This is a genomic window from Rhizobium sp. NFR07 (genome assembly GCF_900111905.1).
Lineage (GTDB): Bacteria > Pseudomonadota > Alphaproteobacteria > Rhizobiales > Rhizobiaceae > Neorhizobium.
Map to the genome: position 1 here is coordinate 110,124 of NZ_FOKM01000007.1, position 56,705 is coordinate 166,828.

At 61.0% G+C, this 56,705-nt stretch carries 57 protein-coding genes (2 of these 57 cut by a window edge); 21 read left to right on the forward strand and 36 right to left on the reverse strand.

Translation table 11 applies throughout. The features are described from left to right. The 5 genes from BM216_RS16225 to BM216_RS16245 form a co-directional block, all read right to left on the reverse strand. Nucleotides 1-1,863, reverse strand: partial view of a beta-mannosidase gene (locus BM216_RS16225; protein ID WP_093000246.1) — the 5' portion only. It extends 606 nt beyond the left edge of the window; the window shows 1,863 of its 2,469 coding nt (coding positions 1-1,863); the start codon lies at nt 1,861-1,863; the stop codon falls past the left edge of the window. Between the two features lie 100 nt (nt 1,864-1,963). Further along, nucleotides 1,964-3,070: an ABC transporter ATP-binding protein gene (locus BM216_RS16230; protein WP_093000247.1), complete on the reverse strand. Its 1,107-nt coding sequence runs from the start codon at nt 3,068-3,070 to the stop codon at nt 1,964-1,966. 6 nt (nt 3,071-3,076) lie between these two features. Next, on the reverse strand, nt 3,077-4,021 hold the full coding sequence (locus BM216_RS16235; RefSeq protein WP_093000248.1) for a carbohydrate ABC transporter permease: 945 nt from the start codon (nt 4,019-4,021) through the stop codon (nt 3,077-3,079). Beyond that, nucleotides 4,014-4,952, reverse strand: coding sequence for a carbohydrate ABC transporter permease (locus tag BM216_RS16240; RefSeq protein ID WP_093000249.1), 939 nt, complete (start codon nt 4,950-4,952; stop codon nt 4,014-4,016). The genes BM216_RS16235 and BM216_RS16240 overlap by 8 nt, the downstream gene beginning before the upstream one ends. Before the next feature lie 95 nt (nt 4,953-5,047). After that, the gene (locus BM216_RS16245; RefSeq protein ID WP_093000250.1) at nt 5,048-6,280 is read right to left on the reverse strand and encodes an ABC transporter substrate-binding protein; all 1,233 of its coding nucleotides are present in this window, start codon (nt 6,278-6,280) and stop codon (nt 5,048-5,050) included. Between the two features lie 360 nt (nt 6,281-6,640). Here BM216_RS16245 and BM216_RS16250 point away from each other — a divergent pair, with 360 nt between their 5' ends. Next, nucleotides 6,641-7,702, forward strand: coding sequence for a LacI family transcriptional regulator (locus BM216_RS16250; RefSeq protein ID WP_093000251.1), 1,062 nt, complete (start codon nt 6,641-6,643; stop codon nt 7,700-7,702). On the opposite strand, the gene BM216_RS16255 is transcribed toward BM216_RS16250, so the two are convergent. The 6 genes from BM216_RS16255 to ccoG form a co-directional block, all read right to left on the reverse strand. Then, nucleotides 7,689-8,540 carry an MBL fold metallo-hydrolase gene (locus tag BM216_RS16255; protein WP_093000252.1) on the reverse strand — a complete coding sequence of 284 codons (852 nt, stop codon included), beginning with the start codon at nt 8,538-8,540 and terminating at the stop codon, nt 7,689-7,691. The genes BM216_RS16250 and BM216_RS16255 overlap by 14 nt on opposite strands. Next, entirely contained in the window at nt 8,533-9,966 is a 1,434-nt protein-coding gene (gndA, locus tag BM216_RS16260; protein WP_093000253.1) for an NADP-dependent phosphogluconate dehydrogenase, read from the reverse strand. Before gndA ends, BM216_RS16255 begins: the two co-directional genes overlap by 8 nt. Nucleotides 9,967-10,073: 107 nt before the next feature. Beyond that, nucleotides 10,074-10,226, reverse strand: a complete 153-nt coding sequence (gene ccoS, locus BM216_RS16265; RefSeq protein WP_093000254.1) for a cbb3-type cytochrome oxidase assembly protein CcoS — start codon at nt 10,224-10,226, stop codon at nt 10,074-10,076. Beyond that, entirely contained in the window at nt 10,223-12,502 is a 2,280-nt protein-coding gene (locus BM216_RS16270) for a cation-translocating P-type ATPase (protein ID WP_093000255.1), read from the reverse strand. Before BM216_RS16270 ends, ccoS begins: the two co-directional genes overlap by 4 nt. Then, nucleotides 12,499-12,996 (reverse strand): FixH family protein, encoded by a 498-nt coding sequence (locus BM216_RS16275; RefSeq protein ID WP_093000256.1) that lies wholly within the window; start codon nt 12,994-12,996, stop codon nt 12,499-12,501. The genes BM216_RS16270 and BM216_RS16275 overlap by 4 nt, the downstream gene beginning before the upstream one ends. Next, nucleotides 12,993-14,579: a cytochrome c oxidase accessory protein CcoG gene (ccoG, locus tag BM216_RS16280; protein ID WP_093000257.1), complete on the reverse strand. Its 1,587-nt coding sequence runs from the start codon at nt 14,577-14,579 to the stop codon at nt 12,993-12,995. The genes BM216_RS16275 and ccoG overlap by 4 nt, the downstream gene beginning before the upstream one ends. 126 nt (nt 14,580-14,705) lie before the next feature. Here ccoG and BM216_RS16285 point away from each other — a divergent pair, with 126 nt between their 5' ends. Beyond that, nucleotides 14,706-15,110: an SRPBCC family protein gene (locus tag BM216_RS16285; protein ID WP_093000258.1), complete on the forward strand. Its 405-nt coding sequence runs from the start codon at nt 14,706-14,708 to the stop codon at nt 15,108-15,110. Between the two features lie 97 nt (nt 15,111-15,207). Here the strand turns inward: BM216_RS16285 and ccoP are convergent, their stop codons facing one another. The 12 genes from ccoP to hemN all read right to left on the reverse strand — a co-directional run bounded on the left by ccoP (nt 15,208) and on the right by hemN (nt 26,660). Beyond that, a complete protein-coding gene (ccoP, locus tag BM216_RS16290) occupies nt 15,208-16,071 on the reverse strand; it encodes a cytochrome-c oxidase, cbb3-type subunit III (protein ID WP_093000259.1) in 864 nt (287 codons plus the stop codon). A 1-nt stretch (nt 16,072) separates the two neighbouring features. Then, nucleotides 16,073-16,225: a cbb3-type cytochrome c oxidase subunit 3 gene (locus BM216_RS16295; RefSeq protein ID WP_093000260.1), complete on the reverse strand. Its 153-nt coding sequence runs from the start codon at nt 16,223-16,225 to the stop codon at nt 16,073-16,075. An 11-nt stretch (nt 16,226-16,236) separates the two neighbouring features. Continuing rightward, nucleotides 16,237-16,968, reverse strand: coding sequence for a cytochrome-c oxidase, cbb3-type subunit II (ccoO, locus tag BM216_RS16300; RefSeq protein WP_093000261.1), 732 nt, complete (start codon nt 16,966-16,968; stop codon nt 16,237-16,239). Between the two features lie 11 nt (nt 16,969-16,979). Next, nucleotides 16,980-18,602 carry a cytochrome-c oxidase, cbb3-type subunit I gene (gene ccoN, locus BM216_RS16305; RefSeq protein ID WP_093000262.1) on the reverse strand — a complete coding sequence of 541 codons (1,623 nt, stop codon included), beginning with the start codon at nt 18,600-18,602 and terminating at the stop codon, nt 16,980-16,982. Nucleotides 18,603-18,876: 274 nt separating this feature from the next. Then, nucleotides 18,877-19,593, reverse strand: a complete 717-nt coding sequence (locus BM216_RS16310) for a PAS domain-containing protein (RefSeq protein ID WP_143102782.1) — start codon at nt 19,591-19,593, stop codon at nt 18,877-18,879. A gap of 157 nt (nt 19,594-19,750) precedes the next feature. Beyond that, nucleotides 19,751-20,686, reverse strand: coding sequence for a lipid A biosynthesis lauroyl acyltransferase (locus tag BM216_RS16315; protein WP_093000264.1), 936 nt, complete (start codon nt 20,684-20,686; stop codon nt 19,751-19,753). Between the two features lie 5 nt (nt 20,687-20,691). Beyond that, entirely contained in the window at nt 20,692-21,720 is a 1,029-nt protein-coding gene (locus BM216_RS16320) for a zinc-binding dehydrogenase (protein WP_093000265.1), read from the reverse strand. A 164-nt stretch (nt 21,721-21,884) separates the two neighbouring features. Continuing rightward, nucleotides 21,885-23,171 carry a beta-ketoacyl-ACP synthase gene (locus BM216_RS16325; protein ID WP_093000266.1) on the reverse strand — a complete coding sequence of 429 codons (1,287 nt, stop codon included), beginning with the start codon at nt 23,169-23,171 and terminating at the stop codon, nt 21,885-21,887. An 11-nt stretch (nt 23,172-23,182) separates the two neighbouring features. Continuing rightward, on the reverse strand, nt 23,183-24,385 hold the full coding sequence (locus BM216_RS16330) for a beta-ketoacyl-ACP synthase (RefSeq protein WP_093000267.1): 1,203 nt from the start codon (nt 24,383-24,385) through the stop codon (nt 23,183-23,185). A gap of 33 nt (nt 24,386-24,418) precedes the next feature. Next, nucleotides 24,419-24,892: a 3-hydroxyacyl-ACP dehydratase FabZ family protein gene (locus BM216_RS16335; protein WP_093000268.1), complete on the reverse strand. Its 474-nt coding sequence runs from the start codon at nt 24,890-24,892 to the stop codon at nt 24,419-24,421. An 18-nt stretch (nt 24,893-24,910) separates the two neighbouring features. Next, entirely contained in the window at nt 24,911-25,195 is a 285-nt protein-coding gene (locus BM216_RS16340) for an acyl carrier protein (RefSeq protein ID WP_003495848.1), read from the reverse strand. A 115-nt stretch (nt 25,196-25,310) separates the two neighbouring features. Further along, complete coding sequence (gene hemN, locus BM216_RS16345; RefSeq protein WP_093000269.1) at nt 25,311-26,660, reverse strand: oxygen-independent coproporphyrinogen III oxidase; 1,350 nt, start codon at nt 26,658-26,660, stop codon at nt 25,311-25,313. Nucleotides 26,661-26,792: 132 nt separating this feature from the next. Here hemN and BM216_RS16350 point away from each other — a divergent pair, with 132 nt between their 5' ends. After that, nucleotides 26,793-27,518 carry a Crp/Fnr family transcriptional regulator gene (locus tag BM216_RS16350; protein ID WP_093000270.1) on the forward strand — a complete coding sequence of 242 codons (726 nt, stop codon included), beginning with the start codon at nt 26,793-26,795 and terminating at the stop codon, nt 27,516-27,518. Nucleotides 27,519-27,537: 19 nt separating this feature from the next. On the opposite strand, the gene BM216_RS16355 is transcribed toward BM216_RS16350, so the two are convergent. Continuing rightward, nucleotides 27,538-28,503, reverse strand: coding sequence for a nucleoside hydrolase (locus tag BM216_RS16355; protein WP_093000271.1), 966 nt, complete (start codon nt 28,501-28,503; stop codon nt 27,538-27,540). Nucleotides 28,504-28,679: 176 nt separating this feature from the next. On the opposite strand from BM216_RS16355, the gene BM216_RS16360 reads away from it, so the two are divergent. After that, on the forward strand, nt 28,680-29,465 hold the full coding sequence (locus BM216_RS16360) for a TSUP family transporter (RefSeq protein WP_093000272.1): 786 nt from the start codon (nt 28,680-28,682) through the stop codon (nt 29,463-29,465). A 6-nt stretch (nt 29,466-29,471) separates the two neighbouring features. Here BM216_RS16360 and cobU read toward each other — a convergent pair whose 3' ends face one another. Further along, complete coding sequence (gene cobU, locus BM216_RS16365; RefSeq protein WP_093000273.1) at nt 29,472-29,993, reverse strand: bifunctional adenosylcobinamide kinase/adenosylcobinamide-phosphate guanylyltransferase; 522 nt, start codon at nt 29,991-29,993, stop codon at nt 29,472-29,474. Between the two features lie 304 nt (nt 29,994-30,297). On the opposite strand from cobU, the gene BM216_RS34045 reads away from it, so the two are divergent. From BM216_RS34045 to BM216_RS16390, 6 genes are all read left to right on the forward strand, one after another. Then, the gene (locus BM216_RS34045) at nt 30,298-30,441 is read left to right on the forward strand and encodes a hypothetical protein (protein WP_177230808.1); all 144 of its coding nucleotides are present in this window, start codon (nt 30,298-30,300) and stop codon (nt 30,439-30,441) included. Between the two features lie 659 nt (nt 30,442-31,100). Beyond that, a complete protein-coding gene (locus BM216_RS16370) occupies nt 31,101-32,096 on the forward strand; it encodes an ABC transporter substrate-binding protein (RefSeq protein ID WP_093000274.1) in 996 nt (331 codons plus the stop codon). A gap of 194 nt (nt 32,097-32,290) precedes the next feature. Beyond that, nucleotides 32,291-33,199: an ABC transporter permease gene (locus BM216_RS16375; protein ID WP_093000275.1), complete on the forward strand. Its 909-nt coding sequence runs from the start codon at nt 32,291-32,293 to the stop codon at nt 33,197-33,199. Further along, complete coding sequence (locus BM216_RS16380; protein WP_093000276.1) at nt 33,192-34,244, forward strand: quaternary amine ABC transporter ATP-binding protein; 1,053 nt, start codon at nt 33,192-33,194, stop codon at nt 34,242-34,244. Before BM216_RS16375 ends, BM216_RS16380 begins: the two co-directional genes overlap by 8 nt. Before the next feature lie 121 nt (nt 34,245-34,365). After that, nucleotides 34,366-35,379 carry a betaine--homocysteine S-methyltransferase gene (gene bmt, locus BM216_RS16385; protein WP_093000277.1) on the forward strand — a complete coding sequence of 338 codons (1,014 nt, stop codon included), beginning with the start codon at nt 34,366-34,368 and terminating at the stop codon, nt 35,377-35,379. Between the two features lie 51 nt (nt 35,380-35,430). After that, a complete protein-coding gene (locus BM216_RS16390) occupies nt 35,431-35,781 on the forward strand; it encodes a hypothetical protein (protein ID WP_093000278.1) in 351 nt (116 codons plus the stop codon). Between the two features lie 154 nt (nt 35,782-35,935). Here BM216_RS16390 and BM216_RS16395 read toward each other — a convergent pair whose 3' ends face one another. The 3 genes from BM216_RS16395 to BM216_RS16405 all read right to left on the reverse strand — a co-directional run bounded on the left by BM216_RS16395 (nt 35,936) and on the right by BM216_RS16405 (nt 38,768). Continuing rightward, nucleotides 35,936-36,301, reverse strand: coding sequence for a hypothetical protein (locus BM216_RS16395; protein ID WP_177230817.1), 366 nt, complete (start codon nt 36,299-36,301; stop codon nt 35,936-35,938). Nucleotides 36,302-36,398: 97 nt separating this feature from the next. Beyond that, entirely contained in the window at nt 36,399-37,079 is a 681-nt protein-coding gene (locus BM216_RS16400) for a 4Fe-4S dicluster domain-containing protein (protein ID WP_093000280.1), read from the reverse strand. Nucleotides 37,080-37,193: 114 nt separating this feature from the next. Continuing rightward, nucleotides 37,194-38,768, reverse strand: coding sequence for a trimethylamine methyltransferase family protein (locus BM216_RS16405; protein ID WP_093000281.1), 1,575 nt, complete (start codon nt 38,766-38,768; stop codon nt 37,194-37,196). Between the two features lie 265 nt (nt 38,769-39,033). Here BM216_RS16405 and BM216_RS16410 point away from each other — a divergent pair, with 265 nt between their 5' ends. Further along, entirely contained in the window at nt 39,034-39,735 is a 702-nt protein-coding gene (locus tag BM216_RS16410) for a corrinoid protein (protein ID WP_093000282.1), read from the forward strand. A gap of 115 nt (nt 39,736-39,850) precedes the next feature. Here BM216_RS16410 and BM216_RS16415 read toward each other — a convergent pair whose 3' ends face one another. Next, nucleotides 39,851-40,009 carry an entericidin domain-containing protein gene (locus BM216_RS16415; protein ID WP_093000283.1) on the reverse strand — a complete coding sequence of 53 codons (159 nt, stop codon included), beginning with the start codon at nt 40,007-40,009 and terminating at the stop codon, nt 39,851-39,853. Nucleotides 40,010-40,023: 14 nt separating this feature from the next. Here BM216_RS16415 and BM216_RS16420 point away from each other — a divergent pair, with 14 nt between their 5' ends. The 5 genes from BM216_RS16420 to BM216_RS16440 all read left to right on the forward strand — a co-directional run bounded on the left by BM216_RS16420 (nt 40,024) and on the right by BM216_RS16440 (nt 44,955). Then, a complete protein-coding gene (locus tag BM216_RS16420) occupies nt 40,024-40,665 on the forward strand; it encodes a DUF1638 domain-containing protein (RefSeq protein ID WP_093000284.1) in 642 nt (213 codons plus the stop codon). A gap of 60 nt (nt 40,666-40,725) precedes the next feature. Continuing rightward, the gene (locus BM216_RS16425) at nt 40,726-41,502 is read left to right on the forward strand and encodes a formyl transferase (RefSeq protein WP_093000285.1); all 777 of its coding nucleotides are present in this window, start codon (nt 40,726-40,728) and stop codon (nt 41,500-41,502) included. A 90-nt stretch (nt 41,503-41,592) separates the two neighbouring features. Then, on the forward strand, nt 41,593-41,895 hold the full coding sequence (locus BM216_RS16430) for a virulence factor (protein ID WP_093000286.1): 303 nt from the start codon (nt 41,593-41,595) through the stop codon (nt 41,893-41,895). 47 nt (nt 41,896-41,942) lie between these two features. After that, entirely contained in the window at nt 41,943-42,908 is a 966-nt protein-coding gene (locus BM216_RS16435; RefSeq protein WP_093000287.1) for a methyltetrahydrofolate cobalamin methyltransferase, read from the forward strand. A 10-nt stretch (nt 42,909-42,918) separates the two neighbouring features. Next, nucleotides 42,919-44,955, forward strand: a complete 2,037-nt coding sequence (locus BM216_RS16440; protein WP_093000288.1) for an ASKHA domain-containing protein — start codon at nt 42,919-42,921, stop codon at nt 44,953-44,955. A 40-nt stretch (nt 44,956-44,995) separates the two neighbouring features. Here the strand turns inward: BM216_RS16440 and BM216_RS16445 are convergent, their stop codons facing one another. Beyond that, nucleotides 44,996-45,892, reverse strand: a complete 897-nt coding sequence (locus BM216_RS16445; protein WP_093000459.1) for a LysR family transcriptional regulator — start codon at nt 45,890-45,892, stop codon at nt 44,996-44,998. Nucleotides 45,893-46,109: 217 nt separating this feature from the next. Here BM216_RS16445 and BM216_RS16450 point away from each other — a divergent pair, with 217 nt between their 5' ends. Both BM216_RS16450 and BM216_RS16455 read left to right on the forward strand, forming a co-directional pair. Beyond that, the gene (locus BM216_RS16450; RefSeq protein WP_093000289.1) at nt 46,110-46,307 is read left to right on the forward strand and encodes a hypothetical protein; all 198 of its coding nucleotides are present in this window, start codon (nt 46,110-46,112) and stop codon (nt 46,305-46,307) included. A gap of 247 nt (nt 46,308-46,554) precedes the next feature. Continuing rightward, the gene (locus tag BM216_RS16455; protein ID WP_093000460.1) at nt 46,555-47,574 is read left to right on the forward strand and encodes a GlxA family transcriptional regulator; all 1,020 of its coding nucleotides are present in this window, start codon (nt 46,555-46,557) and stop codon (nt 47,572-47,574) included. Between the two features lie 90 nt (nt 47,575-47,664). Here the strand turns inward: BM216_RS16455 and BM216_RS16460 are convergent, their stop codons facing one another. Then, nucleotides 47,665-48,513, reverse strand: a complete 849-nt coding sequence (locus BM216_RS16460; RefSeq protein WP_093000290.1) for a response regulator — start codon at nt 48,511-48,513, stop codon at nt 47,665-47,667. 267 nt (nt 48,514-48,780) lie between these two features. Further along, nucleotides 48,781-51,252 (reverse strand): mechanosensitive ion channel family protein, encoded by a 2,472-nt coding sequence (locus BM216_RS16465; RefSeq protein WP_244530202.1) that lies wholly within the window; start codon nt 51,250-51,252, stop codon nt 48,781-48,783. Between the two features lie 150 nt (nt 51,253-51,402). Here BM216_RS16465 and BM216_RS16470 point away from each other — a divergent pair, with 150 nt between their 5' ends. Beyond that, nucleotides 51,403-51,654, forward strand: a complete 252-nt coding sequence (locus BM216_RS16470) for a GlsB/YeaQ/YmgE family stress response membrane protein (RefSeq protein WP_093000292.1) — start codon at nt 51,403-51,405, stop codon at nt 51,652-51,654. A gap of 30 nt (nt 51,655-51,684) precedes the next feature. Here BM216_RS16470 and BM216_RS16475 read toward each other — a convergent pair whose 3' ends face one another. The 3 genes from BM216_RS16475 to BM216_RS16485 form a co-directional block, all read right to left on the reverse strand. After that, on the reverse strand, nt 51,685-52,179 hold the full coding sequence (locus BM216_RS16475; protein WP_093000293.1) for a heme-degrading domain-containing protein: 495 nt from the start codon (nt 52,177-52,179) through the stop codon (nt 51,685-51,687). A gap of 31 nt (nt 52,180-52,210) precedes the next feature. Further along, nucleotides 52,211-52,774, reverse strand: coding sequence for an FMN reductase (msuE, locus tag BM216_RS16480; protein ID WP_093000294.1), 564 nt, complete (start codon nt 52,772-52,774; stop codon nt 52,211-52,213). A 132-nt stretch (nt 52,775-52,906) separates the two neighbouring features. Next, nucleotides 52,907-53,203 (reverse strand): hypothetical protein, encoded by a 297-nt coding sequence (locus BM216_RS16485; protein ID WP_093000295.1) that lies wholly within the window; start codon nt 53,201-53,203, stop codon nt 52,907-52,909. A gap of 237 nt (nt 53,204-53,440) precedes the next feature. On the opposite strand from BM216_RS16485, the gene BM216_RS16490 reads away from it, so the two are divergent. Beyond that, nucleotides 53,441-54,067: a TerC family protein gene (locus tag BM216_RS16490; protein WP_093000461.1), complete on the forward strand. Its 627-nt coding sequence runs from the start codon at nt 53,441-53,443 to the stop codon at nt 54,065-54,067. Between the two features lie 30 nt (nt 54,068-54,097). Here BM216_RS16490 and bcp read toward each other — a convergent pair whose 3' ends face one another. Further along, nucleotides 54,098-54,571, reverse strand: a complete 474-nt coding sequence (bcp, locus tag BM216_RS16495; RefSeq protein WP_093000462.1) for a thioredoxin-dependent thiol peroxidase — start codon at nt 54,569-54,571, stop codon at nt 54,098-54,100. Nucleotides 54,572-54,682: 111 nt separating this feature from the next. On the opposite strand from bcp, the gene BM216_RS16500 reads away from it, so the two are divergent. Next, nucleotides 54,683-56,705 carry the 5' portion of a YhdP family protein gene (locus tag BM216_RS16500; protein ID WP_093000296.1) on the forward strand. The gene runs 1,385 nt beyond the window's last position, so 2,023 of the gene's 3,408 nt are visible here — the first part of the coding sequence; its start codon is at nt 54,683-54,685; the stop codon falls past the right edge of the window.

Here is a 56,705-nt window from a genome sequence, read left to right on the forward strand (position 1 = left end):
GTAATCGAGGCTCGACCATGAGGCAACCGGCCATGTGTCGTTGAGCTGCCAATAGAGTGTGCCCATGCAATGGGGTTTCAGCGACCGCCAGTAGTCGACGGCCGTCCTGATCGCCACGCCCTGCTGGACCTGACTGAGATAGACGAAATTGGCAAAATCCGTCGGGAAGCGGAAATTGCGGAACATGGTGCCGGCGATACGTTCGTTGCCGCCGACATTTTTTTGGTGCAGTTCCATCACCGGCGAGGCAATGTTCATGTCCTTTTCCGCCGCATAGGTGCGGATGACGGGTAGCGACGTATAGGACTGGAAGCCGAATTCCGAGCAGAAGCGCGGATTGACGTCACGATAGTGCTCGAACGGCTTGTTCTCGTGCCAGACTGACCAGAAATGCATGTCGCCGGAACCATCCGCGTGCCAGGCATCGCCATAGTCGAGATAACCGGAAGCCGGGCTCGACGGCCACCAGATCGCCTGCGGCACCGATTTCTTCATCGCCCGCTCGATCGTGTGGTTCAGTCGGTCGTAGGAGACGAGATAGCGGTCGCGGTTGCTGCGGGTCTCCTCGTACCAGAGAAGAGCGCCGACGAGTTCGTTGTCACCGCACCACAGCACGATCGAGGGGTGCGAAATCAGCCGCTTCGTCTGGTACTCGACCTCATGCTCGACATTCTCGAGGAAATCCGGCGTCGAGGGATAGATGTTGCAGGCGAACTGAAAGTCCTGCCAGACCATCAGGCCGAGCCGGTCGCAGAGATCATAGAAGTGGTCATCCTCATAGAACCCGCCGCCCCAGATGCGGATCATGTTCATGTTGGCATCGATGGCGGATTGCAACAGATCCTCGGTCTTCTCCGCGCTGGACAGCGAGAAGAGCGCATCCGCCGGGATCCAGTTGGCGCCGCGGCAGAAGATTTCGCGGCCGTTGATGCGGAAGGCAAAGCGGCTGCCTGCCTCGTCCTTGTCGGTCAGCAGTTCGACGGTGCGGAAACCGATCTGGCGGGTGATGGTCTCGCTCGGCGTTTCGACGGTCAACGCATAAAGCGCCTGCGCACCGCTGCCCGCCGGCCACCAGAGCTCCGGCTTCCCGATATGGAAGACATGGGGGATGACGTTCTCGCCCGGTCGGATGCCACAGTCGAGACGCAGGCTTTCGTCGCCGAGAGACAGATGGAGCGGCACCACGCCCTGCGCATCGGCGAAAAGCGTGATCGCGACGGTGAGGTCGACAGAGCCGTCGTCATGATGTCTCTGCTCGGTGACGACATGTTCGATGCGCGCAGTATCCAGTCGCCTGAGCGCGATCTCGCCGTAGAGGCCGAGCGGTGCGATGGCGATGTTCCAGTCCCAGCCGAAATGGCATTGCGGCTTGCGCAGCATGTTGCCGTCGGGGATCGGGCAGTTCTTGGAGAACGGGATGTAGAAGGGTTGCTTCGCCTGACGCTCCGCACCCGCAGCCGCATTGGAATGGAAGAGGATGCGGATCACGTTCTCGCCGGGCTTCAAGGCCTGCGTCACATCCGGCCGGTAGCGGCGGAAGCAGTTGTCAGCGGAGAGCACCGGCACGTCGTTGACGAAGACGATCGCCACCGTGTCGAGATAGGTGATATCGAGATACCAGCTTCCGTCCGGTTCATCGACGAAGAAGCTCCGTTCGATCTGCCAGTCCTGATGGGCGACCCATTGGACATCGTTCTCGTTGCGGCCGAAATACGGGTCGGGAATGACGCCGGCGAGCTTCAGCGCAGTGTGTACATCACCGGGAATGGACATATCCGTCGCATGGGCACTGTCCGGTGACGACAGGCGCCACGCGCCTGCGAGATCGATCATGCCTATCTCGGTCCTAACTGCCTCGTTCATGCCTGCTCTTTCGCGATCAAGGAAACACGTCCCTTGTCCCCGGTCTGGCCGGGGACAAGGGACCGGCAGCAGGGAGAGGGGTACATCCCGCCGCAGGTAATCAAATCCGTTCCTCCGTCTGGGCATCGAAGAGCGAGGCCATCGTCATGTCGAAGCCGAGGCGAACCTTGGAGCCGACCGCATAGCGCCTGGCTCCGCCGATGCGGACGGAGATCGTGTGGCCGGCGAGTTTCAGCCAGATCAGGTTGTCGGCACCCATCGGTTCCTCGATGTCGACGATCGCGTCGTGGGCTTCCTCGCTACCAAGATCGCCATCCACCTTGATATGTTCCGGACGGACGCCGAGCACGACCTTCCGTCCGGGGCTAAGCGCCTCGGAGGCCTCGTATCCGTCGAGCGAGAAGCTGACGCCATTGGTGCGGAAAACCGGGCGACCGCCCTCCTCCGCGAGTTCGCCGGTCAGGAAATTCATCGACGGCGAACCGATGAAGCCGGCGACGAACTTGTTCCTCGGGCGGTTATAGATGGTGATCGGGTCGTCGAGCTGCTGGATGACACCACTCTTCATGATCGCGATGCGGTCGGCCAGCGTCAGCGCCTCGATCTGGTCGTGGGTGACGTAGATCATCGTGTTCTTCAGCGACTGGTGCAGGCGCTTGATCTCGACGCGCAGTTCGGAGCGCAGCTTTGCGTCGAGGTTGGACAGCGGCTCGTCGAACAGGAAGACATCGACATCGCGCACGAGCGCGCGGCCGATCGCGACACGCTGGCGCTGGCCGCCGGAAAGGGCCGCCGGCTTGCGCTTCAGCAGCGGCTCGATCTGCAGGATGTTGGAGGCGCGCGCGATGCGCTTGGCGATCTCGTCCTTCGGCAGGCCGGCGACCTGTAGGCCGAAGGACAGGTTCTTCTCGACCGTCATCTGCGGGTAGAGCGCATAGGACTGGAACACCATGCCGATGCCACGGTCCTTTGGTTCTTCCCAGGTGACGTTGCGGTCCTTGATGAAGATCTGGCCCTCGGTCGGCTCAAGAAGGCCTGCGATGCAGTTCAAAAGCGTGGACTTGCCGCAGCCGGAAGAACCGAGCAGGACGAGGAATTCGCCGTCCTTGATGTCGAGGTTGAGATTTTCGAGAACCGTCACCGCGCCGAAGGACAGCGACAGGTCGCGGATGGAAACACTGTTGGAAAGATTGGAGAGGTCGGTCATCAAGGCTTACCCCTTTACTGCGCCGGCGGCGATGCCGCGAACGAACAGCCGGCCGGAAACGAAATAGACGAAGAGCGGGACGGCGCCGGTGAGCAGTGTCGCCGCCATGTTGACGTTGTATTCCTTCACCCCCTGGACGGAGTTGACGATGTTGTTGAGCTGGATCGTCATCGGATAGGTGTCGGGCCGGGTGAAGACGACGCCGAAGAGGAAGTCGTTCCAGATGCCGGTGACCTGGATGATGATCGCCACGACGAAGATCGGCAGCGACATGGGCAGCATGATGCGCCCGTAAATCTGCCAGAAACCGGCGCCGTCGATGCGGGCGGCCTTGAACAATTCCTCCGGCAGGCCGGCGAAATAGTTGCGGAACAGCAGCGTCAGGATCGGCATGCCGAAGATCGTATGGACGATGACAAGCCCGGTCAGCGAGCCGTAGATGCCGATTTCCCGAAGGATGATGACGATCGGGTAGATCATCACCTGATAGGGAATGAAGGCGCCGACGATCAGCACGGCGAAGAACAATTCCGACCCCTTGAAGCGCCAGTTGGCAAGCGCGTAACCGCTGACAGAGGCCACCGCGATCGACACGACAACGGAAGGCACGAGAATGCGCACCGAGTTCCAGAAGCCGCGGGACAAGCCATCGCAGTTAAGACCCGTGCAGGCCTGCGACCAAGCTTTCACCCAAGGCTCGAAGGTGATTTCCATCGGTGGCGAGAAGATGTTGCCGAGGCGCACTTCCGGCATGCCCTTCAGCGAGGTCACGACCATCACATAGAGCGGCAGAAGGTAATAGAGCGCCGCGAGGCCAAGGATGCCGTAGATCATGATGTTGCGGCCGGACATGACGCGCTTCGGCCTCTTGCCCCGCGGTCCGGATGCAAGCTCGGTCTTGACCGCGTCCATGCTGGCGCCTGTCGCGTTGAGAGTGGAGACGTTAGCCACGCTTCTTCCCTCCAAATTCGAGATAGGCCCACGGGATGATGATGATGGCGACAGTGAGCAGCATCATGGTCGATGCGGCAAAGCCCTGCCCCAGGTTCTGCGCCTGGAACATGTAGTCGTACACATACTTGGCAGGCACTTCCGAGGCATTGCCTGGGCCGCCGGATGTCTGCGCCACGACGAGGTCGTAGAGCTTGACGATGCCGCTGCCGATCAGGACGAGCGTGGTGATGAAGACCGGCCGCATCATCGGGATGACGACGAAGAGATAGGTCCGCCACATCGGTATCCCGTCGACGCGTGCGGCCTTCCAGATGTCCTCGTCGATGCCGCGCAGGCCGGCGAGCATCAGGCACATGACGAGCCCTGTTCCCTGCCAGAGACCGGCGATCAGGATGCCGTAAATGACGATGTCGGGATTGTAGAGCGGATCGAAGGTGAAGCTCGTCCAGCCGAGCGACCGGACGATTCCCTGTACGCCGAATTCCGGATTGAGGATCCACTGCCAGACAAGGCCGGTGACGATGAAGGACAGCGCAAAGGGATAGAGAAAGATGGTGCGGAAGGCGCTTTCGAAGCGGATCTTCTGGTCCATCAGCGCTGCCAGCACGAAACCGATAACGAGAGAGAAGATCAACGAGAGAATGCCGTAGACGAGCAGGTTCTCGATCGAGATCCACCAGCGCGACGAGGCCCACAGGCGATCATACTGGGTCAGGCCGACGAAATTTGCCCGCGGCAGCAGCCTGGAACTGGTGAAGGAGTAGATGACGGTCCAGATCGTGCCACCGAAGAAGATGACAGAGGCGACGAGGATCATCGGGGTCAGCGCAATCTTGGAATGAAGATTGCGGAAGAGCTGGTTGGGTCGGCCGGATGGGGCCTTTGGCGGGGCGGATGACCGTGTGCGTGACGGCACGGAATTTGCCATGGTTCCTCCTCGATCAGCATGCGGCGGGCGCAGCTTTTCCTGCTGGCCCCGATCACTCGGGGCCAGTGCGGTTCATGATCGTGATGGGGCGGGTATCAGTCCGCCGAGCCGATGATCGAGGCGAAGCGTTCCTGCGCCTGTTCCGGCGTCATCGACTCATTGGCGAAGAATTCGGCCATCAGGTCCTCCTTCTGCTTCTGCGTATCGGCCGACACGAGCTGGTCGGTGCTGATCGCAGTGCTGCCCTTGGAGATGATCTCGATGCCCTTCTTCATGCAGTCGTTGGCGGCTGCAAGATCGACGTCGCCGCGGATCGGCACCGATCCCTTCTTGAGGTTGAAGGCGACCTGAACCTTGGGATCGACGATCGTTTCGGCCAGCACTTCCTGCGCTTTCGACTTCTCTTCGTCGTCGAGAAGCGGGAAATAGATGGCGTCGCCGCCGGTGGTCAGGGTCTGATTCAGCCCGAGACCCGGAAGGCAGCTATATTCCTTGCCGGCGGTCTGTCCCGCCTGCTGGAACTCGCCCTGCGCCCAGTCGCCCATGATCTGGCCGCCGGCCTTGCCGGTGATGACGAGATTGGTGGCTTGGTTCCAGTCCTGCACGTTCGAGCCCTTGGCGAGCTTGCGTGCATCGTCGGCCGCCGCGAAGATCTTGGCGATCTCTGGTCCCGCCGCGGTTTCCTCGTCCTTGTCCTTGTAGACCTTGTTGTAGAGGTCCGTACCGCCGAGCGAGATGACCAGCGTGTCGAACAGGCCGTTCACCTGGAAGGCGGAGCCGCCGACCGCGAGCGGCTGGATACCGGCTTCCCTCAGCTTGGGACCGGCCGCGACAAACTCGTTCCAGTCCTTCGGCACCGGCACGCCTGCCTTTTCGAAGGCGGCGTTGGAAAGCCACAACCACTGCCAGGAATGGATGTTGACCGGCGCGCAATAGATCTTGCCCTCGAAGGTGCAGCTGTCGAGCAGGCTGGACGGCTTGATGACGTCCTTCCACTTGCCCTTTTCCGCCACCTCGGTCAGGTCGCGCATCAGCCCTTCCTGAACCAGTTCCTCGGCCTGGCGGCCGTGGTTGAACTGGGTGGCGCCCATCGGATCGCCGCCGGTGATGCGGCTGATCATGATCGGGCGTGCCGTGCTGCCGGATCCTGCAATGGCGCCGTCGATCCACTTGTTGCCTGTGGCGTCGAACGCGGTCGCCAGCTCCTTGACTGCGGCCGCTTCCCCTCCCGACGTCCACCAATGCGTGACTTCCAGATCCGCAGCCTGCGCGATACACGGCAGTGCCACAGTGGCGGCCATAACGGCCGCAAAAGCACGAAATCTCATGAATCTCCTCCCTCACTGAAACGTTGCAGTAAAAAGCTAGGGCAAAGATTGTTGGGTGGCAACCCCACATGGTTGAAATATCAACGCACAAGAAAGACATGCAATCAGGGGTGGATTCAAAGGGCGCCTGGTGCGGAATATTCTTTCCTGAAATGCCGGATATGGATCGATCCAGAAGGCTTTGTGTTTTGCGGCGCAAAAAAGTGTGTGCATCTGCGTAGTCCCTACGACCGGTTGTGGTGCTACGCAGAATCCGTAAAAAAGGCGCTTGAAATTTACCTGTAACGTTTCAGATTTTTACCGTATGAGCGATACTGAGCATGACGACATGAACAGGCGCATTTCGGTGCGAGCGGCACGATGGACGAAAAAAGCAGACGAATCCCAGCGACGGCGCCCGCCGAGCGCCCTACCCTGAAGACGATCGCTTACATGACCGGGCTCGGGATCACGACCGTGTCCCGCGCCCTGAAGGATGCGCCGGACATCGGCTCCGACACCAAGGAACGTGTTCGCCTCGTTGCCCGCCAGCTCGGCTATCAACCGAACCGCGCCGGCGTGCGCCTCAGAACTGGCAAGACGAATGTCATCGCATTGGTACTGAGCATCGAGCAGGAGCTGATGGGTTTCACCAACCAGCTGGTTCAGGGAATTTCGGAAGTGCTGGGCGGAACGCAATATCACCTCGTGGTGACGCCACATTCCTTCGAGAAGGATCAGATGGTGCCGATCCGCTATATTCTCGATACGGGGTCGGCGGACGGGGTGATCATTTCGCGCATAGAGCCGGACGATCCGCGCGTGCGGGTGATGACGGAACGGAACCTGCCCTTCGTCACCCATGGGCGCACCGATATGGGCATCGGCCATCCTTTCCACGATTTCGACAACGAGGCCTATGCCTATCAGGCCGTGGAACAGCTTGTGAAGCGCGGCCGCAAGCGCATCGCACTTCTCGCGCCCCAGAGCCGTTTTTCCTATCACATTCACAGCCGTATCGGCTTCGAGCGCGGTCTCGTCGACTTCCAGGCAACGGAGGTTTCGATGGGCCGGACAACCACTGAGACCTCGCTGGATGAAATAAGGGCCTATGCCGAGCGGATGTCCCGCCTGCCCGAGCCTCCGGATGGGATCATATCCCTCAGCGGCTCATCCTCAATCGCGATGATCGCAGGGATCGAGGCGGCCGGCCGCAGGCTCGGCAAGGACGTCGACCTCGTCTCCAAGCAATCGGCCGAATTCCTGAACTGGATACGCCCCGAAATCCTGACTGTGACCGAGGATGTACGTCATGCAGGCCGTGAGCTCGCTAAGGCGGTCCTGGCAAGGATCGATGGCGTTGCGCCGGAACTGCTGCAAAGCATTGATATCCCTGTCTGGTCGGCCATGGGACCGACGAGCCGGGCAGCTAGAGCGGAATGACAAGCCCGTCGCGTCCGACGATCAGCTCGCCCGAGAAGGTTTCGGCCAGTGCCGCGCGCCAATGGCTTTCGTCGAAATCGGGATCATCCGCCGGAATCAGGTGATTGAGGGCAAGCCTGGCAACACCGGCAGCCGAGGCAATGCGTCCCGCATCGGCAGCGAACGTATGAGACGCCACCAGGTGCTCCCGCAGCCGCGCACCGTTTCCGGTCCGCGCGACAAGCCGATCTATCCCTTCGGGCAGCATGGCTTCATGGACGAGAAGGTCTGCGCCACGCGCAAAATCTGCCAGAGGCGGGAAATAGGTGGTGTCCGAGGAGAACGCGACCGTACGGCCTGCCACTTCGAACTTGAGGGCAAAGCAGTCTGTCACCGGCGGGTGATCCACGCGCAGCGCCGTAACGGTGAAGTCGTCGAGTTCGGCCACAATGCCCGGTCCGAACTCTTTCACCGTGACGAGATCGGAGAGAACCGGCCTGCCTTCATCCTCGATCCGCTTTTCGATGTCATACGCCAACGAGATGAGAAAACCATTCCACAGAGCTGACGTGCCCACCGGTCCATAGACGGTGACCGGGTTGTTCAGTCCCGCCGCCCAGGCCGTATGGATGAGCGGCCCGAGTTCCAGCACGTGGTCGGAATGCAGATGGGTGATGAAGATGAGGTCGAGTTCGCGGAGCGCCATCCCGGCCTCCACAAGGCCGCGGGTGACGCCGAGGCCGCAATCGACGACGATGCGCCGACCGGAAAGATCAAGCAGCATCGAGGTCGGGGATGGGCCGCCCGGCCTGATAGCCGGGCCACCCTTCGATCCGAGAAGGACCAGCCGATCAGGCAAAGTCGGCAAGGCCGCTGCCCCACGGGCCGTGATGCTTGTCGACGCCGTCGAGGCGATCGAAGCCGTGGGCGCCGAAGAAGTCGCGCTGCGCCTGGATCAGGTTCGCCGTGCCCCTGCCCCGACGATAGGCGTCGAAGTAGTTGAGCGCCGAAGACAGCGCCGGAACCGGCAGGCCGTTCAGCGCCGCGTAGGATACGACCCGGCGAAGCGGGCCGTCGGTTTCCTTGACCATCTGCGAGAAGGCCGGCGTGACGATCAGGTTCGCGACATCCGGGTCCTTGCTGAAGGCCGAGGTGATTTCGTCGAGGAAGGCCGAGCGGATGATGCAGCCGGCGCGCCAGATCTTGGCGATGACCGGCATCGGCAGGTTCCAGCCGAATTCCTTGGAGGCGGCGGCCATGACGGCGAAGCCCTGCGCATAGGCGCCGATCTTGGCGGCGAGCAGCGCCTGCTCAAGGTCGGCGAGGAAGGCCATGCCGTCATGCGGCTTGTCAGCCTTGACCGGCAGGCCGAAGATCTTTTCGGCAGCCAGGCGTTCGCTGCGCAGCGACGACAGGACGCGGCCGGCGACGGCGGCTTCGATCGCGGTTGCGGCAACGCCCATGTTCTGGGCCTCGATGACCGACCATTTGCCGGTGCCCTTCTGGCCGGCGGAATCGACGATCACGTCGACCATCGGCTTCTTCGAGATCGGGTCGACCGCCTTCAACACCTTTTCCGAGATTTCCATCAGGTAGGAATCGAGGCGACCCTCGTTCCAGCGACCGAAGACCTGGCCGATTTCGGCCGCGCCCATGCCGAGGCCGTCGCGCAGGATGCCGTAGATTTCGGCGATCATCTGCATATCGGCATATTCGATGCCGTTATGGATGGTCTTGACGAAGTGGCCGGCGCCATTTTCGCCGAGCCAGTCGACGCAGGGCTCGCCGTTGAATTTGGCCGAGATGGAGGTCAGTACCTTTTCGACGCGCTTCCAGCTGTCCTGCGTGCCGCCGACCATGATCGAAGGGCCATGACGTGCGCCTTCTTCACCACCGGAAACGCCCATGCCGATAAACGTCAGGTCGCTGTTTTCCAGGCTCTCGAAGCGGCGCATCGTGTCGCGGAAATTGGCATTGCCGGCGTCGATCATGATGTCGCCGGAGGACAGGTAGGGCTTCAGGAGTTCCATCTGCTGGTCGACCGGATCGCCGGCCTTGATCATGATGATGATCGGCCGCGGTGGGCGGATGGCCTTGATGAAGTCTTCGAGCGTTTCGCAGGGAATGATCTGGCCCTGAAGCTCGCCGGCATCCGCATAGAATTTCTTGGTGACTTCGGGCGTGCGGTTGAAGACCGCGATCTTGTTGCCCTTTTCGGCGATATTGAGCGAAAGGTTGGCGCCCATGACGCCGAGACCGATTAGGCCGATTTCTGCCTGTTCCACGGGATAGCCTCCAGTTTGATTTGGCCTTCTTTTGGCATCCAGGCGCCCGAGGGGCAAGGCACGCTTTGACCAAATCGGCCATATTCCGCGACACCCGGAAGAAAGCCTCACCTAGGGCGATCTTCCCCGTCGTCCATGATCCTCCAGGCCGCGCCGTCGAGATCCTCGTACTGGCCGTTTTTCAGCGACCAGAGGAAGGCTACAAGTCCCAGCCCGCCGAGAAAAAGCGCCACGGGAATGAGGTAGATCAGCATGTTCATGCGGCGCGAACCTCCTCTTCTGCGGCCTGCGCCGGCACTTCAGTCTGCGACAATAGGCCTTCGGTGCCGGTGCGGTTGAGCCTCAGCGCATTGGCCACGACGATGATTGATGAGGTCGACATGGCGACGGCGGCAATCAGCGGCGTCGCATAGCCCGCGAGCGCGATCGGAACGGCGATGATGTTGTAGCCGATCGCGAGCGCAAAATTCTCGCGGATCAGTTTGCCGGCGCGGCGGGAGATATCGATCGCAATCGGCACCGAGTTCAGGCTTTCATGCATGAAGACGAAATCGGCGGCCTGTCGTCCGATATCGGCAGCCGTGGCCGGCGCCATGGACACATGCGCGGCGGCAAGTGCCGGCGCATCGTTGATCCCGTCACCCACCATCAGCACCCTGTGTCCCTTGCGGGTGAGTGCAGCGCAATGATCGGCCTTGCCTTTCGGGGATACCTCGGCCATCCAGTCGGCGATAGCCAATTGCCCGGCAAGCGCTCGAACTGTTGGCGTGCGGTCGCCTGATATCAGGCCGAGACCCATTCCCTTTTCCGCAAGGGTGTGAATGGCCGAAGCCGCATCCTCGCGAAGCGCGTCCTCGAAGCGGATGGCCGCGATCTCGATCCCGTCGCGCGAAAACACCACCTCGAGATTTGTGCCCTCGCCCATGCGCTGATCACCACATGCGAACCGTCGATTGCCCAGACGATAGAGACTATCCCCGCGACGGGCTTCCAGCCCGCTTCCCGGGATTTCGATGACATCGTCGAAGAGCGGAAAAGGTCCGGCGACTGCCGAGCAGATCGCTCGCGACAGGGGATGGCGGGAATGGGCGGCGAGGCCGGCCGCAAGTGAAAGGATCGACACCGGTATTTCCGCGGCATTGATGAGCTTCGGCCGCCCGAGTGTCAGCGTACCGGTCTTGTCGAACAGTACGCTGTCGACCTGGGCAAGACGTTCCATGGCCGAGCCGTCCTTGACCATGATGCCGTTCCTGAACAGGCGTCCGGCAGCCACGACCTGAACGACCGGCACGGCGAGACCCAGTGCGCAGGGGCAAGTGATGATCAGGACCGCAATGGCGATCAGCATCGCCCTCTTCCAGTCTCCACCGGCAAATCCCCAGGCGAAGAACGCGGTGAGCGCCAGGAGATGCACGGCGGGCGAATAATATTGCGCAGCGCGATCCGCCAGCCGCCGATAGCCGGCCTTGGCGCCTTCGGCGACCTCCATCAGCCCGATGACTTCGGCGAGGAAGGATTCTCTTGCAGACGCCGTGACCTTGATGATCATCGAGCCGGTGAGGCTGAGCGTGCCGGCATGCACTGAAGTGCCAGCCGCAACGGCCTGCGGCACGCTTTCGCCGGTAACGATCGAGACGTCGATGTCACTTGAGCCCCATTCCACGACGCCATCGACGGGGATGCGTTCACCCATGGCGATCGCCACCCGGTCGCCCGGCCGCACCTCTTCGACCGGGCGGTATTCGCGCACTCCGTCGGCCGACACGACCATGGCACCACGCGGTGACAGCCGAGCAAGCCCGCTGATCGCCGCCCTCGCCCGGTCGCGCATGATGTGGTCGAGCGTACGGCCGATCAGCAGGAAGAACAGAAGCGAGACGGTGGCGTCGAACCAGGCGTGCTCGCCGTGATGCAGGGTTTCCCATAGCGAAACAGCATAGGAGAGCGTGATCGCCAGTGCGATTGGCACGTCCATGTTGGTGCGTCCGCGCTTCAGCACGGCCCAGGCCGATGCATAGAAGAACCGCCCCCCATAGATCAGCGCGGGGGCCGCAATCATCGCCGAAATCCAGTGGAAGAGATCGCGGGTGGCCGCATCCGCGCCGGACCAGACCGATACCGAGAGCAGCATGATATTGGCGGCGGCAAAACCGCAAAGCGCCACCGCGCGCAGCAAATCTCTCTGCAGCCTGTCTCCGTCATCCAAAGACACGTCGAACAGATAGGCATCGTAGCCGGTGGCCGACGTGATCGCTCCGACGAATTCAGCCGGATCGACCGTCCTGCTGGCCTCACCCTGCTGCCAGACGATCGATACGCGCTTGGTGGAAAGGTTGACGCGCGCCTTGTCAATGCTATCCAAGGCCTGCAGCGCCTTTTCGATTGAGACGATGCAGGCGCCGCAATGCACGCCGGGCACGCTGAGGTCTATCTGCCGTCTGCCCTCCCCAAGGTCCCGACTGGCCAGCAGCATCTCTTCGGAGGATGGCACAGGCTTCGTAATGTCACCTTCCGATCCGGGGGCGCAGCAGCTCATTTCTTTGCTCCATGGACTGAAATGCGCTCGGCATGATGCAGGATGCGGCCTCCGGCATTTTCCGCAATCGCCTCGACGATCCAGTGGCCGGGCAGAACCTGATGCGCGGCGGTAAATACGCCCTCACCGGCGGGCGTGAGCTCCAGCTGAAAATCCTGATGTTCTCCGACAGGACGCTTGAAATTCAAGATCAACCGATCCGCCGACACGGCCGTCGTGCCATCCGCCGCGGTGATGTCATAGCGCAGGCTATCCGCCGCTACCGTCAGCTTGCCGGTCACGCCGGTCGCCGCCAGCGCGCGTGCCTGCGCCACCTTGCCGTTGAACTGCTGGCTGGCGACATAGGTATTCTCGACGACGAATCCGCTCCAACTGGTGAAGGCGTTGTATGCCATGTAGAAATTTACCGAGATGATCGTGCCGAAGAAGAGCACCATGACGGCCGCCATGTGCCACCCGGTAAAGACAAAACCCTTGTTGGATGTGGTGCTCATCTGTTTGCTCCGGGTACGAAGAAATTGGCCGAATAGCTGTCGCGCTCGTGGCTGGATCGGTCCTCGGCGACGAAGTGGAAGCGGCTCTCACCCTTTACGGCCGCCTTGGGCAGGGTCACGTAAGCCTTGAGTGCCATGGCCTTGTCGGGCTGCACTTCGATGGCGAAGACCCGTCCCGGGACATCGCTGACGCCGATGATCTTCATCGTCGCGTCGGGCATGCCGTCGAGCGACAGGAGCACGGTGCGCGGCTCCGGGATCATGTTGAGCAGCCGGATCGTGTAGCCGTTTCGGATCGAGCCGTCCGATTCCATGACGAACTGCGGATTGCGATCATGCAGAACGTTGATTTCCAGCCGGTCGCGCGAAAGAAGCGCAAAGACGAGGCCGATTCCCACAGCCGTCCAGACGCCCATGTAGAGCAGCGTTCTCGGCCGCAGCAGGATCTTCCAGTCAAAATGGCGAACGCCATCCGCAAACGTACCGTCAGGCTTGCGCACGCGCTTCGGATCGATCGCTGCTGTCCCGGCAGCCGTCGCCAGGGCCATGTTGGAATCGTATTCTTCAAGCGTTGCATAGGCGATCAGACCGCGCGGCTTGCCGACCTTGTCCATCACCCCGTCGCAGGCATCGATACAGAGCGCACAGGTGATGCAGGCCATCTGCTGGCCGTCACGGATGTCTATGCCCATGGGACAGACCGCGACGCAGGCGTTGCAGTCGACGCAGTCGCCAACCGCCTGGCCAGCCGCGATCGCCTTCTTGGCATGCCGGCTGCGCGGTTCGCCGCGCCAGTCGTTATAGGTCACCGTCAGCGAATGCTCGTCCAGCATCGCGCCCTGGATACGCGGCCAGGGACACATGTAGATGCAGACCTGCTCGCGCATCAGCCCGCCGAGGAGGTAGGTCGTAGCGGTCAGGACGGCGACCGTCGAATAGGCCACATAGGGCGCCTGCCCCGTGACGAAATCGAAAGCCAGCGCCGGCGCGTCGGCGAAATAGAAGATCCAGGCACCGCCGGTCGCTATGGCAATGGCGATCCAGGTCGTGTGCTTGGCCGTCCGCTTTATCACCTTGTCGGCAGTCCACGGTCCGGCATCGAGCTTCATCCGCGCATTGCGGTCGCCTTCTATGAAGCGCTCGACCGCCAGGAAAAGATCGACCCAGACCGTCTGGGGACAGGCATATCCGCACCAGGCACGGCCAACCGCCGAGGTCAGCAGGAACAGGCCGAAGCCTGCCATGACCAGAAGCCCGGCGACGAAGAAGAATTCCTGCGGCCAGATCTCGATGAAGAAGAAATAGAAGCGTCGGCTGGCGAGATCGATCAACACCGCCTGGTCAGGCGCATAGGGCCCGCGATCCCAACGTATCCATGGCGTCAGGTAGTAGATTCCGAGCGTGACCAGCATGACCAGCCACTTGAGCCGCCGGAAGCGACCTTCGGCCCGCTTGGGGAAAATCTTCTTTCGCTTTTCGTAGAGCGGTTCGCGGCCTTGTCCGGGTGGGTGAGCCGATTTGACCTCGATGCGTTCGACAGATGCGTCGGTCGGGCCGACACCGGGAGCGGAGTAAAGATTCATGGGAACCTTCCTTTGTTCCCTGCCTTCTCCCACCGCGCGCGCCGCGCTTCCTTGACTTAAGTCAAGCTGCGACATCTGGTGCATTGGCCCGAACAAATCCGGCCAAACTCAGAGGGAGGAGAAATCTTGAGCACGATGTTCGCAAGAATCGTTCATGCCACGATCGAGAAGCCATGGCGGGAGGTCTATGCCTTTGCGTCGCGGCCGGAGAACATGCCGAAATGGGCAGCCGGATTGGCTTCGGGCTTGATCCGTGAAGGTGACGACTGGATCGGCGACGGCGGCCCGATCGGCAAGATCCGCGTCCGCTTCGCGCCACAGAATGACTTCGGCGTTATTGACCACACGGTGACATTGGAGAACGGCGCGCGTTTTGAAAATGCCCTGAGGGTCGTGCCGAATGGCGATGGCGCGGAGGTGATGTTTACGCTGCTAAGGGCAGCGGACATGGACGATGAGGCCTTCGAGAAGGACGCTGCAGCGATCGCAAAGGACCTGAGAACGCTCAAGGGCCTGCTGGAAGATCGATGATCCCAAGCTTTTCGCAGTCCTGACGGGAAACGAAAACGGCCAGACCCGAAGGCCTGGTCGCGCATTTCAAATATGCTCTCAACTCAAATATTGAGTTTTATTCCCCGCCGCCCAACGAGTGGACATAGACGGCAAGCTGCTTGACGGTGACGTCGCCAAGACGCGCGGTCCAGGCGGGCATCACGCCGTGCTTGGGGCCTCGCACCTGAGCGGCGATCTCATCCTCGCCGTGCACCTTCAGCCAGATGGCGTCGGCGAGGTTTGGAGCACCCATGTCGCGATTGCCCTCAGCATTGTCGCCGTGGCAAGAGGCGCAGTTGTCGGCGAAGAGCTGCTTGCCCGGTTCGACCATCGAGGCGTCGCGCGGCGTTCCCGTCAGGCTGACCACATAGGCGGAAACCTGGCGGATCTCGTCGGGCTGCAGGATGTCCGCAAAGGCAGGCATTTCCGACACGCGGGTCTCGGGGTCAACGCTGTCGCGGATACCGTGCGATACCGACTGGTAGATCGCGTCGGCACTGCCGCCCCAGAGCCAGTCGTCGTCGTTGAGGTTGGGATAGCCCTGTCCGCCCGCGGCACCCGTGCCGTGACACGGCGTGCAGTTGACGCGGAACGCTGCCGCACCGCCGGCCGTCGCGAACTGGTTGAGCTCCGGATTGGCGATGATCTCTTCCGGAGTGGCTGCCGCGATCTGCTCGAGCATGGCGCCCTGGGCGGTCTTGGCCACCTCGACTTCGGCCGCAAACTCGGCGCGGCTGGAATAACCGAGCACGCCCTTGGTCGCGTCGTTGAGCATCGGCCATGCCGGATAGAAGACCGTATAGCCGAGTGCCCAGACGATACAGGCGTAGAATGTCCACAGCCACCAGCGCGGCAGCGGATTGTTCAGCTCGCGGATGCCGTCCCATTCGTGGCCAGTCGTCTCGACGCCGCTGATGTCATCGATATGTTTGTCAGCCATTTCAGTCTTCCTTCAGAGGAATTTGCGCGGCCCGGTCGGCCGATACCTTGCCGCCGGGGCGAAGGGTGAAGAACAGAACGCCGAGGAAAAACAGGCTCATCGCGAGAAGGCCCCAGCTGTCGGCGAAGTGGCGCATTGCCGTATAGGCTTCCATCGTCGGCCTCCTCAGCGATAACCGGTTGCGTCGTCATAGGTGGAGAAATCGACAAGCGTGCCGAGCATCTGGAGATAGGCGACGAGCGCATCCATCTCTGTCAGCGTCTTCGGATCGCCGTCGAAATCGCCGACCTTGGCCTTCGGATAGCGCTCCAGCAGAGCGCTGGTATCGGCATTCGGATCAGCCTGGGCCTTGAGGTCGGCATTCGCCTGTTCGACCATGTCGTCGTTATAGGGAACGCCGACTGCGCGGTTGGCCTTCAGTTCCATCGATGCGTCGGTGATCTCAAGTGGAGTATGCTTGAGGAAGGCATAGCTCGGCATCACCGATTCCGGCACGACGTCACGTGGGTCGGTCAGGTGCTGGACGTGCCATTCGTTGGAATAGCGGTCGCCGACGCGGGCAAGGTCAGGCCCCGTCCGCTTCGAGCCCCATTGGAACGGATGGTCGTACATCGATTCCGCGGCAAGGCTGTAATGGCCGTAGCGTTCGACCTCGTCGCGGAACGGACGGATCATCTGGCTGTGGCAGGTATAGCAGCCTTCGCGGATATAGATGTTGCGGCCGGCAAGCTCCAGCGGCGTGTAGGGCCGCATCCCCTCCACCGTCTCGATCGTGTTCTCGAGATAGAAGAGCGGCGCGATCTCCACGATGCCCCCGATGGAGACGACGAGCAGCGAACCGGCCAGGAGGAGCGTGGCATTGCGCTCGATGAAGTGATGTTTGTCGAGAAGAGACATGGCGCGGCTCCTTATTCGGCCGGCTGCAGGGCGGCGGGCGCGACACCGGGGGTGCGTTCCTGCCGCTCATGGCCGAGAATGGTCATGGTGATGTTGAAAGCCATGATCAGACCGCCTGCGAGATACATGGCGCCACCGACGGCACGCAGCAGGTAGTACGGGAACATGGCCGCGACCGTTTCCGCGAACGAGTAGACGAGAAAACCCTGGTCGTCGTATTCGCGCCACATCAGGCCCTGCTGGACGCCGGCGACCCACATGACGGCCGCGTAGACGACGATGCCGAGCGTGGCGAGCCAGAAGTGCCAGTTGACCATGGCAAGGCTGTAGAGCCGGTTGCGGTGCCACAGTTTCGGGACGAGGAAATAGATCGCGCCGAAGGAGATCATGCCGACCCAGCCGAGCGCGCCCGAATGCACATGGCCGATCGTCCAGTCCGTATAATGGCTGAGCGAGTTGACGGCCTTGATCGACATCATTGGACCTTCAAAGGTCGACATGCCGTAGAAGGCGATGGCGATGACCATCATGCGGATGATCGGATCGGTGCGGATCTTGTCCCAGGCGCCCGACAGCGTCATCAGGCCGTTGATCATGCCGCCCCACGAGGGCATCCAGAGCATGATCGAGAACACCATGCCGAGCGTCTGCGCCCAGTCGGGCAGCGCCGTGTAATGCAGGTGGTGCGGGCCGGCCCAGATATACATGAAGATCAGCGCCCAGAAGTGGATGATCGACAGCCGGTAGGAATAGACCGGACGGCCCGCCTGCTTGGGCACGAAATAATACATCATGCCGAGAAAGCCTGCCGTCAGGAAGAAGCCGACCGCGTTATGGCCGTACCACCACTGGGTCAAAGCGTCCTGCACGCCAGCGAAGGCCGAATAGCTCTTCACGCCGAGAAAGGAGACCGGCATCGCCAGGTTATTCACGATATGCAGCATGGCGATGGTGACGATGAAGGCCAGATAGAACCAGTTCGCCACATAGATATGCGGCTCCTTGCGCATCAGGATCGTGCCGAGGAAGACCACCAGATAGGCGACCCAGACGATGGTCAGCCAGATGTCGACATACCATTCGGGCTCGGCATATTCCTTGCCCTGGGTGATGCCGAGCAGGTAGCCGGTTGCCGCCATCACGATGAACAGCTGGTAGCCCCAGAAGACGAACCAGGCGAGATTGCCGCCGAAAAGACGCGCCCGCGAGGTGCGCTGAACGACGTACAAGGAGGTACAGATCAGCGCGTTGCCGCCGAAAGCGAAAACGACAGCCGAGGTATGCAGCGGCCGCGTCCGGCCGAAATTGAACCAGGGCTCGATATTGAGGTCGGGAAAGGCCAGCTGCAGCGCCACCACGACGCCGACCAGAAAGCCGACGACGCCCCAGAACACCGTGGCGATCGTGCCGTATTTCACGACCTCGTCGAAATATTCCGATTTCACGGGTGTCGTGCGCGGCGCGCCAGCCGGCGCAAAGGATACGCGGCGCAGCATGACGATGCTGCTGATACCAAGCGTGAAGAACAGCACCCACATATGGGCTGCAAATAATGAGTCATGCGCGTAGGCCGCGCCAAGCAGCGCCAGGAATGTCCCGACCACTAGCGCTGCGGTTTCCAAAGGGTAGTTCATTGTTGGTTTCCCCCAACGACGTGTTTGCACGCCGCGATGGTGTCCGAACAACGAATCCCCTGCCCTCGCACCGCCGCGATCAACCGGAGAAATGGCAGCAGCGGGCGATGATCGCCTTGACTTGAATCAAGAGTGATCCGGCACCGTAATGAGAACGGCAGGCCGCCTGGCGCTTTGCGGAAATTTGGGGAACCGACACGCCCGAACGGGCGGCAGACACGGGTCCTAGCGTCGGGACCCGGCGTCATCGGCTGGTGGTTTCGGCTGAACTATATCAGGCTGCTGGACGCCGCCTGCGGTCGGAGGTTTCCTGCATCACCACCAAGGCCCCGATCAGCGTCGACGAACGGGTGATCGGCGACATGCGGCAGTGGACGACAACTGTTTGCCCCTCGACCTTGTCCGCATAGGTCAGCGTCAAACTGTCCCCTTCGAAGCAGCGGTCAAGGCTCGGCTGGAGGTCATGACGGAAATGGTGCAGGCCGACAAACTCGGCGAAATGGCGCCCGATCAGCTCCTCCCGGGGCATTTCCATCCGCCGTGCATTGGTCTCGTTCGAATAGAAGATCCGGTATCCCGGTGCGACGACCACGACGCGTTCCGGCAGTTTGTTGAGAAGCGAATCGTCCAGCGAGCCATCGACGATCGCCTGGGCTACATCCGGCGGTCCAGGCGTGTCGTCGACTGCGCTCTCGGACGGGGACGACAGGCTCTGGTCGGTCACCAGATAACGTTCCACCAGCATTTGCAGCAGGTGCGCATTGCGGCGGACGCAACCGCGGTCGTCGGCTTCCTCGTTCAGAAGATCGAGCGCAAAGCGGAATTGAATGCGGATTGTTGCCTGGTCCTGCAGTCCCTGGCCGCTGAGGATCGCCTTGATGAGAGGATCGAGCTCGCGATCGAGCCGCTCCACGGCCTCATCATCCTCCCGTTCGACCGCCTGGCGCAGATCGCCATACTTGGCCCAGAACAGATCAACCAATGCTTTCACAACTGACCCCTCTCCGAAGATGCGAGAAGCGGCGCCTTCCCATTGAAGGCTATACTGATCCTATCAAACACGATTCTGACTAAACAATTTATCAAGCTGCGACGCAAATATTTGCCTAATCTACCATAGCGGGAGTGCACAAGGCAAAGATGGGCACTCAGCGTTCGACATGTTTCTTGATGTGCCAACGGTCGTGATACCAGAGCCATTGTTCCGGATATTCCCGAACCCAGCTCTCGACCTTGTCGTTGAGAACCTGCGACGTCCCCTGGACGTCCAGATTGCCCTTGGCGTCGCGGGGCAATTCTATCCTTGGCTCGATTTCGAGCCGATACCGGTTGTCCGGCAGCCGGATGCAGCGCGCCGGATAGACGTCGGCATCGAACTGGCGGACGAGTTTCGCAAGCAGCGGATTGGTCTTGACCGGCCGACCGAAGAAAAGTGTCGAGAGACCCTTGCGGAATTTCTGGTCCACCAGCACGCCGACCCCGCCTCCGGCTTCAAGCCTGCGCGCCAGCGCGAAGGACGAACCGGCATGCGAGGGAACGAGCTGTCCCATGCGAGAGGAGCGGAAGGAGAAGACCTTCTCGGCGATATAGGGATTGTTCGGCGGCCGGAAGAGCACCATGACCTCCAGACCAAACGCCTTGCCTGCCACGGGAAGAAGTTCGAAATTGCCGGTATGGGCAGTAAAGACGATGAACGGCCGCGGATTGTCGCGCAGGTCGAGGAAGATCGGGATGCCCGACACCTCCACCCTGCCCGGATTCTCCTGTTCGGGATCGAAATCGAACAGCCGGTCGAGGAAGACATATTCTGCCGCAAGTCGCCCCATATGTCCCCAGCTGGCGACGGCAATCTCTTCAAGCTCCGTCTCAGCTTTTTCCGGGAAGGCATTGCGCAGATTGGTCATCATCAGCTTGTGGCGCCAGAGCTTCGGCCCGAGGTAACGGGCGAAGCGATCGGCATAGCGGATGGCCGGATCGGCCGGCAGGATCTTCAGGGAATTCAGGAGACCGAAGGTCGCCTGTGCCACCAGCCATTGCTGGAAGTTCCTGAGCGCCAGAACGATCCGGGTGATGAACATCTTCACGTGTGTCAGTCCATCCGCAGGATGATCTTGCCAAAGATCTGACGGCCTTCCATGCGCTCCAGCGCCTTGTAGATCTCGTCGAAGGTCACTTCGGTGTCGATTACCGGATGGACAATGCCCTGCGCCATCTTCTGCATGGCATCGGCCATGTTCTCCATGCGGCAGCCGAAGGAGCCGAGCAGCTTCAGCTGCTGCTGGAACAGCATCATCAGGTTCATGTCGGTGGAAACGCCCGAGGTGGAGCCGCAGGTGACGAGACGGCCGCCGCGCTTCATGCAGAGCATCGAGCCTGCCCAGGTGTCCTTGCCGACATGCTCGAAGACGACGTCGACGCCCTTCTTCTTGGTCAGCTTGCGGACGACGCCCTCGAAGCGGTCCTTGCGGTAGTTGATGACGTGGTCGGCGCCGAGCGCCTTGGCCTTTTCGATCTTGTCGTCTGAACCGACGGTGGTGATGACCGTGCAGCCCATCTTCTTGGCGAGCTGGATGGCCGCCGTACCGATGCCCGAACCGCCGGCATGGACGAGAATGGTTTCGCCTGGCTGCAGCTTGGCATTGTCGAACAGCATGTGTTCGACGGTACCGAAGGTGACCGGCGCAAGCGCTGCACCGACGGCATCGACGCCCGGAGGTGCCGGAACCAGCAGGCGCGCCGGCAGGTTCGCCTTTTCCTGGGCGAAGCCGTCGAGGTGGAAGCCGTGAACGCCGGAGACGTTTTCGCAGAGATTGTCGCGCTTCTCGCGGCAGGGCTTGCAGAGGCCGCAAGTACGGGCGCCGTAGATGGAAACAAGCTGGCCGGGCAGTACGTTGGAAACGCCCGGACCGATCGCTTCGACGACACCGGATGCTTCAGCGCCGATCGTCAGCGGCATCTTGCGCTTGGCGAATGCCATGCCGCGCCAGCCCCACACGTCGATATGGTTCAGCGCAACCGCCTTGACGCGCAAGGTCACCTCGCCCGGGCCAGGTGCTTCCGGTTCGGGAATGTCGACGGCTTCGAGCTTGCGGTCATCGAGAAGTTGCAGCGCGCGCATGGTTTCAGGTTTCCTTCCGGATTCATCGGGTCGGCGTGGCATCGTCACACGCCAAAGTCATGCCCGGATTTGTCCCGAGCAGCTGCCAACCTTCGGTTTTATTGTCGACGTCAATGGATCCCCGGGACAAGCCCGAGGATGACGCCTCATCTGTGGCGCTGGCCTTAGAGCGGTTCCCGCGTCATGACAAGGCTGGCGTTCTGGCCGCCGAAGCCGAAGGAGTTGGAAAGAACCGCCTTGGGCGAGCCGCTCCGCTTTACGTTCGGTACCACATCCAGCTCGATCGTCGGATCGGGGTTGGTGTAATTGATGGTCGGCGGCAGGGTCTCGGTCAGCATCGTCTGGATCGAGAATACCGCCTCGACAGCGCCCGCTGCGGTCAGCGTGTGGCCGATCATCGACTTGTTCGACGAGACCGGAATGCTCTTCAGGCTGTCGCCGAACACGGCCAGCATCGAGCCATATTCCATCTTGTCGTTTTCCGGCGTCGAGGTGCCATGGGCGTTGATGTAGCCGATACCGCCTTCATCCATGCCGGCGTCTTCGAGTGCCGCGCGAATGGTCGCGATCGCAGGGCCACCATCCGGTGACGAGCGCGTGCGGTGGAAGTGGTCGGCCTTCTCGCCGAGGCCCTTGATGATGCCGAGCACCTTGGCGCCGCGGGCAATCGCCGATTCCAGCGATTCCAGCACCAGCGTCGCGGCACCTTCGGCGATGACGAATCCGTCGCGATCCTTGCTGAACGGCTTGGAGGCCTTTTCCGGCGGATCGTTCTGGGTCGACAGAGCCGAGAGCAGCGAGAAGCGGATCAATGCCTCAGCACTGACCGAACCATCGGTCGCTGCAACCAGCGCCTTGTCGGTGCGGCCCTGTCGGATCGCTTCGACGCCGAGCTGGATGGCGGTGGCGCCAGATGCACAGGCAGTCGATAGCGTCACTGGCAATCCGCGTGTGCCAAAAGTGTCGGCGAGGCGTTCGGAGATCGAGCCGAACTGGACGGCTTCAAGGAAGGTGGGATCGGGTCGCTCGCGCATCGCAGTCAGGAAGCGATCGTAGGCGTCACCTTCCACCTTCGGCGGCGGCGCACGGTCGGCGAGCGCAAAACGGTCTTCCCATTCCGGCTCGACCGGAGGGGCCGCGAGAAACAGCGGACCTTCGAAATCGCCGGACAGACCGGCCTGCGCCAGTGCTTCCTTGGTCGTTTCGCGGGCAAAGGCGAAGGAGCGTTCGACCGCATTGTTTGCCGGAACGGCGATGAAATCGACGGTGCCGCTGATGCGGGTCGAGAGCTTGTCGGTCGGGAATCGGGTGATCTTGTGGATACCCGAGGTACCGGAGGTAAGCGCCGCCCAATTGTCGGTGAGGCCCTGCCCGAGAGACGTGATGACGCCCATGCCGGTCACGGCGACGAGCGGACGTCCAAGATGATCCTTGAAGCGGTTGTCACTCATGCTTCGCTCCTTCAGGCGTCGGTCGAGAGGATTGCAACACCCTCGCCGCGCGTATAGCCGACAGTCGTTACCACTGCATGGGCGGCCGGCTTAGACATGGCTTGTTCGTTCTTGCCGTCGAATGCCGGCACATTGGTCTTGCCATCGAGCGCCAGGGCCGCAAGCGCAAGGCCAAGTGGGAACTGCGCTTCCATGCCATGTCCGGTTACGCCGCCGAAGCCGCGGATAGCTGCGCCCGGGAAAGTCTGTTCCAGAACCGCCTTCTCACGTGCCGACAGCTCGACGAGACCGCTTGCGCCGGAAAAAACCACCGTGTCGTCGGCGTTGAGAGCGGAGCCGGCTTCGGACAGGCGCGAAAGCCGCTTCTCGAGGCGTCCGTCGTCGCGATTGCCGCGATCGCCTTCGACTGCGTCGATCGTTGCGTAGATATGGGCGCCGCGCGCTTGCGCATGGGCGCGGGATTCGAGCACGAGGAATGCACCGACCGACCCCATGATCATGCCGCCGCCATTGTCGGACGAACGCGACCAGAGGGCTTCCCAGTCACCGGTCGCATGGGCACGAATGCCCTCGACCAGCAGAATGATGTCGGCGCGTTCGGCGACGAAGGCGCCGCCGACAAGGCTGTGGCTGGATTGCCCGGCCTTGATCCGGTGAAAGGCAGTCTCGACGGCGGAAATGCCAGCGGATTCCTCGCCCATGAATGTGCGCGACGATCCCGTCACCTTGTGGACGATCGAGATATTGCCGGCCATCAGGTTGGAAAGCTGCGCCAGAAACAGCGTCGGACGCAGTTCGGTCGTCAGCTTCTCGTTGAGCAGCACGTCGCGGTCGTTGCGCTTGAGGCCTTCGTCGGCGATCAGCGAATCGACCTTGATGTCGCGCTCACCGCCGCCAGCGGCCACGATCATATCCATCGAGGCGCAGGCTTCCGCGTTTTCCTTGAGGCCGGCGTCGTCGAGCGCCAGACCGGCGGTGAAGACGCCGAGGCGCTGCCAGTTCTCCATCTGCCGCTGATCGCCGCGCTTGGCGATCTGGGCCGACCAGTCGATTTCCGGCATGGGATGGATCGGATAGGGCTTGAAGCGTTCGATTTCGACCTTCGGTGCGCCGACCGCCGGCTGCGACAGGAACGCGACATGCGCATCCTTACCGACGCCCTGGCAGGTCACGATCCCGACGCCGGTGATCACAACATCATTGTCAGACTTCATAACTGTCCTCTTTGCGGAGGTTAGCGGGCGGCTTCAGCCGCCGGCTTCCATTGCGGCCACAAGGCCGACTTCTTCGGCGCGCTTGCGCACGATCGGCGCCAGCGGAATTTCTGTAAACGGCATCGTGCGTAGCTTGAGCTGCGCGTCGCAGACCTTCTTGCCGGCAGACGAGATCTTCGCCTTGGTCACGGCATAACCCGATCCTTCATGCTCTAGGAAGGCTTCGATGTCGAGAACCGCCTCCGGCTCGACGAAGGCGCGCATCTTGGCGCCATCGACCGACATGAGAAACGGCATGGCAGCAAAATTGGTGGCGGCGAGCACGAGCATGCCCGAGGCCTGCGCCATGGTTTCGATCAGGAGCACGCCCGGAACGAGCGGCATGCCGGGAAAATGCCCTTCGAAAACGGGGCTTTTCGCCGGCACGGTCGACCGCGCCTTCAGTGTCTTTCCGCCGAGATCGAGCGTTTCCACCCGATCGATCATCTGGAAATATTCGAGTAGCATACGGCTTACGGTAGGGCGTCAGCCCTTGGCCGCCCTCAGCTCGTCGATCTTGGCACAGAGGTTCTTGAGGACGAAATATTCCTCGGTCGAAACCTTGCCCTCGTTGACTTCCTGGGTCCACTGCTCGAGCGGGATCTTGATGCCGAATTCCTTGTCGATCGCGAAGACGATGTCGAGGAAGTCCAGGCTGTCGATGCCGAGGTCATCGATCGTGTGGCTTTCCGGAGTGATGGTCTCGCGGTCGATTTCGCTGGTTTCAGCAATGATGTCGGCAACTTTGTCGAATGTAGCGGTCACGCCCATGTCCTCTGAAGAATATGTAAATCAGAGTTCCACATAGGGAAAACGGTTCCAAATGCCAATGGCTTCGTTTTTCGAAGCCCAAATTTGCACCGAAACTGTTGCCCAAACAGCAGTTTTAGACGGCAATCGAGTGCCGTCCACGCCCCGTATCGAAATAGCGATCGAAGATTGCCGCCACGGTGCGCGCGAACGGGCGCCCTTGCCTCGTGATGCGGAATGCGCCGTTGGTGACATGACAGATGCCGTCCGTGTTCTGCCGCGCGAAGGCCCGTGCTTCTCCGATTAACTCATCCGCGCCATCGGGGAAACTCGCCCGCAGAGGCAGGAAGTCGAAGCCGAAATCGCACATCAACCGTTCGATAACATAGGCGCGCATGCGATCGTCGCTCGAGAACGCGACACCGCGAACCGCCGCTAGGCCCCCGTTCGCGGCCATTCGCTGGTATTCGCCGGTTGCCGGCATGTTCTGGATATAGCCCTGCGGCAACTGACTGATCGAAGAGGCCCCGAGCCCGATCAGCGCGTCGGCGCTGTCAGTCGTATAACCCTGGAAATTACGCCGCAGACGGCCGGAACGGGCAGCGATTGCGAGCGAATCGCCGGCCTTGGCGAAATGATCGATCCCAACCGCCTGGTATCCGGCATCAAACAGCTTCTGAGCGGCAAACATGCTTTGGCGGAAACGCTCTGTGACATCAGGCAGTGCTGATTCCGGGATCATCGTCTGGTGCTTTTTCATCCACGGCACATGGGCGTAGCCGAAAAGCGCCACCCGATCCGGCGACAGCGACAAAATGTCCGACAGCGTGCGATCCACACCCTCGACGGTCTGGTGCGGCAAGCCATAAAGCACATCGCAATTGACCGAGCCGACACCGCGGGCCCTCACCGCGTCGACCACCGATTTCGTCTGCTCGAAAGTCTGGATGCGGTTGATAGCTTTCTGCACGACCGGATCGAAATCCTGCACGCCGAGGCTCGCGCGCATCATGCCGATCTCGGACAAGGCATCGTACCGGGCCTCATCCAGATCGTTCGGGTCCATCTCGACGCTGATCTCCACTTCTTCGGCCATGTCGAACGATGTCCTGAGGCAGTCCATCAGATCGATCATGTCCTCGGGCTTCAGCATTGTTGGCGAGCCGCCGCCGAAATGGATGGCGGTGACCTTCGTGCCGGCCCCGACGCGGGCGCCGACCGTGGCGATCTCCTGCCGCAGGGCCGCCAGATAGGCGGTGATCGGCTCATAACGCAGCGTCTGCTTCGTGTGACAGGCACAGAACCAGCAGAGCCGGTCGCAATAGGGAATATGCAGATAGAGCGACAGGCTGTTGCCCGCGCCGAGCTCCGACAACCACTGCGAATAGATGTCGCAATTTACCCCACTGTGAAAGTGAGGGGCTGTCGGATAACTCGTATAGCGCGGCACCGCACCGGAATATTTTGCAAGCAGCCTCTCGTTCATCGCGCACCTCTTTTCTGCGGCCCAGAGGTAGCCGGGGAATATTTTCGCGACTTTGACCTGGATCAAGCATGAGAACGTCATGTGAACCAAGGTCGAAACCACGGAGGAGAGCCCGAATCGTAGGACAGGAAGATGGATGCACAGCTGAAACTGCCGGAGACCCAGGAGATCCCGCTCGTCTGCCGCTCCTGCGAAGCAAGGCACGGCGGCATCTGCTCCACGTTGACCACGCAGCAATTGGCCGAACTCAACAAGCATTCGCAGCGCCGTGCTGTAGAGGCTGGAACCGAGCTGATCGGCCAAGGCGAACTGGTAACGTCCTATTCCAACGTGCTGAAAGGTGTCGTGAAGCTGCAGAAGATCATGGCGGACGGCCGCCAGCAGATCGTCGGCCTGCAATTCGCTCCCGATTTCATGGGGCGTCCCTTCCTCGGCGAAAGCCTGATGACTGCCGAAGCCGCCACCGATACAGAACTCTGTGTGCTGCCGCGACGGCTGCTGGAGCGCATGATCGGCGAATCGTCGGATCTTGGTGCAAAACTTCACAGGCAGGCATTGCTGGAACTCGACGAGGCGCGTGACTGGATGCTCACGCTCGGACGCAAGTCCGCCCGCGAAAAGGTGGCGAGCCTGCTGGTGCTGATCGCCACGCATACCGAACCGGAGGATATCCGCGACTGCGCCTTCGACCTGCCGCTGTCACGCGCCGACATCGCTGATTTTCTCGGCCTCACGATCGAGACCGTCAGCCGCCAGATGACCAAGCTGCGCAAGGACGGCATCATCCATATCGAAAACAACCGGCATGTGATCGTGCCGGATTTCGAACGGCTTTCGGTGGCCGCGGGCGGAGACTAGCCCTCGCCCGCCGCATTTTTCAGGGTGCGCGACCTTCGACAAGAACGGCGCGGATCGCATCGAGCACACCTTCGGCACGGACGTCGGTGCAGACCGACTGGCTCGGGACACCATCCCAGGCACTGCCGATGAACTTGCGGCCTTGATCCGGCGCCTGAATGGTCTTGCCGTCGGCAAGCCCGCCGCAGACGACACGGACGGGGCCCGTGCGGACGTCGAACAGATGCGGTTCGGTGAGATAGACGCAGGCGCAGCTGTCATGCAGCACCATGCCGTCGAGACCAACGCGCTGGCGATAGAAATCGATATAGAACTGCGACAGGTCGGAAAGCAGTTTCAGTTCCGGCCCTCCGGCCTTGACCATCGCGGCCATCTCGTCGGACGACATCCGCGTCTTCATCGTCACGTCGAGGCCGAGGATCGTGACCTTCCACGGCGCGATGAACACGACGTCGGCCGCTTCCGGATCGCCGTGGATATTGGCCTCGGCCGCCGGCGTGACATTGCCGTTCACGTCGAACGCGCCGCCCATGATCACGACTTCCTTTACCAGTGCCGCAATGCCCGGATCGGCCTTGAGCGCCAGCGCCAGGTTGGTCATCCGGCCGACGGCGACGATCGTCACATTGCCCGGATCGGCACGCACCATGTCGATAATGAACTGCGCTGCCGAACGTTCATCCAGCGGATGGTCAATGTCCAGCGGTACGCCGATATTGCCGAGCCCGTCCTCGCCATGAACGGCTGGAGCGTAATGGGCTGAATCACGGGCCTCGTCGAAGGCCGCGCCTGCGCCCTTGGCGATCGGAGCCGCAATGCCCCATTCCTGGTGGAGGAACTGCGCGTTGCGCGTTGTAAGCTCGATCGCGGCATTGCCGAACACGGTGGTCACGCCGACGAGTTCGATATCCGGATGGCGATGCAGGTAAAGAAGAGCCATTGCGTCGTCCACGCCGGGATCGGTGTCGAATATGACTTTCTGCATGCGCCTGTCCAACTTTGCTGATGCTGCTTAAGGCCGCGCACCATAGTCGCATTGCGACAAGGTGCAATCCCGTCGGCGGGTCCTGACGGATTGCGCTGTGGGTAGTCTTGCCCGCGGACGGGTTCGGTGCCAAAAGGCGGCTCTTCAAGCATTTCCTGCCCCGCGAGTGCCCTCCCTTGCCCGATATCGCCTTCGAGCTTCTCCTGCTCCTGTTTCTTGCCGCCTGTTTTGCCGGTTTCGTCGATTCCATTGCAGGCGGCGGTGGTCTGATCACCATCCCGGTTCTGCTGATCGCAGGTCTTCCGCCGCTCGAGGCAATCGCCACGAACAAGCTGCAGTCGCAATTCGCGTCGGCGTCGGCGACCATCGCCTACGCCCGCAAGGGCCACATTAACCTGCGCCAGCAGATGCCAATGGCGGTGATGGCGATGGCCGGAGGCGCCGCAGGCGCTCTGCTTGCCTCGATCGTTCCGGCATCAATGCTCGCCGCGGCGATCCCCTTCCTTTTGATCGCGATCGCGCTGTTCTTCGCGTTCAAGCCCAATCTCGCCGACGTCGATGGTCACCGCCGGGTGACGCCCTTTGTATTCGGCCTCACGGTCGTGCCGATCGTCGGCCTTTATGATGGTGTGTTCGGGCCGGGTGCCGGTTCATTCTACATGCTGGGATTCGTGCTGCTTGCCGGCTTCGGCCTCCTGAAGGCGACCGCCCATACCAAGCTGATCAATTTCGGCTCGAATTTCGGCTCGTTCCTGGTCTTCGCCGCAACGGGCTCGATCCTCTGGAAGGTTGGCCTGATGATGGGCCTTGGCCAGTTCATCGGCGCGCAGATCGGCTCCGGCCTCGCGATGAAGAAGGGCTCCAAGCTGATTAAGCCGCTGCTGGTAATTTCCTGCCTGGCGCTGGCGACGAAGCTGCTGGCCGACCCCAGCCACCCTGCCCGCCTCTGGCTCGGCTGGTAAGCCCAGTCACCCCTTCATGCGGAGCGGCAGGCCGGCAGCGATGAAAAACACATCGTCCACTACTGCGGCGATCTGTTGGTGCAGACGTCCGGCATGGTCACGGAATTCCCGTGCCATCCTGTTCTCCGGCACGATCCCAAGGCCGACTTCGTTCGACACGAGGAGAACGGTGGCCCGAGTGGCCGATATACGCGCCACAAGGTCGGCGGCTCGCGCCGGAATATCAGCGTCATCCATCATCAGGTTCGTGACCCAGAGCGTCAGGCAGTCCACCAGGACGACACAGCCGGGGTCATCGGCCTCCGCCAGCGCGCCGGACAGATCCAGAGGCACTTCATGTGTGATCCATTCCGGGCCGCGATCGTCGCGGTGCCTGGCGATCCGCTCCCGCATCTCGTCGTCATAGGCCCGCCCTGTCGCGATGTAATGCCGCTCCATGCCGCTGTCGCGCGCCAGCTTTTCCGCGAACGCGGATTTACCGGAGCGCGCACCTCCGAGAACGAGCGCAGTCTTGCCGGTCAAGATCATGGGGAGAGGATCATTCTGGAGCCAGACGAGACCGGACGATTCGTAGATCTGAGAGGCGTCCGGCCCGTGTTAGGGTTTGTCTGGATAAGCATTGCGACATCATGGTGCAGCCTCAGGCCGTTGAAGTCAATCGCGCCTTGCCGGGAGTGCCTGAAAAACATCGCGTCTCGGCATTTTCATGCGCTATCCGTTTTGCGACATAAAGTGGCGGATGGCTGAGTTGTGGGGCGTCTCAGTCGGGCGTATTGCATCGCCAAAATATGAGGTCGCCGAGATGGCTCGCGACCCGTGAGGAAACACCCCGATGCTTTACGTTTTCAGCAGCAAGAATGGCGTCCAGATCGCTTGGAACTCCGAAGTGCCCCGCGCATCGAGAGAGCGCCGTCCGACGTTCGGCGAACGCCTGTCGACGGCCATCGGATTCATCCGCACGTCGAACCTTGGCTGATCTTTAAGGAATAGCCCGTTTCCGGCTTTCCCGGCCTCGCCGGGAAGGTGCGTCGCATTTGCGACTGACGCCAGGATTAAGAGGCGGCCGGTACGCTTTACCCAGGCCGGCGCCAATGGCGGACGATCCGTCCGCGGCCAGATCAATAGCGCGACATCCTTACCGGATGGTTATTGAATGCGGTTGGTGACACCAAATCGACCCCGCATACTTCTTTTTTTTCATCAGACTACATTTTTTTGCGCAGCATGGTCGCGGCGCTAATCGGCTACTAAACGTCAAATCTCGGGCGTGACTTTCAATCCGTTTCAGACCGCATGCCGAATGCCGCAAGTCCAATAGCGCATATTGACGGCATTTGACCGTTTTTAGACCTTCCGCAAGGCACAAAACACGTTCTTCCAACGAGTTACGAGTATTCTTCGGATCAGCCGTACTGACAGCTGCTGTTGATTTATTTGATGGAAGCCGTACGGTGACTGCGCTGACACGCAAATGCGCCCTATCCGAGGCATTGTGCCGAGATAGCAAGAAGATGCAGGTGGACGGCAGTTCTTCATCGGGGCGGCTTGGTTGTCCCTGACATATCTCCGCAAACGGATTTCGGTAAAACCGGCTCCGCGTATTGGTTGTCAACAATAAGACTGGGAGGTCTTACGATGCAAAAACTCCTCGCTTCCACTGCCTTTGCAGCCGGTCTCTACGCGTTTGCCGGGGCAGCACAGGCAGATTGCGGCTCCATCTCCATCGCCGAAATGAACTGGGCGTCCGCCGGCGTCGCCGCCAATGTCGACAAGATCATCCTCGAAGAAGGTTATGGCTGCACCGTCGAGCTCGTTACGGGCGACACGATGCCGACCTTCACCTCCATGAACGAGAAGGCCCAGCCGGACATGGCGCCGGAATTCTGGGTCAACGCCGTGCGCACTCCGCTCGACGCAGCCGTCAAGGAAGGCCGCCTGATCGAAGCGGCTGAAATCCTCGCCGACGGCGCGGTCGAAGGCTGGTGGATCCCGAAATTCCTCGCCGATGCCCATCCGGATATCAAGACCGTCCAGCAGGCACTCGCTCATCCCGAACTGTTCCCTGCCCCCGAAGATCCGTCAAAGGCTGCCGTAACCAACTGCCCCTCCGGCTGGAACTGCCAGGTTTCGACCGCCAACCTCTACAAGGCACTCGGCGCCAAGGATAAGGGCTTCGAACTGGTCGACACCGGCTCTGCCGCCGGCCTGGACGGCTCGATCGCCAACGCCTTCGAAAAGAAGACTGGCTGGCTCGGCTATTACTGGGCGCCGACCGCCATTCTCGGCAAGTACGAGATGGTGAAGCTCTCCTTCGACGCGCCGCACGACAAGGCGGACTGGGACGCCTGCACCGCCGTTCCGGATTGCGCCAATCCGAAGGTCAACTCCTATCCGACCTCAGAGGCCTTTACCGTCGTGACCAAGGAGTTCGCCGACAAGGCGGGCGTCGCGATGGACTACATCAAGGCTCGCAAATGGACCAACGCCACGGTCAACAGCGTGCTCGCATGGCAGACGGATAACCAGGGCACTAACGAGGATGCGGCCAAGCACTTCCTCGAAACCATGCCGGAAGTCTGGGAAAAATGGGTCGCGCCGGATGTAGCCGAAAAGGTCAAGGCGTCGCTTTGATGTTATGATGATCCAAGGGCGGAGGCATCTACCGCCCTTGGATACGTCGTGCAGGCCCTGACGCATGTCGCAACGGGCCGCGTGGCAGCGGGTTCGCACCATGATAATGCCCGGGTGGATTGCGGGCCGTGACCGAAAAGCCATGTCGGCGCGGTACCCGGAGACGGACAAAAATAGAGACAAAGGGGAAAAGCATGGCGATCTGCGAGTTCCTGCCGCGAGCCCTTTGTCGGTTCCCGGCCATCAGCGACAGCTATATTCGGCAGGCGCGCCAGGTGATCGACGACGGCTTCAGAGGTCTCGTCCGCGAATATGGTTACATCATCGACGCGCTCAAGGCACCGCTGCAGTGGTTCCTGAACTACCTCGAAAGGCTGTTCACCACCTCGCCTTGGACCGTCGTGCTGATCGTCATGCTGCTGGTCGTGTATTTCGGCAGCCGCAGCATCCGCATCACCATCGGCACCGCAGTCGGCATGATCCTCATCGGCATATTCGGCCTGTGGGAAGACACGATGACGACGCTTGCAATCGTCACCGTATCGACGCTGATCGCCATCGTCATTGGACTTCCGATCGGCATCGTGATGGCCCGCTCCGAACGCGTGCAGGGGGTCATCAATCCGATCCTTGACGTTATGCAGACGATGCCGAGTTTCGTCTATCTCATCCCCGTCGTCGTGATCTTCGGGATCGGCAAGGTGCCGGGCCTGATAGCGGTCGTCATCTATGCCGTGCCGCCGATGATCCGCCTGACCAATCTCGGCATCCGCCTCGTCGACAAGGAGGTGCTGGAAGCGGCCGATGCGTTCGGCTCCTCGCCCGGCCAGAAGCTCTGGAACGTGCAGATGCCGCTGGCGCTTCCGACGATCATGGCCGGCATCAACCAGACGATCATGATGTCGCTCGCCATGGTGGTCGTCGCATCGATGGTCGGCGTCGGTGGCCTTGGCCGCAACACGCTGCAGGCGATCAACAACCAGTTCTTCACCTACGGCTTCCTCAACGGCTTTGCCCTCGTCGCGATCGCCATCATTTTCGATCGTACCAGCCAGGCCTTCGGCAAACGGCTTCAGCGTCATTCGGAGGTTGTCCATGGCTAGTCACGGCATCGAGATCAAAGGCCTCTACAAGATCTTCGGCCCCAAAGGCCGCGACCATGTGGAAGCGGTGAAGAACGGCCTGTCGAAGGCCGAGCTCAACGAGAGATACGGTCACGTCCTCGGCCTCAAGGACATCAACATTTCCATGCCTGCCGGCGGCATTACTGTCGTCATGGGGCTTTCCGGCTCGGGCAAATCGACGCTGATCCGCCACATCAACCGGTTGATCGAACCGACCTATGGCGAACTCGTCTATAATGGCATCAACATCTGCGGCATGAACGACCGCGACCTGCGCGAATTCCGCCGTCACAAGACGGCGATGGTATTCCAGAAATTCGCGCTTCTGCCCCACCGCACGGTCATCGAGAATGCCGTCTACGGTCTCGACATCCAGGGCATCTCCCGCACTGAGAGCACCAAGAAGGGCCAGTACTGGATCGAACGGGTCGGCCTGTCCGGCTTCGAGAACCATTATCCCAACCAGCTGTCCGGCGGCATGCAGCAGCGTGTCGGCCTTGCAAGGGCGCTGACCAACGACGCCGACATCCTCCTGATGGACGAAGCCTATTCGGCGCTCGATCCGCTGATCCGCGTCGACATGCAGTCCGTGCTTCTCGATCTGCAGGCGGAATTGAAGAAGACCGTCGTCTTCATCACCCACGATCTCGACGAGGCACTGAGGCTCGGCGACAAGATCGCCATTCTGCGCGACGGCCAGGTCGTGCAGCAAGGAACCGGCCAGCAGATCGTCCTGTCCCCAGCCGATGACTACATCACCGCTTTCGTCAAAGAAGTGAACCGCGGCCGGGTGATCCAGGCAAAGACCGTCATGGCCCCCTTCGACGGCCAGGCGGACGGCGCGCGCATCGAAGCGACGACGACGCTGGAAGGCGCCGCCAAGATCATGACCGAAAACGGCCTGAGCAAAGCCACCGTCGTGGATGATGCGGGCACTCCGATCGGCACGCTGGACCTTCAGACTATGATCGCAGCAATGGTGACGCCGGCAGGTTCGGAAGCGGAAAAAATCGCGGCGGAATAGTCGTAGTCATCGAGCGGGCGACGTAACGAGAAGCGTCGGCGTCGCAGCCGACGGTTATCCTCTGAGTTGAAAGCATATAAAGGAAGCTTTATATCTGCTCTACGATTTTCAGGAGGATGCCATGCCGACGACCAATGCCTTGACCGATCTGCTAGCCGAAAAGGGCGTCCTGCTGGCCGATGGCGCAACGGGCACGAACCTGTTTTCCGCGGGCCTCGAGGCCGGCGAAGCGCCGGAAATGTGGAACGAGGCGCATCCGGAGCGGATCACCAAGCTGCATCAGGATTTCGTCGATGCCGGTGCCGACATCATCCTCACCAATACGTTCGGCGGGACGCGGCATCGCCTGAAGCTCCATCACGCGCAGGATCGGGTATTCGACCTCAACAAGCGGGCCGCGGAAATCGCGCGTGCGGTCGCCGACGGCGCGGGCCGAAAGGTGATCGTCGCGGGCTCGGTCGGCCCAACCGGCGAGCTGCTGATCCCGCTTGGCGCATTGTCCTATGAGGATGCGGTCGCCGCTTTCGTCGAGCAGATCGAGGGATTGAAGGCCGGCGGCGTCGATGTTGCCTGGATCGAGACCATGTCGGCGCCGGATGAAATCCGCGCTGCCGCCGAGGCCGCAACCAAGGTCGGCCTGCCCTATACCTATACCGGTTCGTTCGATACGGCCGGCAAGACGATGATGGGCCTCAATCCGAAGGACATCCATCAGGTGGCAAGCAATATCGGTACCGGACCGGAAGCGGTTGGTGCCAATTGCGGCGTCGGCGCCTCGGACATCCTCTCCTCGCTGCTGGACATGACCGAGGCAGCGCCGGATGCGATTACCATCGTCAAGGGCAATTGCGGCATTCCCGAATTTCGCGGTTCCGAGATCTATTATTCCGGCACTCCGCCGCTGATGGCCGAATATGCGCGGCTGGCCCGTGATGCCGGCGCCAAGATCATCGGCGGCTGCTGCGGCACGTCCTGCGAGCATCTGGCGGCCATGCGCGCGGCACTTGACGATTATACACCACGTCCTCGTCCGACGATCGAGGAAATCGTCGACAAGATCGGTCCGCTCCGCAATAAGACCGCCAGCGAATCCGGTGGCGATTCCGGCCGAGAACGCCGTCGCCGCCGCGGTTGATCTATAAAATAGCGCATCGTCCTCGGGGCGATGCGCCAGCGGAGAAGACACATGAGCAGCGTATCGCCGATCGGAAGCCGGGAAACGGTGGCCGAGGGACTGAACAGCCTTTCGGATGAAAAGCAGGCCTGGCTGACGCTCCTCATGGAAAACCCGGCAAGCGACGATCTCATCCTTGCCGGTCTTCACCTCTACCTGGATCAGGCCTCTGAAGCGCCTTTCCTCAATTCCCTGAAGCTCCAGAAATGCGGAGAATGGATCGGCAATGCTGCGCCTGCCCGCCTTCAGATCCGTCTTTCCGAGGCGGCCAAATCGAGCCAGCATCCCGCCTATCAGGCATTCAAGGATGGCCTGACACGCTCCGGCGGAATGGAGCGGGCCTATCCCAAGGCACCCGTCTAGGCACAGGCGACCGGCCGTACCGCTTCAGCGTATCAGCGAAAAGAAGGTTTATAGCCGAACAGCGCCTTATGCTGCGCAATCGGCAATTCCCGGATTGGCCTTACGAGGATCGACGACCTAATCGCCGATCCTCATTGTAGCATCAGCCAAACGATCACGCGGCGACGGCTGCGTCCCGAACATCGTCCAGCAGAAAATGGGCTATGACATATTTTGTCGTGGGCCTGACGCCACCGTCTGATGCCGCGTCGGCGGTTCCGCCATCGGCCGGATGCCAGCTGTGGTAATGGGGATTGTTGGCGATGAGCGTCACGGCCTTGCCGGCGAATTTTCCGCCAAGCCGATAGCGCGCTTCGGCAAGCGGCCATATCCGCTGGAAGTCCTGTTCCGCGATACGAATCTTCAGGGCCTTCCGATTGATCGCGTCGTGCTGCAAGCCATCCTTGCCTACAAACGCCGGCGCCTCCAGCGTCACCTCTTCTGCATTTTCAAGAACGTAGTCGAATTCTTCGGGCCACATTCGCTTCATAAAATCACTCCTCCCAGGTGGTTCTATACGTCAGGCCCTATCAATTTAGCGCTTCGGTCCCCGGACGCAATGTCCATTGTGACGCGGCCTAGTCCAGGCTTTCCATGTGGAACTGCAACTGCTCCGGCGGATAGCGATATTCAGGCCCGACCGGACAGGCATTTCGGGCGAGACAACCGGAGATCATGCAGCCATCCCTACCCGCTTGCGTGAGCAAATGACTTCGACAGTCCTGAAGGGCAGACTTAGCCGGGTCGATATCGATAGCGCCCACCGGACACGCGGCAAGGCAAGGCCGTGTTTCACAGGTCTCGCAGGGATGTCTCTCGGCGGTGACCTTGCTTCCGATTGCATACGGCAGGCCGATCGCGCCGCGATAGCCATGCCAGAGGCCATATTCCGGATGAATGAGAATGCCCAGTGGCGAGGGTTTCAGCCCCTCGGCCCGCATCGCCCATTGCTGGAACGGCTGCCAGGGCTCATCGGAAGGAAAGTAGGCGGTACCATCGTATTCTTCCGCCAGTGGCCGGATGATCTCTTTCGACCATCTGTCGAGCGGATGTACGCCGTCATGGCTCCGCCGCCACAGCGAAAAGGCGGGCCAGATCGAGCCGCCCGCATTGCCCAGCAGCATGACGGAAGCCGCCCTCTGGCCGTTTGCGAGAAGAGGTCCCTCACCCGCCTCGAAATCCACCGTGCCGCGAAAGAGAATGCCGCTCGGCTTCAGCGCTGCCTCGATCGCCTCACGGATGGAGAAAAGGCCGCTCATCCTTCATTCTCAGCGAGGACCCTTGTATTCATAATGCGGTCTCCAGACGCTCCCCTGGATGAAGTCGGCCACCATCCGGGCGCCGCCTTGCTCCCTGGCGGCCTCGGGCTCTCTTCAAGTGAAGGCGTCGGGCATCGAGTCCTTGCGGTCCTTGATGAAGGCAAGCAGAGCCTCGTCGATTGCCGGATCAAGCGGCGGTGCTTCGTAATGGTCGAGCCACGACCGGCAAAGAGCGTTGGCACGATCCTCGATTCGCTTGGAGCCTTCGATTTCCCACTGTTCGAACGAATTGTTGTCGGCGAGAGGAGAACGATAGAAGGCAGTTTGGAAATGCGCCTGGGTATGGCCGCAACCGAGATAGTGGCTGCCGGGCCCGACTTCGCGGATCGCGTCGAGCGCCTGCCCTTCCGTCGAGAGGTCGACGCCCTCTGCCATCTTCTGCATCATGCCGAGTTGGTCCTGGTCGATCATGAATTTTTCGTAGGAGGAAACCAGGCCGCCTTCCAGCCAGCCGGCTGCATGGAGCACGAAATTCGTGCCGGCAAGCAGCGTCATGTTGAGCGTGTTCGCCGATTCATGCGCCGCCTGCGCATCCGGCACCTTGGAGGCGCAAAGCGAGCCGCCGGTACGGAACGGAAGGCCCAGACGCCGTGCGAGCTGGGCAGCACCATAGGAGACCAGCGAGGGTTCCGGCGTACCGAAGGTCGGTGCACCGGACTGCATCGAAATGGATGCAGCGAAGGTGCCGAAGAGGACCGGTGCGCCCTTGCGGATAAGCTGCGTCGTCGCAGCACCCGCCAGCACTTCGGCAAGGATCTGTGTCAAGGTGCCGGCAACGGTAACCGGGCTCATTGCACCCGACAGGATGAAGGGAGAGACGACCGAGGCCTGGTTATGTCGCGCATACACCTTGAGCGCCCCAAGCATCGTCCCGTCGAAGACCATCGGCGAATTGGCGTTGATGAGGTTGAGCGTGACGCAATTGTTCTCGACGAATTCGTCGCCGAAGACGAGCTTCGCCATGGCGATCGTATCTTCGGCGCGTTCCGGCGCCGTGACCGAGCCCATGAACGGCTTGTCGGAATATTTGATATGGCTGTAGACCATGTCGAGATGGCGCTTGTTGACCGGCACGTCGACCGGCTCGCACACCGTGCCGCCCGATGAGTGCATCGACGGCGCCAGGTAGGACAGTTTTACGAAATTGCGGAAGTCCTCGATCGTCGCGTAACGGCGGTTGCCGTCGAGATCGCGCACGAAGGGAGGTCCATAGACCGGCGCAAAGATCGTCGCCTTGCCGCCGACATGGACGCTGCGCTCGGGGTTGCGGGCGTGCCAGGTGAATTCCTTCGGCGCCGTCTTCAACAATTCGCGGCAAAGCCCCTTCGGGAAATGCACGCGGCTGCCCCGAACGTCGGCGCCGGCTGCGGCCCACAGTTCAAGTGCTTCCTCGTCGTCGCGGAACTCGATGCCGATCTCTTCCAGGATGGTGTCGGCGTTACGCTCGATCAGCTGGAGCCCTTCTTCGTCGAGGACTTCGTAGACGCCGATTTTGCGGGTGATATAGGGCAGCGATGCGCCCGGGCCGCCGCCTGTGCGTGCCGCACGCCTGCCGGCCGCTCCCCGCTCGCCGCGCCCGCGTCGTCCCGAACCGCCTGCTGCGTCCGTCTGCTGGCTGATGTCGTCCATGATTTTCCTCGCCTATGCCGTTTCTGGCCTGGGACTGCTCCCATTCTCCTGATGCGCCATGCTAGGCTTCCCGGCAAGTCCTCCCCTGCCTTCCTGCGTCACGCATTTGCACGAGACAGACATTTGCGACATGAGGCGGCGACCATCCTCTTTCCGACGTCGGCCTGTCGCTTCCGAAAGAAATTGCGAAACAATTTCCAGCTAGACATAGTTGCAGGTGTCAATGCGATTTGAGCAATCGCCTCTAACCTAGGGAAGAGAATTCATGTCCGACGACGAAATCATTCTCGCGGAGCTCTCCGACGAAGAGCTCGTTCAGCAGATGCATGACGACCTCTACGACGGCTTGAAGGAGGAAATCGAAGAGGCGACCAACATCCTGCTCGAACGCGGCTGGACGCCTTACGACGTGCTGACCCAGGCGCTGGTCGAGGGCATGCGCATTGTGGGTATCGACTTCCGCGATGGCATTCTCTTCGTGCCGGAGGTGCTTCTCTCCGCCAATGCGATGAAGGCGGGCATGGCGATCCTGCGCCCGCTTCTGGCCGAAACCGGTGCGCCGAAGCTCGGCAAGGTCGTCATCGGCACGGTCAAGGGCGACATCCACGACATCGGCAAGAACCTGGTCGGCATGATGATGGAAGGCGCCGGCTTCGACGTCGTCGATCTCGGCATCAACAATCCTGTCGAGAACTATCTCGATGCGATCGAACGGGAAAAGCCGGACATCCTCGGGATGTCGGCGCTTTTGACGACAACCATGCCTTATATGAAGGTCGTGATCGACACGATGAAGGAAAAGGGTATTCGCGACGATTACGTCGTGCTGGTCGGCGGAGCGCCTCTGAACGAGGAATTCGGCAAGGCCGTGGGGGCCGACGCCTATTGCCGCGATGCAGCTGTCGCTGTCGAAACTGCCAAGGATTTCCTTTCGCGCAGGCACAATCGGCTGGCCGCCGGAGCGTAAGGAAATCTGAGCGATATCGGTGGGCGCAACCCGCGCTTCCGCAGAAAAAAAGTTTCGCACCGCGGTCGCCATCTGACGAGCGCGGTGCAATCAGCCCAGCGGTTGCCGGTATTCTTTACTGGGCAGCCTTGCCGACGCGGTGGCCCGCATCCTGCGTGGCGTTCACGGTATTGGCCGTATCCTGACCCATGCCGCGGATAGTGTTGCCACAAGAGCTAAGCGATGCCGTAATAGCGAAAAGGGCAGCGATAACCGTAACTGTCTTGGCCGTCATGATGGAATACTCCGATGGGTAAGGATCAAAATGTGTCGGAAAGTGATTTTCCGGCTATGGAACGTTTGAAGTCGGAAAAGGTTCACGTCATTGCGTGCGGAGCGATCGCACGCGAGATTCTTGCGGTTTCGCGGCAACAGGGTCTCGATCACATCGATCTCAACTGCCTGCCCGCCATCTGGCATGCTTATCCGCAGAAGATCGTTCCGGGACTGGAAAAAGCGGTCGCCGAAGCGCGCCAAAACGGCTTCACTCGCATCTTCTTTGCCTATGCCGACTGCGGCACCGGCGGCGACATCGACCGCCTCTGCGAGCGAGAAGGCATCGCCCGCATAGCCGGTCCTCACTGTTATTCATTCTTCTCCGGCAACAATGTATTTGACGAGAAGGCCGACGACGACATCCTCTCCTTCTTCCTGACGGATTTTCTTGCCCGCCAGTTTCGCGCCTTCGTCATCGAGCCGCTCGGCCTCGACCGCCATCCGGAACTGAAGGACATGTATTTCGGCAATTACCGAAAACTCGTCTATCTGAGCCAGGAGGAGGACGCGGACCTGCAGCGCAAGGCACGCGAGGCAGCCGAGTATCTCGGACTGGAATACGAATATCGCTTCACTGGTTACGGCGACCTGACCGCCGCGATCCGCTCGGCTTAATCCTTTCTTTCTCGCTTGTCGGCAAGGTTCGCGGAACACCAGTCCGGCGCGGAGCGGCAGATGCAGCAGGTCCCCTCATCCAAGATCGTGGTAATGACCGCGGGCGGCGTAAACCCGCAGGTGATGATAAATGCGCTGGCAGCGCGTTTCCCCGATCTGCATGTCATTGAGGAACGACCTGAGACCAAGGGAGAAATTCTCAGACGTCGGGCACGAAATCTCGGCTGGCTGAATGCCACAGGCCAAATGGCGACAATGATTGCCTCGCGATTGGGCAAGAAACTCGCTGAGCGGCGAAGCGAGGAAATCATCCGCCAGTTCGGGCTCTCCGAGCGCCGTGATCCCGCCATGCCGATGAAGCATGTCTCTTCAATCAACAGCGCGGAATGTCACGCCGCGGTGATAGAGCTTTCGCCGGCTGTCGTTTTCACCATTTCCTGCGGCATTCTCTCCAAGGCGACGCTTGCCGCAATCCCCTGCCCCGTCATCAACTTCCATGCCGGAATCAACCCCATGTATCGCGGACAGATGGGTGGCTACTGGGCGCGCGTGGAAGAGGACGAGAAAAATTTCGGTGCCACCGTCCATCTCGTCGATGCCGGCGTGGATACGGGCGGGAGCCTCCACGAACATCGCGTGACGCCTTCCGGTGCAGACACGATCGCAACATATCCGTTGCTTCTCACGGCAGCCTCGACGGGCATCGCCATCAAGGCGATTGAAGACGCGCTTTCAGGGAATCTACGCCCCTACAGACCGACCGGCAGATCGGCGTTGAGATACCCACCGCCGATCTGGACGTGGATCCGACACGGGATTACCAAAGGTATCTGGTAGTGACGTCGCTTTTTGCTCCCTGCGACGTCGTGCCAAGCGCAGTCCCCGGCGCGTCGCCGGTGCATGTTCTAGGCTTGTTCGGAGGAGTTCATGGCAGACCGCATCGTCGTCTACTGGCGGGATATCCCCGCCCAGGTGATCATCAAGAAGGGACGCCAGACCGCCAAGCGCGAGCTCTCCCTGCGTTTTACAGAGGCGATCGACATGTGCGCGATGCGCACCGGTGCCGCCGAGACCGACGACTATCTTGCCGAATGGCGCAAGGCCGACCCCATTCCCGTCTCCGACGACCTTGAAGCCGAGGCCGACAGGGCGGCTGAGGAACTGGAAAGCACTTATGACAGGGAACGGCTCGTGATGCTGGTCAAAGCCGGTGGGCGGGAAGCCGCCTGATTATCCTTAAACCATCTCATCATTCCTCCTCATAGCCGGAGAAAGACATGACCCGCACCATCGTCGCATCTGCAACCCGGGAAGTCGTGATCGGCTTTGACCAGCCCTTCTGCGTCATCGGCGAGCGGACCAACCCGACCGGCCGCAAGAAGCTAGCGGCGGAAATGATCGAGGGCAATTTCGATACCGTCATCAAGGATGCGCTGGAACAGGTGGCCGCAGGCGCGACCATGCTCGACGTCAACGCCGGCGTCACGTCCGTCAATCCGAACGAGACCGAGCCCGGCCTCCTCGTCCAGACGCTGGAAATCGTGCAGGGGCTCGTGGACGTGCCGCTGTCGATCGACAGCTCGGTGACCGCCGCGATCGAAGCGGCGCTGAAAGTCGCCAAGGGCCGGCCGCTGGTCAATTCCGTCACCGGCGAGGAAGAAAAGCTCGAGGCCATCCTGCCGCTCTGCAAGAAATACGACGTGCCGGTCGTGGCGATTTCCAACGACGAGACCGGCATTTCGATGGATCCGGACGTCCGTTTCGCCGTCGCAAAGAAGATCGTCGAGCGGGCAGCCGACTACGGTATCAAGAGCCATGACATCGTCGTCGACCCGCTCGTCATGCCGATCGGCGCGCTGGGCGATGCCGGCCGCCAGGTCTTCGCATTGCTGAGGCGCCTGCGCGAGGAGTTGAAGGTCAACACCACCTGCGGCCTATCCAACATCTCCTTCGGCCTGCCCCATCGCCACGGCATCAATGCCGGCTTCATCCCGATGGTGATCGGCGCCGGCATGACCTCAGCCATCATGAACCCCTGCCGCCCACAGGAAATGGAAGCAGTGCGTGCCGCAAACGTGCTGAATGGCACCGACCAGAATTGCAGCAACTGGATCATGACCTATCGCGATTACAAGCCGGCCGAAGGCGGCGCGGCCGCAGCCAGCGCTCCTGCCCCATCCGCCGGTGGCGGGCGCCGCGGCGGACGTGCGGCACGGGCCGGCGCCGGAGCAAGGGTGGAATAAGCAGGACAGAATGGCAGACATTTCGCAAAGAGATCCCCTCGTCCTCTTCATGCCGTCCGGCAAGCGCGGCAGGTTTCCGGTCGGCACGTCGGTGCTCGATGCCGCGCGCCACCTCGGGGTCTATGTCGAAAGCGTCTGCGGCGGACGGGCCACCTGCGGTCGCTGTCAGATCGAGGTGCAGGAAGGCAGCTTCGCCAAGCACGGCATCGTCTCCGCGGTCGATCACATCTCGCCTGTCGGCCCTAAGGAGCAGCGCTATGCGGATGTCCGCACCATTCCTGCCGGGCGTCGCCTCTCCTGTTCGGCCCAGATCCTCGGCGATCTCGTCGTCGACGTCCCGCAGGATACCGTCGTAAACGCCCAGGTCATCCGCAAGGCAGCAACCGACAAGACCTTCGACCGCAATCCCGCGATCCAGCTCTGCTATGTCGAGGTCGACGAACCCGACATGCACAAGCCGCTCGGCGATCTCGACCGCCTGAACGCCATGCTGGAGAAGGACTGGGGTTTTCAGAACATCCTCGTCGCCCAGCATCTGCTGCCGGATATCCAGAAGACGCTGCGCAAGGGCAATTGGGGCGTTACTGCCGCGATCCACCGAGATATCGAGGGCTCGCGTCCAAACCTGATCGCCCTCTGGCCCGGACTGCACAACGAGGCCTATGGCATTGCCTGCGACATCGGCTCGACGACGATCGCCATGCACCTCGTGTCGCTCTTGTCGGGCCGGGTCGTCGCCTCCTCCGGCGCCCCCAATCCGCAGATCCGCTTCGGCGAAGACCTGATGAGCCGCGTCTCCTATGTGATGATGAATCCTGACGGGCGCGAGGCTATGACCACGGCGGTGCGCCAGGCGATCAACGACCTGACCGCCAGGGTCTGTCAGGAAAGCGGCGTCGATCCGAACGACATTCTCGACGCCGTCTTCGTCGCCAATCCGATCATGCACCATCTTTTCCTCGGCATAGACCCGACTGAGCTCGGCCAGGCACCGTTCGCGCTCGCGGTCTCGGGCGCGGTCCATACATGGTCACGGGAAATCGATCTCGACATCAATCACGGTGCCCGCGTCTATCTCCTGCCCTGCATTGCAGGCCATGTCGGCGCCGATGCTGCGGGGGCAACCTTGTCTGAAGGACCGCACCGGCAGGACAAGATGATGCTGCTTGTCGATGTCGGCACCAATGCAGAGATTGTGCTCGGCAACCGCGATCGTGTCGTCGCCGCCTCCTCGCCCACCGGCCCTGCTTTCGAAGGGGCGGAAATATCGGGCGGCCAGCGTGCCGCTCCCGGAGCCATCGAGCGCGTCCGCATCGACCCCGAGACACTGGAACCGCGCTTCAAGGTTATCGGAGTGGAGCAGTGGTCGGACGAAGAAGGCTTCTGGGACGGTGCCGAGAAAGTCGGCGTGACCGGCATCTGCGGTTCGGCGATCATCGAAGTGGTCGCGGAAATGTATCTCTGCGGCATCATTTCCGAAGACGGCGTTGTTGACGGCTCGATGGCGGAAAAGAGCCCGCGCATTCTGCAGAACGGCCGCACCTTCTCCTATCTGCTGCACGACGGCGCGCAGCGCATCGTCGTGACACAGAATGACGTGCGCGCTATCCAGCTTGCCAAGGCGGCGCTTTACGCCGGCATCAAGCTGCTGATGGAGAAACAGGGGGCCGAAACGGTCGATACGATCCGCTTTGCCGGCGCATTCGGCTCCTTCATCGATCCGAAATACGCCATGGTGCTGGGCCTGATCCCCGACTGCGACCTCGCTGAGGTCAAGGCGGTCGGCAATGCTGCCGGCACCGGTGCATTGATGGCGCTTCTCAACCGCGATTTCCGTCGTGAAATCGAAGAGACCGTCAAGCGTATCGAGAAGATCGAGACCGCGCTGGAGCCGAACTTCCAGCAGCTCTTCGTCGACGCGATGGCTCTGCCGAACAAGGTCGATGCATTTCCGAACCTTGCGAGTGTCGTCACCTTGCCGGAGAAGAAGGCTATCGCAGAGGGTGGCAGCGACGGCGGGCGCAGGCGCCGCCGTTCGCGGGAATAGGGACTGCCGAGGCGACCCGGCAGCTCCACTGCTATATTGATCAGGCTGCGGCGGCGACCGCCGAACCGAAAGCTTCCTTCATGCTTTCTGCCACTGCCTTGGCCGGAACAGAAAGGTTCGGCGCGGTCAGCAGCCGAATGTCGAAATTGATCAATTCCGGCAGTCCTTCCTTCGGTCCGAGGACTTGCATGTCCTCGGTCACGTAGGACAGCGGGAAAGGCGCGATGGCAAGGTCGGAAAGGACGGCCGCGCGCTGCGCCATCGTATGGGCGCTGGCATAAGCAATGCGATAGCTGCGCTTGTGCTTGTCGAGCTGCGAGATCGCATCCTGGCGCCACACGCAGCCGTCTTCCCAGACGGAGATCGGCAACGGATCGCGCAGATAGGCATTGCCGCATTTGGCTCCCGCCCAGACCAGCTTTTCCGTATGGATGATTTCGCCGATCGTCGGAAACGGCCGCGTGGCGCAGTTGATCAGCGCAAGGTCCAGGCGCTGTTCGTCCATCCGCTTGCGCAACAGAAGACTCTGGTCAACCGTGACATCCACCATGATGCCCGGAAAACTCTCTCCGAAATCCTTCAGCACCTTCGGCAGCAGCCGTTCGGCGATATCGTCCGGTGCCCCGAGACGCACCACGCCGGAAAGCTCGGGCATGACGAAGCGCGAGACCGCCTCGTTGGACAGCGCGATCATCCGTCTTGCATAGGACAGAAGCATCTCGCCGTGCTGCGTCAGCGTCACCGAGCGCGCATCCCGCAGAAACAGCGTGGTCTTCAGCTGTTCCTCGAGCTTCTTGATCTGCATCGACACCGCGGACGGCGTGCGCAGCACCACGTCAGCGGCGGTGGAGAAATTGCCGGTCTCGGCAATGGCGACAAACGTTCTCAAAACGTCATTGTCGAGAAGTTGAAGCGGTGGACGAAATGGCGCGTTCATCGGAACCTCCATCAAAAAATCTGAACGTAAGCACCATATCATTTCATTTGATTGAAAGTCAAACGAGGAGGATACTTCAGATCATCGAAGCACGACGTCGATACTCGACAGAGCTTGATGCGGCGTCGGCAAGACCTTCGATCAAATGACGGATTGGCTGCGCGTATTTCCAAGATGCGGCGCCATGAAGCACCCAAGGAAACAAAGGAGAGCAAAGATGAGCACGGTAACCTCCCTGCACGTTCATCATCCGCGCAAGACGCATTCTACGGAACCCTCGGCTTTCGACTGGCTGCGTGTACTGGTCGCACGGATTACAGTTGCCTGGCAGCGACGCAAGACGGAGCGGATGCTTGAAAGCCTGCCCCAGGAAATCCGCAAGGACATCGGTTGGCCGACGACCATCAGCAAGTAAGGCTTCAGATGTATTACGGACCCGCCGACATGGCCTGCGGAGACAAAGCCGCAGGCCATGTCGCATTTCGGCGATAGCGGGAACCTGCCCTATCCGATCACCTGTCACCTGTGCGACGCCTGCATGTCGCAAAAATGCCATTTCCCTGTCGTCAAAAGCTCTTCTAATCCGCTGCGTCCGTGCGAATGTCGCATTCAGACGTGCAAGACCGCATAAAGCGGCAGCAAGGGGAACGACGATGGATCTGATGAGCAAGAGCCCGGCGAAGAAGCGGTCTATCGTCTTCTTTCTGGTCCCGCATTTTACCATGCTGCCCTTCTCGGCGGCAGTCGAAACGCTGCGGATCGCCAACCGCATGCTGGGCTACGCCGCCTATACCTGGCGGCTCTGTTCCGCCGATGGACAGAAGGTATATTCGTCCAGCGGCATTGGCATAGAGGTCAATTCGTCGCTGGCTGACGAACGGCGCTATCTGGCCGGTGAAAACCGCCCCAACATGGTGCTGGTCTGTTCTGGCATCTATGTCGAAGAATTCAACAACAAGTCGGTCAACGCCTGGCTGCGCGAAACCTACAATCGCGGCATCGCTGTAGGCAGCCTTTGCACCGGCGCCCATGTGCTGGCACAGGCCGGGCTCCTGAACGGCAAGCGCTGCGCCATCCATTGGGAAAACCTGCCCGGCTTTGCAGAGGCATTTCCGCAGGCCGAGGTCTACGCCGACCTCTATGAGGTCGACGGCAATCTCTATACCTGCGCCGGCGGCACCGCCTCGCTCGACATGATGCTCAACCTGATCGGCCAGGATTTCGGCGAGAACCTCGTCAACCGGGTCTGTGAGCAGCAACTGACCGACCGGGTGCGCAACCCGCACGACCGCCAGCGCCTGCCGCTGCGCGCGCGCCTCGGCGTGCAGAACTCCAAGGTTCTCTCGATCATCGAGCTGATGGAGAACAACCTTGCCGAGCCGCTGTCGCTGGTGGAGATCGCCGACGACGCCGGCCTTTCGCGACGACAGATCGAAAGGCTCTTCCGCCAGGAGATGGGCCGCTCTCCCGCCCGCTATTATCTGGAGATCAGGCTTGATCGCGCCCGGCATCTGCTGGTGCAGTCGTCCATGCCTGTGGTGGAAGTCGCCGTCGCCTGCGGCTTCGTCTCCGCGTCGCATTTCTCCAAATGTTATCGCGAGGTCTACAATCGCTCCCCGCAGCAGGAACGCGCCGAGCGCAAGCTGACGCTCAGCACGTCAAGAACCGGCGTCGTGGTCTGACGACACCTCCACGGAACCGCGAAATGGAAAATGGCCGGGCGATAGACGCTCCGGCCATTTCTTCTTCATTCCCTGATCGACATTCGTCGCTTAGGCGACGCTCTTTACCGCTCCTGCGGGCCGCCTGGCCTGCGTCGACCAGATCTGGATCAGCGTGTCGAGGTTCTGGTTGACGCGGCAGTAGAATTCCTCGTCGATGAACGGTCGCAGCATGAAGTCGTTGCCACCGGCCTTGAGGAAGCGCGCAGACAGAAGGCGATTCGACGAGGAGGATACGCCGATGATGCGCAACTCATGCGAGCCACGGACGGAGCGGATGCGCCTTGTCAGTTCGAAGCCGTCGATGTCGGGCATGTTGTAGTCGGTGATGACGAGGCCAATATCGCTGTTCTTCTTCAGGATCTCGAGCGCCTTGGCGCCGCTGTCGGCAACGCTGACGCGGAAATTATAGCGCTTCAGACGGCTTGAAAGCAGCGCCCGCGCCGTCGGGCTGTCATCGACGATCAGCACGTGATGACGATGGTTGGTCAGGAAGCGGCAGACCGATTCCGCCAGCATGTCGACGGCAAAGACATTGTCCTTGAGAATGTAGTCGACAATGTCCTTCGTCAGCAGCTTGTCTCGGGTTTCCTCATGGAACGTGCCGGTGAACACGATCGTCGGAACGGACAGGTCGATGAGATATTCGAGAGCCTCGCCGTTTTCCGCGCCTGGCAGGTTGATATTGGAAATGGCCAGCGTGATCGGATCGGTCGAGCGGTCATATGCCAGCTGCAGATCCTCGAAGTTGCGGCAGATCTCGATGTCGATATCGAAAAGCTCTTTCAGTCTCGCCCCGATCATCGAGGTGAAAACGTTGGAATCTTCTGCAAGAAGAATACGTGAACCGCCCAGAGATTCACCGGAATACTGCATGCCGGATATGCCGAGGAATGTCATAACAACCCTTACCGATAAAGAAATTCAGCCCTTCTTTCTCCTTTACTTCCAATGATTTGCAGAACAGTTAATTCGGCGACTGCCTCGCCCGAAATTAGAGAAGTATTGTTTAAGCGACATACTTACGGTCAACGAGACTTGACGATTTAAGCTTAATACATTGCGAAAGCCGCCGGCGCGCCTGATCTGCCTGCAAAAGCGAAGGGCCGCGGCCGTTTTGACGACCGCGGCCCTTTCTCCATTCGCTCCCGAATGCCGGCTCCCCGTTCACGCCCCTCCGCGCGGATCGCCGTCATCTTCTGCAATAACCGGCGGCCCCTGATGGAACACGACGTCCTGCCGCGGGAACGGTATCTCGATATGCTGCTCGCGGAAGCGCTTGAGGATCTCGATACGGACACCATTGCGAACACGGATGCCGCTCGACATGTCCGCAAGATGGAAGCGCAGCTCGAAATCCATGGAAGATACCCCGAAGGCCAGGAAATCGACATGGGGCTCCGGGTTCCTCAGAACCTCCGGAATCTCCGAGACAACGTCCAGCAATATCGCGATGACCTTCTCGGGATCGCTGTCATAGCTGACCGACACCTTGATCTCGGCGCGCTGTATCCGGTTCTTCAGCGTCCAGTTGCCGACGGGCGCGTTGATGAGGTCGGAATTCGGCACGATGATCGCCTGCTGACGGAATGTCTCGATTTCCGTCGCACGCACCGAGATCCGCTTGACGATCCCCTCGGTGGTTCCGGTCACCACATGGTCGCCGACCTTGAACGGCCGTTCGACGAGCAGAATGAGCCCCGAGACGAAGTTCGAAACGATGTTCTGCAGACCGAAACCGATACCGACCGACAGTGCCGAGGCGACCAGCGCGAAGCTGGAGAGGTTGATGCCGGCAGCCGAGACGCCGACGAGGACGGCAAGCCCGATCCCGAGATAGCCGATACCGGTCCTGACCGAGTTGCGCACGCCGAGATCGACATGGCTGCGCGCCATCACGTTGCCGTCCACCCATTTCTGGATCCAGCGTGTGATGACGTAGCCAAGAGCGAAAAGCAGGATGCCGCCGAAGATCCCGATGATCGAGATCGAAATTGAGCCGATCCGGAATTCGGTAAAGAACCCGATGATCCAGGACTCGATATCGGCAAACTGGAAGCCCCAGGTGAGCAGGATCAGCGGGATGCCGAGCACGAGAGCGACCGCATAGATCCCGAGGCCAACCAGCAGGCCGGCCTGATCGAGGCCGACTTCGCCGAACTTGTAACGGTCGATGAGCCGCCGGCCGAGCAGCGTGTCATTGAACGCGCCGCGTTTCGAAATCGCCTTGCCGGACAGGATGCCGATATAGATCAACACTGCGACTGCGCCGGTAAGCACGATCTGCGTCGAAGCGAACCGTGCAAGGCCGATGTAACCTGTTACAACGCAGAAAATCAGGATGCCGCCCATGACGCGCAGCAGGATCGAGAACGAGCGCGGCCATGGCCGTCCCCGCAACCCCGCATCCTCTCCTCGCCCCAGAACAGGCTTGATGAAGGAGATCGCGATCAGGATGAGGCCGATGATCAGCGACGCGAACAGGCTCTTTACGATCGTCAGGACCAGCGGCGAATTGAGCGCCTCGCTGACGGCTCCAAGCAGATAATCAAGACCGTTGACGACCGCCATGGCGATGACCGCCAGGCTGAGAAGTCGAGCCCCGCCGTCCGTGATCCTGACCAGCCGCCATGCCGGTTCATCGGGCGCAAGCGCGGCGTAGGTCAACTTCCAGACGAACTGCACGAACCAGACGAAGCCGAAGAAGGTGGCGATGATCGGCGCCACGTCAGGCCTCAGGATATTGAACCCCTCAAGGAACAGGTAGGACGTCATCAGGAATGCCGCGAGCGACATGCTCTGGATGATCGTCGACCAGAACGTATAGGACAGCCGCTTGATATAGGCTGGATTGTCTTCCGCATGGCGTCGCAGGAAACGGCCGAAAAGCCGGTAGCCGCCGATCAGGAAGAGCAGCGCAGCTCCAAAGGAGAGCGCGATCGCGGCGAGGAAAGCAAGCGTCTTGAAGCGCCAGGCAAAGCTGAGCCAGCTGCCCATGGTGGAGCCGAAATTGCTGACCTCGGTGGAAAATGCCTGGCCGGCCTCGACGAAGAGTTCGGGCGTCAGTTCCGTATGCCGGAAAAGAGTCTGGGCGAAGAGTGTTCGGCGAATATTGGTGATGGTGTTGGCGAGCTGGGTCGCAGCGTTCTGCAGGCTACCGGCGTCATCGACGATGATGTTCAGCTCCGAACGCTCGTTCGAGAGCTTCGTCCGCTCCTGCACCACCGCCGGCGCTTCCGGCGGCTGACCGGCGGCCGGTGCCTCACCAAGGCTGGTGAGGCGCGCCTGGATCTGCTCGACACGAACCTTCATCGCATCAGACGCTGCACGCATCTCACCGACGATCTCTTCGGCCCTGACGCGAATATCGGCGAGCCTCGCGTCGTCGTCAGGCGCCTGCTGCACATCCTGCCGGAAGGAATCAAGCTGCTGGCGCAGCCCCTGCAGCTTGTCCCGCATCTCGACATTGATGGAATCGCCCGTCACATCCACCTGAGCGGCCGTCTGGGCCGGCACCTGGGTCGTTGGCTGCTGCGCCGCCACGGGGGGCGACATCGGCAGAACGCCGATCAGCGCCATCAAAAGCATGAACACCGGTGCGGAGACCTTCGACGTGCGGGGAAATGAATGTGAGATCAAGGTTCTCTCTGCTCTTGCTGACCGAATCGACTGCGAAAATAGAAGCAGTTCAAGGCGAAGAAAAGGAATGTTAGCCCTCCCTGCAAAGCAATGGAACTTGGGAACATTGTGGCGCGTTAGCCCCCGCAATCCAAATAGAGGGTAAGGACCATGGAACAGGCAGGTATCGGCTGGATCGCGGCCATCATCATCGGCGGCATTGCCGGTTGGCTCGCGGAAAAGTTCATGAAGAGCGACATGGGCATCTTCATGAACATCATTCTCGGCATCGTCGGCGCAATCGTCGCCAATGCGATCCTGGGGGTCTTTGGCGTCGTTCTGGGCGGTTGGATCGGCTACCTGATCGCGGGCTTCATCGGCGCCTGCATATTGATTGCGGTCGCACGCATGTTCAGGCGTTGACGACCGGCGGATCAACACGACAGGAAGAATTTATTGCGGGAGCCTGAGCTCCCGCTCTTCGTATCCGAGGATATCTGCAAGCGCTTCGACAACCAGATTGTGGTCGTCGCGCTGGGGAAGACCGGATACGGTCACCGCGCCAATGCAGCCGGTCCCCTTGACGGTAATCGGAAAGCTCCCGCCGTGCACGGCATAGTCGGCGTCCGGCAGAGCGAACTTGGACTCGATCGTCGCATCCTGCAGAGCCAGCCTGCGTCCGACGGCATAGCTCGACTGCAGGAAGTGCAGTACGACATTCCGCTTCCTGCGCACCCAGCGCGGATTATCCGGCGTGGAACCAGGCATGGCCGCGTAGAATAAGGGCATGGAATGCAGGCTTATATCGATCACGACAGGCAGGCTGCGGGAAGCCGCAAGCGCCTGCAGCGCAGTACCGAGCCGCCAGGCGGTCGATGCATCGAACTGATCGAAAACAAGCACCTCCTCCTGTTTCGCGATCAGTTCTATATCCTGTTCAAGTGACATGCCCTGCCTCCCCGCAGTGTGCTCCAATCATTCAGCCCCGGTCTTTCAGCAGCGCGGGTCGCGCCACGGACACGAAAGCGGACAATTCCTCGATCGCAAAGCCGATCCGCTCGCGCAACGACGGTGATGCGATCTCAGTACCAGCAAAATCCCTGCTTGAGGCATAGATTGCCGTCGGGATCGTGTGCGCCATGAAGAAGCCGAACAGGGGCCGCAGCTGGTGTTCGACCATCAGAGCATGGCGTTCACCACCACCCGTTCCGGTGATCAGGATGGGCTTGCCGCGCAGCTGTTCGGGCTCGATAAGATCGATGAAATGCTTGAACATGCCGGGATAGCTGCCCTTGTAGGTGGGCGAACCGATCACGAGGATGTCGGCGTCGACGACCGCAGACAGCACGGCCGCACCGTCGCTATCGAGATCTGCCTGGGACTTGGCGTTGCCCAGCGACTGGCCGAGGTCTTCCAAGTCATAGACAGCTTTCGTGAGGCCGTATCTGGCGCTGGCGAGTTCCGCCACATGGTCGACAAGGGCAAACGTCTTGGATGGACGATTATAGCTGCCCGAGAATCCGACCAGATTGAATTGCGCCATACTCATCCTCCGTTCCTGCCCACCGACATGGATCGGCACTTGCACCGGGGTAACATTTTGGAACGCGGGGGAAAAGCTACCCCGTGGCTCGATTTTTTCGCACTGCCTGTGTCAGCAGTGAGGTGTACGGGCTCAGCGGCAGGTGGGATCCGCCCCGTTCACGCTCGGCACCTCGGCGGTCGGATTGGCATTGGCATCCGTACCGGGCAATTCGCAGCGCTCCTCGGGCATCGATTCGCTGTCGCCGGTGCTTCCGGTCGTAGCGGATCCGTCGACGCCCGGCAGGTTGGTACCGGTGGACTGCGGGTCCGGCGCGATGGACGGGACAGTCTCGGTGCTTCCTTGCGGTGGCGTATCGCCACCGGTCTGGGCGAAAGCGGGCAAGGCAAGCGATGCAAAGGCTGCGAATGCGATGGCGATTCTGATCATGTCATCCTCCAGCGAAACAGATGGGGAAGAACACCGCTGGCCAATCTTCGTTCCGCCCGCAACTTGGGCTCGAAGACTTGGGCCCGCAGACTTGGCATGACAGTGCACTTGCCATGTCGCCATATGGGGCATAACTCCCTGCATAGGCCGACGAAGTCGCCATTGCAGCGCTTCCCCGGCTTTCATGTCCCGCCTTCACCAGCAATCCCTCAACCCGCCGGAGCCCTCGGCCACATGATGGAAATTTTCACAGCAGCCGGCCTTGCCGCGCTTCTCCAGGTCATTGCGATCGACCTCGTGCTCTCCGGCGACAACGCCATCGTCATCGGCCTTGCAACTGCCGGCCTGCCGGACGAGCAGCGTAAGAAGGCGATCATATTCGGCATCGCGGTGGCCACCGTCCTGCGCATCTGTTTTGCCGCTGTCACGACCTATCTGCTTGGCATCGTTGGCCTTCAGCTCGTCGGCGGACTGCTGCTCTCCTGGGTATGCTGGAAAATGTGGTCCGAGCTTCGCCAGGGCGGCGAGGATAACCCTCACGAGCTATCGGCAGGTGCCGCTCCCCGCAAGCCCCGTCAGAAGACCTTCTTTCAGGCCGCAACCCAGATCGTACTTGCCGATGTCTCGATGTCCCTGGACAACGTGCTCGCCGTTGCAGGCGCCGCGCAGGACCATTTGACCGTACTGATCTTCGGCCTGATCGCCTCGATCATATTGATGGGTGTCGCCGCGAACTTCGTCGCCAAGCTCCTCCACCGCTTCCGCTGGATTTCCTATGTGGGCCTTGCGGTGATCGTTTATGTGGCGGCGACCATGATCTACGAGGGTGCGACCGAGGTCTGGCCCCTGATCGCATCCTCCTGACTTTCCGCAATGTCGGCGCGCCGATCGCGACTATCGCGCCAGCGCCCGCACCGCCTCCAGCACTTCCTCGGCATGTCCGGCGACCTTCACCTTCTGCCAGACGCGGGCAATCTTGCCGTCTGCATCAATCAGGAACGTTGTCCGTTCGATCCCCATATAGGTCTTGCCGTACATGCTCTTTTCTTTCCAGACGCCGTAGCGCTGGCAAACCTCGGTGCTCTCGTCCGAGCCGAGCGCGATGGTCAGTTCGCGCCTCTTGGTGAAATTGTCATGCTTCTTGACGCTGTCGGCCGATATGCCGACGACAGTCGCCCCCTCTCGTTCGAAGTCCGGCAGAAGCTGTGAAAAGGAAATCGCCTCCGTCGTGCAGGCCGGCGTATCGTCCTTCGGGTAAAAATAAAGAACGAGCGGCTTCCCCTGATAAGTCGTGGAGGAAATCACCTGTCCGTTGTTTCCGGGCAATTCGAATTGGGGCGCTTTTGCGCCGATTGCGAGATCGGTCATCGGTGTCCTTTCTTTTGCCAGCATCTTGAGAGATTGTCGCTGCAATGGGTATATACTGACATTCGATGCGTCCAGATCAGCGGTGGATGCCAAAGACGAGTTCCTCACTGAATGGCCGAAATACGCGGAGAGAAGATCAACTTCAGCCGGAAGGATATCGTTCCGCTGCATGACCTTCCGTCTGCGCAGATCGAAGATCCGATCATCGTCCACTGCCCGCCGCATCGCACCAAGACATGGCGATTCGGCAAGACCGTGGTGCTGTTCGCCATGCTGGTTCTGGTGGCGATCGGCAGCGCCGTCTTCGCCATCGAAGGCGGCATTGTCGACGGTACGCTGACAACCCGCGCCCAGGCGGCGCTGAACAACGCGATCGGCCCGCGCTACGTCTCCACGGTCGGCTCGACCGCAATCCGATTCGATTCCGATTTCCGTATCGCGATAGAGGCCCGCGACGTCGACATCGTCGAGCAGGCAACCGGCGAGCATCTTAGCCGTGCCGGGGCGCTGCGCATGGCGATCGATCCGCTGGCGCTGCTCGGCGGCCGGATCTCGATCAACAATATCGAGGCGCAATCCATCCGTCTGGAAACCGCCCAGCTTCCCTCAGGAGACCCGATCGCGCTCGCGAAAGTCCGCGTCGATGCCGTGCCGCAATTGCTTGAACAGGCTTTCCAGAGGCTGGACGAAGCCCGCGGCCTGATCGAGCGCACCGGCACCGCCTCCATCCGCCTCGCCGGCATCGAGATCGTCCTGCCTGCGCCGCCTGGACGCGTTCCGACCGTGCTCGAGGTTACCGACCTTCGGCTGGCCCGTAACGAGACCGGCGAGATCGGCGTCAACGGCATCATAACGGTCAACGGTCGCAAGGCGAGCCTGACGGCCGCATCGAAAACCGTCGACGGCGTCACGGCCGCCCTGTCAGCGCGCCTGTCCGGCCTTGAAGTGACGCCCTTCCTTTTGCAGCGGACGGAAGACGGATTGCCGCGCGAAGGATTGGAGAGCTCGCTCGACTTCGATCTGCAGGCGTCCCGCGCCCGGGGCGATGCCCAGCAGCCGGCAATGCAGGCGACCCTGCGCAATGCGCCGGGGCACTTCTATTTCGACGGCATCGAGCAGGATTTCAGTGGCGCGACCATCAACGCCGCCTATGACTTCGGAAAGAACTCGATCGAGATCATGAAGTCGGAGGCGCGTTTCGGCCCGACCATCCTTCCCTTCACCGGGGCGATGATCGACCTCAACCGACTGAACAGCGCGGACGCCAGACTGGGCGTAGGCCTTGATATCCTGATCAGCGGCGCCACTGCGGTCGGCGGTTCGGAAGGCGAACAGCCCGCCTATTTCGACATGAAGGCGACCGGCCGATACCTGACGGGCGACCGCCAGCTTGAATTCGACGACATGGGACTTTCAAGCCAGCTCGGCCACATGGCAGCCTCGCTGAAGGTCAAGTTCGGCGACAAATCTCCCGAAATCAGTTTCGGCGGCAAGCTGCCGCAATTCCAGGTGACGGGCGTCAAGCAGCTCTGGCCCTTCTGGATGGCGCGCAAGCCGCGGGACTGGGTGATGCAGAACCTGTTCGGCGGCAACATTTCCGACGGAACGATCGCAGTCTTCATTCCGGCCGGCCGGATGAAGGGGCCGGGCATCCCGATGGAGCTGAACGGCAACGAGCTGCAGATCAGCTTCGACCTTGCGGATTCCCGTCTCAATCTCCCCGGTGACTTCCCGCCCCTGCGCGATATCAACGGTCGCTTCACCCTCAAGGGCGAGAGCCTGGCGGTCGATTTCAGGAAAGCGGCATCCTATGCCCCGTCCGGCAGGGTCGTGACGGTCAACGGCGGTCGTTTCGCAATCCCCAATACCTATCAAAAGCCGCTGATGGCGGACATGAAGTTGCAACTTGCCGGCAACGCGGACGCTGTGACGGAACTCGCCAACTTCGCACCCGTGCGCGCCCTCAGAGGCACCGATTTCAAGCCTGAGGATTTCTCCGGCACCGCCAAGGCCGACATCCAGGCGCGGATCGGCCTGATCAATGACCAGAACCCGCCGAAGCCGAACTGGAACGCCCATATCGGCCTGGAGAATGTCAACCTCGCCCCGCAGATGGAAGGCCACAAGATCGCCG

Coding starts and splice junctions, on each gene's coding strand:
- BM216_RS16230 (WP_093000247.1), bottom strand. CDS start 3,070: ATGACCGACCTCTCCAATCTTTCCAACAGTGTTTCCATCCGCGACCTG.
- BM216_RS16240 (WP_093000249.1), bottom strand. CDS start 4,952: ATGGCAAATTCCGTGCCGTCACGCACACGGTCATCCGCCCCGCCAAAG.
- BM216_RS16245 (WP_093000250.1), bottom strand. CDS start 6,280: ATGAGATTTCGTGCTTTTGCGGCCGTTATGGCCGCCACTGTGGCACTG.
- BM216_RS16250 (WP_093000251.1), top strand. CDS start 6,641: ATGGACGAAAAAAGCAGACGAATCCCAGCGACGGCGCCCGCCGAGCGC.
- ccoS (WP_093000254.1), bottom strand. CDS start 10,226: ATGAACATGCTGATCTACCTCATTCCCGTGGCGCTTTTTCTCGGCGGG.
- BM216_RS16270 (WP_093000255.1), bottom strand. CDS start 12,502: ATGAGCTGCTGCGCCCCCGGATCGGAAGGTGACATTACGAAGCCTGTG.
- BM216_RS16275 (WP_093000256.1), bottom strand. CDS start 12,996: ATGAGCACCACATCCAACAAGGGTTTTGTCTTTACCGGGTGGCACATG.
- ccoG (WP_093000257.1), bottom strand. CDS start 14,579: ATGAATCTTTACTCCGCTCCCGGTGTCGGCCCGACCGACGCATCTGTC.
- ccoP (WP_093000259.1), bottom strand. CDS start 16,071: ATGGCTGACAAACATATCGATGACATCAGCGGCGTCGAGACGACTGGC.
- BM216_RS16295 (WP_093000260.1), bottom strand. CDS start 16,225: ATGGAAGCCTATACGGCAATGCGCCACTTCGCCGACAGCTGGGGCCTT.
- ccoO (WP_093000261.1), bottom strand. CDS start 16,968: ATGTCTCTTCTCGACAAACATCACTTCATCGAGCGCAATGCCACGCTC.
- ccoN (WP_093000262.1), bottom strand. CDS start 18,602: ATGAACTACCCTTTGGAAACCGCAGCGCTAGTGGTCGGGACATTCCTG.
- BM216_RS16320 (WP_093000265.1), bottom strand. CDS start 21,720: ATGCGCGCGCTGCAACTTCTCGATGACCGCAAGCTCGAAGCCGTCGAC.
- BM216_RS16325 (WP_093000266.1), bottom strand. CDS start 23,171: ATGAGTGACAACCGCTTCAAGGATCATCTTGGACGTCCGCTCGTCGCC.
- BM216_RS16330 (WP_093000267.1), bottom strand. CDS start 24,385: ATGAAGTCTGACAATGATGTTGTGATCACCGGCGTCGGGATCGTGACC.
- BM216_RS16335 (WP_093000268.1), bottom strand. CDS start 24,892: ATGCTACTCGAATATTTCCAGATGATCGATCGGGTGGAAACGCTCGAT.
- BM216_RS16340 (WP_003495848.1), bottom strand. CDS start 25,195: ATGGGCGTGACCGCTACATTCGACAAAGTTGCCGACATCATTGCTGAA.
- hemN (WP_093000269.1), bottom strand. CDS start 26,660: ATGAACGAGAGGCTGCTTGCAAAATATTCCGGTGCGGTGCCGCGCTAT.
- BM216_RS16350 (WP_093000270.1), top strand. CDS start 26,793: ATGGATGCACAGCTGAAACTGCCGGAGACCCAGGAGATCCCGCTCGTC.
- BM216_RS16355 (WP_093000271.1), bottom strand. CDS start 28,503: ATGCAGAAAGTCATATTCGACACCGATCCCGGCGTGGACGACGCAATG.
- cobU (WP_093000273.1), bottom strand. CDS start 29,993: ATGATCTTGACCGGCAAGACTGCGCTCGTTCTCGGAGGTGCGCGCTCC.
- BM216_RS34045 (WP_177230808.1), top strand. CDS start 30,298: ATGCTTTACGTTTTCAGCAGCAAGAATGGCGTCCAGATCGCTTGGAAC.
- BM216_RS16370 (WP_093000274.1), top strand. CDS start 31,101: ATGCAAAAACTCCTCGCTTCCACTGCCTTTGCAGCCGGTCTCTACGCG.
- BM216_RS16375 (WP_093000275.1), top strand. CDS start 32,291: ATGGCGATCTGCGAGTTCCTGCCGCGAGCCCTTTGTCGGTTCCCGGCC.
- BM216_RS16380 (WP_093000276.1), top strand. CDS start 33,192: ATGGCTAGTCACGGCATCGAGATCAAAGGCCTCTACAAGATCTTCGGC.
- bmt (WP_093000277.1), top strand. CDS start 34,366: ATGCCGACGACCAATGCCTTGACCGATCTGCTAGCCGAAAAGGGCGTC.
- BM216_RS16390 (WP_093000278.1), top strand. CDS start 35,431: ATGAGCAGCGTATCGCCGATCGGAAGCCGGGAAACGGTGGCCGAGGGA.
- BM216_RS16395 (WP_177230817.1), bottom strand. CDS start 36,301: ATGTGGCCCGAAGAATTCGACTACGTTCTTGAAAATGCAGAAGAGGTG.
- BM216_RS16400 (WP_093000280.1), bottom strand. CDS start 37,079: ATGAGCGGCCTTTTCTCCATCCGTGAGGCGATCGAGGCAGCGCTGAAG.
- BM216_RS16405 (WP_093000281.1), bottom strand. CDS start 38,768: ATGGACGACATCAGCCAGCAGACGGACGCAGCAGGCGGTTCGGGACGA.
- BM216_RS16410 (WP_093000282.1), top strand. CDS start 39,034: ATGTCCGACGACGAAATCATTCTCGCGGAGCTCTCCGACGAAGAGCTC.
- BM216_RS16415 (WP_093000283.1), bottom strand. CDS start 40,009: ATGACGGCCAAGACAGTTACGGTTATCGCTGCCCTTTTCGCTATTACG.
- BM216_RS16420 (WP_093000284.1), top strand. CDS start 40,024: ATGGGTAAGGATCAAAATGTGTCGGAAAGTGATTTTCCGGCTATGGAA.
- BM216_RS16425 (WP_093000285.1), top strand. CDS start 40,726: ATGCAGCAGGTCCCCTCATCCAAGATCGTGGTAATGACCGCGGGCGGC.
- BM216_RS16430 (WP_093000286.1), top strand. CDS start 41,593: ATGGCAGACCGCATCGTCGTCTACTGGCGGGATATCCCCGCCCAGGTG.
- BM216_RS16435 (WP_093000287.1), top strand. CDS start 41,943: ATGACCCGCACCATCGTCGCATCTGCAACCCGGGAAGTCGTGATCGGC.
- BM216_RS16440 (WP_093000288.1), top strand. CDS start 42,919: ATGGCAGACATTTCGCAAAGAGATCCCCTCGTCCTCTTCATGCCGTCC.
- BM216_RS16445 (WP_093000459.1), bottom strand. CDS start 45,892: ATGAACGCGCCATTTCGTCCACCGCTTCAACTTCTCGACAATGACGTT.
- BM216_RS16450 (WP_093000289.1), top strand. CDS start 46,110: ATGAGCACGGTAACCTCCCTGCACGTTCATCATCCGCGCAAGACGCAT.
- BM216_RS16455 (WP_093000460.1), top strand. CDS start 46,555: ATGAGCAAGAGCCCGGCGAAGAAGCGGTCTATCGTCTTCTTTCTGGTC.
- BM216_RS16460 (WP_093000290.1), bottom strand. CDS start 48,513: ATGACATTCCTCGGCATATCCGGCATGCAGTATTCCGGTGAATCTCTG.
- BM216_RS16470 (WP_093000292.1), top strand. CDS start 51,403: ATGGAACAGGCAGGTATCGGCTGGATCGCGGCCATCATCATCGGCGGC.
- BM216_RS16475 (WP_093000293.1), bottom strand. CDS start 52,179: ATGTCACTTGAACAGGATATAGAACTGATCGCGAAACAGGAGGAGGTG.
- msuE (WP_093000294.1), bottom strand. CDS start 52,774: ATGGCGCAATTCAATCTGGTCGGATTCTCGGGCAGCTATAATCGTCCA.
- BM216_RS16485 (WP_093000295.1), bottom strand. CDS start 53,203: ATGATCAGAATCGCCATCGCATTCGCAGCCTTTGCATCGCTTGCCTTG.
- BM216_RS16490 (WP_093000461.1), top strand. CDS start 53,441: ATGGAAATTTTCACAGCAGCCGGCCTTGCCGCGCTTCTCCAGGTCATT.
- bcp (WP_093000462.1), bottom strand. CDS start 54,571: ATGACCGATCTCGCAATCGGCGCAAAAGCGCCCCAATTCGAATTGCCC.